This is a genomic window from Maribacter caenipelagi, assembly GCF_004364175.1.
Classification (GTDB): domain Bacteria; phylum Bacteroidota; class Bacteroidia; order Flavobacteriales; family Flavobacteriaceae; genus Maribacter; species Maribacter caenipelagi.
In genome coordinates, this window is sequence record NZ_SNZW01000013.1 from 1 (window position 1) to 57,377 (window position 57,377).

Consider the following 57,377-nt stretch of genomic DNA (forward strand, 5'->3'; position numbering starts at 1 on the left):
AGCTCAAAGAATCTGTTTTTTGAATCTATGAGCGTGGAATAATAATGTCTCAAATTAAGGAAGAATTTGTTTGTTTTTTACCTCAGTTCTTTGTTGTACTGCGTTATTTTATTTTTAATAATTCCAATATTTGGTCATTCGCTTGGGTTTCGTAAATCGGTTTTGTCCAACCTCCAGGTGCTGGTGAGTTCAGAAATCCGTATTTAATTTCCGAAAAAAAACTAAAGAATACAATTCCGCTCGATTCATTATACATAGCAGTAAAGTCAGATTCATTTCCAATCAAGTCAATTACAAAATCAGGTGTTTCTCCAGGATAGTTGTCAGTCGAAATATCGAATTCCAAATTATTCCACAAGTCAATTTCTTTATCGGTTAACTCGTAAGTTGTTCCATTATTTACTTTTATTTTCTCAATTTTTGATAATTCAGTCGAAGTCAGTTTTTCAGGCGGATTTTTAATTCCTAAAATCAGAATTAATGCAATTCCAACTGCTAAAATTCCAATTCCAATTTTGTATGACGTTCTGATTTTCATAATGCAGTACAACGTTTATGTATAAGATTAGTGGCGTGTTAAAGCACCTAATTTAGCAAATATACACCAGATAGAAAATCCGCTAGGATTTTCGTAAGTAGGCGAGAACTAGCCATTAATTTTATACTGTGTTGTGCGTAGGCTTTTATATTCTTCCATAAACACTTTTCAATTCCGTTCCGATTATTTTTTCCAATTCAGCCACAAACTTTGGGTCGAGCTTTGTCCAATTCCAAAATGTGATTCCGAAATGACCAAAAGCCCAAGTCGGTTTAAATTCAAATTCCGTAACTGAATTTTCAGTTCCGCATTTTTGGCATTTTATTTTGTCGGAATCAGTTCCGCTATGCCAATTATCTAACGAATCTCCCCAGTCATTTTCAATATTATTTTCTCCACAATTCGGACATTTTATTTCTTCCAATCCATTTCCGCCATTGTCAAACACTTGTTTTTCGGTAATAAACTGAACTCCGTTTGTTTGCAGTTTGGTCAAGTCCAATTCAGTATTTTCTAAAGCATTTCGATAATTTTTATCTGGTGCGTGTCCATTTGGTGAACCTAAAACACAATCAGTTAGTTTTTTTTCAATGATTTTTTGTTCGATAAAAAACTGAACTATTTTTTCGGCTGTTTTCTTTGAATTAGCAGAACTTAATTTTTCTGAAACTAGTGAAATGTAATGGTCGCTCAAATTCTAATTATTTTTCGTTCGTAAATATCTAAAAAATTGAATTTAAACTCAATTTTCGTTGGTCTGTTCAGCTTACGCACAACGCCAAAGCTATGAGTAGTGCGGAATTAAGTAGGTACTGTACTTATTTCAAAACACCAAGCCAAAGCATTTTGTTTGCGTTTATTTTTTTGTTATTAAATGCCAAATCAAACTGATTTGGCGACATTATAAATATAAACAAACCATTTTATTAAACCACAGACCTAGCATTACACATAGGTATTGTTAGCGGTATTAAGCAACCCGAACCACAGCTGTTAAAGACAGGCGAAACTAACGATTCGCGTAGATTTTGCCGCATTTTCCATCCGGCGACCAAACTTGGCGGGCACCAATAAAAGAAGTTCGTTTTAAAGAGATTTGGTAAGTAATGGGGAACCAAAAGTCCTTCTGCGTTATGTTTGCGTACAGATTGCGTGCTGGCGGCAAAAGGAAAGACCCCGAGAGCTGCTCTTTTATACAAACCCGAGCCGAACAATTGGGACTTGCTTAAAATACTAAAACCTTGGATTTTTTGCTTTTGCAGATAAACGTATTACTTGCGAAATAAAATGTCCGTCTAGCACGTAAAAAAGCAAAAAAATGGGAAGCCCCGAAGTTGCTCTATTTTTTTAGAGCTTATTACCGTTAACGATTGAGCTAAGCGTAGTGCGGTAGAAAGGAAACTTTTCGTTTCCGTCTGCGTACGAAGCTAAAGCTTATTGTTTAGTTTTATTTTTTCTTGTTCAAAGCTAAATCCATAAGATTTAGCGACTTTATAAATATACACAGACCTTTTGATTTTGTGCTAAACTCCGCATTACGTTTAGGTTTTGTTAGCAAACCGTATTTTATTTCAGGAACTTACTCGAGTAACAATTATTCTTTTGATAAAAAAGTCAGAATAATCCAGATTCGCACTCAACATTCTGCTAGCCATTATTTCAAAAGGAATCCGTCCAAAAGAATTCGAAAAATTTAAATAATCCATAATAAATTTATCTTTTTGACAGGTTTTACTTAATGCTTTCCAATATCGCCCTTCAGGGTAATTAATTACAAACCAAGTATATCTGTCTTCTATTATGGAATCTTTGTTTACGCTAGGATTTTTGTTATATGATGACCAATAATCTTTTTTGTAAAAAGTTCCGTTATTACCTAAAAAATTATATTGCCAGACTATCCTTGGGTTTTCATTTGTTTCAATCCATACAGAATCTACGTAAGCATTAATTTCAAATTTTAACTGACTTTGTTTTAAGTCAGTTTCATCAAATTTCGGCAGTTTGTTCCAGCTTTGAAATTTGTTATCGCGCATATCAGTCAGAAGTCTTTCATAAGCTTGCTCTGAGGTTAGATTTGGATATTCAGTTTTTAAAAATTCGTTTTCAAAATTGGAAACCATTAAAGTCAAAGCTTGGCTATTTTCGATTCCTAGTATTTTCTCAAATTCCAAAACCTCTTCTCTATTCGAACAACTAAAAACTATAAGTAGCAAGATGAAGGCTATTAAATTTTTCATTTTTGATTATATGTTTGCTAACGGTTAATGTATGATCTGTACGGCTTTGAAATCCGTAGGATTTCCCGCCGTACGATAACATTCTAAATATACGTAGATTTTCCGACGGAAAATCGGACAGTATAGATTATACATATTGTTAGCAAACGTGTTGCAGCGCAAACCTTTGCCTGGTCGCAGATCACCGATAGATTTCCCGAACTCTTTTAAAATGGTTTCTTTTTTAAGTCCGTCGAAACCAAATAGAAAAGGATTTATGTATATCGTTTTTATGCAGACTTATCCAAGAAATTGACAAGTCCGTCCACGCAACAGTTACGTCTGAGTGAAGTCCGTCCGAGCGAGAACTTTGGCAAGGTAATTTATTAATTAAACAACTGAATTTTGAGAAAGTAACAAGCCTAAAGAAACCATTTTAAAAATGCTGGTTTACCCGAACCAAACTCTTATTATTTTTTAGATATTCAGGCTAATTGCGAACCGATTGGACTTTTCTTGCAATATGTTTGCTAACGGACTTGTGTATGAAACGTAGCGTGCAGAAAGACACTAACTTTTCGGATTAACACAGAGTCGAATTTTTATATTTTGTTTTTAATTTCTCATTTTTTAAAAGCCAAATTAAAAATTTGGCGGACTTTATAAATATATACAAACCTTTTGTTTAAGCACTTATTAGCTATGTTTTATACACCGTGTTGTAACACGTTTTTATTCAGTATAATTTTTCGCTTATTTTCATTACTTGCAAGCTGTCATTTGGTTTATCCATAAAAAATGCGGAAGGACCAAGTGGATTCGCAATTGCTAAAATTCCGTAGTCTTTATTAAACATAACTGGACTCATTCCGTCACTAATCGGCTCTTTCATTTCGTACATATCGAACCAAATTTCAGAGTTCGAATTACTCTGAATAGTTTTGTTTTCATACTTTACGTAATCGGTTAAGTCAAATTGAAGTTCTTGATTTTTGGTCAAGTAACTTACTTTTAAATTCCGAGTTGAATCTGTTGTACTTTTATATTCATATTTGATTATCGAATCACGAACGGTTTTTATGAGTAGATATTCGGTTCGAAGTTTCAGATTGTCATTAGATGATATTCCGTATAAATATCTCGATTCCGTAAAGATTGATTTTGGGTCGGTTGGAATTCCAGCGTATCTTTTTTGAACATAAAAGAATAAAAAAATCACATAAGCTAAAGCCGAAACTACGGTTATAGCAAATACGAAAATTAGTATGTCTTTAGTTTTTCTCAAATGTGTTACAACGGTTTGTGTATGGCTCGTTGCGGGAAATCCGCGAGGATTTTCCGCCGTAACCGAAAGATAGCAAATTGCAATGAATTCCGATTAGGAATTCAGCCGCAATGAGCTATACACGGTGTTAGCAGCCGGCTTTTAAATTCCACACAGTTTAATTAGACATCTATATCGTTGATTTTAGCGTATAACTCTGTTTTTGGTGTCTAACTACATTCAGATTGGTTTTTTCGCGTTCAGATCGGCTGTAAAGTTTTGTAAATTAAAATAGAGTAGAGTGAGTTGATGGTTTTCTCTATGGTTCTCGTAAATTCTAATTTTAATGGTTCCTATTATCCAGCGTTATTTTCCGTAATTCTAATCAGTTGTGCTTATTCATCTCAGTAATCAATCCAACGTTGTTGTTCCGCAATCTTAGTCAATTCGGCTTATCCGTCTGAGTAATAAATCCGGCGTAAATTTTGCGAACTGTTTATCAAGTTAGATCATTCGAGTGAGATTTTTATCGTGATTAGAATTAAAAAACTCTTGGATTAAGAAAGCGGTTAGCAAAACGTGACTGCTTGCTGCTAACGTTTGGTATAACCGCAGTTACGGGATTAAATTTAATGTTTTTCGGATAAATACCGACGGTAGCAATTACGCGTGGATTCGGACGCAGTCGAATCCGCCGTAATTGCGGTTATACATTGTTATCTCTCGTTTTTCGAGTTTCAGTTCCGTAACAATTCTTTTTCTATATCAACTTTTGAATTAATTGGCAAATAAAATAATTGTTTTCCTGCTGACCAGGATTCGACATTTAATGTTCCATAATCTGAATTAAATAAAAATGATCCATTCGCATCGGGATATGGATTAACCAAATCATATAAGTCAAAAGGATATTTTGAAATGTCTTCATTAAAGTATTTTTCTTTCTCTATTATATGATGTTTGTCTCCTAAAATATATAACGAGCTGTCAATTTTTACAAACTGAGTTGATCCAAATGTGTCGGAAGAATCAACTGCTCCAATGAGATTAAAAAAAATGGTAGAGTCAAGTTCCGTTTTTGTTAGAATTAATTCAACTTTCCGTTTAAATACATATTTCTCCCAATTCACAGTATCAAGTCCGTAAGTATATAAAATTCGGTTTTCACTTGTTTCCGAGATTATCGTTTTTTGTTTTTTAAAATTATCAATATCAGCTCTTTTTCCCATTATCGAAACTCCAAAAATCGTGATACCAACAACAGCGACAACTCCAATTGTAAGTAGAATTAATAGTATGTCGAAAGTTTTTTTCAAATGAGAGATAACGGCCCTGGCTATGGCAAGTGCGGGATTTTGAAACCAAATCTTTGTCCGCCAGACCGAATGTTATTTAGTTGTAATATCTTCATTTTTAAGCATTCAGCCCGCATTTGCTATAGCCGATGTTGTAGCCAGTTTTTGTTTATTCATTCGTGAAATGTCCTGAACCAATTTTCTTCAATTTTCCAATTCTCATCAGGATTTCGTTCAATAAGTTCATTGTAATATTTAATGTCTTCTGGTCGATTCGTATATACAAAATGAGTTGAAGGCGCACTGAAAAAATTCCTGAAAACCCAAAATGTCACGGTCACTTCATTCGTGCTGTCGTTCTTAGAAATTCCAATGTCATTACCGCCATTAGATATTACAGGAAATTCATAAGGCAATTCACAAACCCATCCGTTCCAACTCACATTTGGCTTTAATTCTCCGTTCTTTACTTTTTCCACTACTTCTGTCCGTTTGTTATAGAATATGAGCCAATCTACTTTCTCAATAATTTGATTTACAGGTTGTCGAAAGAACGTCAAAAGGAACAAAGTCGAAATGATTAAAACTGAAGCAATTCTCTGTCGGGTTAAACTCCTTCTTTCCTTAATTAATTTGATTATTTGTCCAACTGTCCATATTAGAAGAAACAAGGAAAGTATTAGCCATTCGAGAGCAACTATGAAGTACGGAACAAAGTAATAGTTCAACAGTGTCAGAACTACCCATACACTTACAATCCATATTAAAGTTTTTTTATTCACTCGGTTCTTTTTTCAAATTGGCTACAACAATTGTATAAGGTAACAAGTTACTTTATATCTATTTTAGAATCACTAATCTAATGGATTTTTAATTTGTTTAAAAGTATTTGTGGCTACATGAGTGTATATCTCGGTAGTTTTACTGGAACCATGCCCTAAAAGAACCTGAATTTGCCTTAAATCAACCCCAGACTCTAATAAATGAGTGGCAAAACTATGTCTTAATACATGGGGTGTCACCTTTTGTGTGATTTTTGCCTTGGTCGCTGCATTTTTCACTATCGTCAATACACTAACGGCAGAATACTTAGACGCTTTGCGACCTTCAAATAAATATTTTTGTGGTTTCCATTCTTTATAATAGATACGAAGATCTTTTAGGGCAGATTCTGATAGTAATGAATACCTATCTTTATTGCCCTTTGTATCTTCAACGCGAACAAGCATTCTTTTACTATCTATATCTTTTATTTTTAAATTTATAAGCTCACTTCTACGAAGACCAGAACCATATAGTAGTTTTATTATACATCTATGTTTTAAATTGCTGGTATTTTCAATGAGCGCTATTATTTCTTCTTTAGAAATAACCTTTGGTAATTTGTGCTTTGGTCTTGGGCGTTCTATTTCGTAAAATCTATTAGGCATTCCCAATACGGTTTCGTAGTAAAATTTAATAGAATTAATTACTTGGTTTAAATACGAGTTAGATACGTTTTTATGTATAAGAAATTGTAAATAGGCACGTATGTCGCTTTCATCAATCGTTTCTAGTTTACTTTCCTTATAATGGTTAATAAACATTTCAAAAAAGGTTACATATGTTTTAACGGTGCTGTTGGCATACTTTTTTAGTTCTAGCTTTAGTAAATATTCTTCTGGGCACAGCCGGTATTCAGGAACTGTTTTTCTATTTCTAAACCATTGTACATCTACTTTTTCATTATTGGTGCTAACAGGTTTGTTACTGTAGAATTTATTGTAATTGATCCATATAATACCTTTAAAGGTATTGAAAAGAATACCCATATTTTCTTTTGTGTTGGGTATATAGGCCATATTGTACTGTTTGCTCCATTTAGGGTCGGGTAGCCCCTTGATCAAGTTCTGTATCAACTTATCGGGCGAAAATTTAATACCGATCATTTTCTGATCTTTAATCATTAAATGAAATAAGGTTATTGATCTTAATGGATTCATTTTGTAAGAATAATCTAAATTCAAATTATTAGCAGTATATTAACCGACTAATATACGTTTACTGTCGTTTATGAATAAAAGGTGCCCAGAATGTAATATTGAAGTGGTCGGTAGGTCTGATAAGAAATTCTGTTCGGCAAAATGTAAATCGATACATCAATATGAAAATGTACAGAAACAAGACTTTTTTTATCTAATGGTCGACAAACAGTTAAAAAAAAATAGAAGACTTTTAAAAAAGTATAATAAATCTGGCTATACCACGGTTAGAAGTAATGAGCTTTTAAATGACGGATTTAATCCTAAATATTTCACGCATTATTGGAAGACAAAAAAAGGAGAGCTTTATTTATTTTGTTATGATTTTGGATATTTAAGTATTAATATAAACCGAGTTCAGAAGTACTTAATAGTACAATGGCAGGATTATATGAATAATTAAATCATAATAAAATTAAACACAAAAAAAAGGATGGCCAATGACCATCCTTTTTCTGAAAATATGATTTAAGCTTAGTTATTGGATCTTGAGATTCATAAATTAAAGAATACAGACCCAAAGGCTAAGGACAATATAGAATGCCGAATATTTATCGCATACTTTATGTTTATTATATTTAGAAATTGGTCTTATCGTAAAGGTTAATTTAACTAGAGCGACTTCAACAAACCACCATCAATGGGAATATTTGTTCCAGTAATATAGGCAGCATTATCTGAAGCCAAGAATGTAGCTAAATAACCGTATTCTTCTGGTTTTCCAATACGTTGCACTGCAACTCTAGATTCCATTTCTTTTCTAACTTCGCTAGGTTCAATACATAACTGTTCCGCTTTTTTAGCATTGAGCTGTGCAATACGGTCCGTATCAAAATAACCAGTGAGCACACTATTTACAGTTATATTGTGTTTACCAACATCTGTAGCTAAAGATTTTGCCCAAGTGACTACGGCAGCCCTAATGGAGTTAGATAGTGCCAAGTATGATAATGGTTCTTTGACAGATACAGAGGCAACATTAATAACCCTTCCCCAATTGTTCTTCATCATTGACCGCAATGCCAATTCTGTAGTAAAGACTACGGTTTTGAACAAAAGGTCAAAAGCTGCTTGGTAGTCATCTACTTTTTTCTCTAAGGCACTACCTGCAGCCGGACCCTGGGTATTGTTTACCAATATATCTACCGTATTATTTTCAAAATAGGTGCTGATTACCTTTTTAAATTTTTTAAAATTATTAAAATCAACTGCTAGATATTGGTGTTGTTGTCCTTGATCTGTAGGCAAGTCATTAACAATATGGTGTAGTTTTTCTTCGCTACGGGACATTAACGTTACGCTGGCGCCGCTTGCTGCTAATTGTTGTGCAATTGCCTTACCTATACCACCGCTGCTACCACCAACTAAAGCTTTTTTATTCTTTAACGATATGTTCATTTTTTATTTTTTAAGTAGGGCAACTTGGTTTAACCAACAACCAAATTCTAACGATACTCTTCTCTTGTTGGGCTAAAAACATCTAATAATTTACATGGGGTCAAGGCAATGCCACTATGTTTTAAATGCGGGGCAATGACAACAATGTCGCCCGGGTAGTATATTTGGGTGTCGCCGTCTAGGGTGAATTGAAATTCACCTTCCATTACATGCATGATCTGCTCGTTCATGTGCGCATGTTCAGGCACTTCAGCTCCTTTTTCTACATCCCAAAATGCCATACTCATGTTTTCAGAATGTACCAATTTGCCATGTAAACCGGGCATAATCTCTTTTGACGGAATTGTAGAAAGGTTATAGTTCATTATTCTTAAGTTTAAGAACTAAAGATACTAGAAACACGTTCAATTTTAAAAAAGCTTTTTTAAAATTTATTAGAGTGTAGCTTTTAAGAATTTTTGTTATTTGGCTTCATAATCCCAACCTACGACAACAAATTCGCATCGTCGGTTCCACTCATGATCTTCTTCTGAACAGGCATCTTCGGTAGCGCAAACTACAATAGGTTTAGATTCGCCATAACCTTTAGAAACTATTCTTCCCGATTCAATTCCGTTTTTGACCAAAAAGTCTTTTGCAGAATCTGCTCGTTTTTGAGAGAGATCTTTATTATAGCCACTATTACCTCTAATATCGGTATGGGTGCCAATCTCTATAATAATGCTCGGGTTCTTTTTCATGACATCGATTACGGTCTGTAGCCGTTCACGAGATTCTCTTCTAAGGTACCAAAGGCTATAATCAAAATGTATTTCTTCGGTCTGTATAACTGTGCGATCGCTCTCTTTTACTAAAGCTTTTTCTGTTTCTATTGCATCTGCTATTTTCTTCGCCAAAGCTTTCTCTGCTCTTGCCTTTTCAGCTGTACGTTCTTTCGTTAAACGTTCTGCCTCTTCAATACGTTGTTTTTCTGCTATTAATGCCGCTTTTTTCTCTGCCTCTAGCTTTTTAGCGGCCATTTGTTCAGCGCGTAATTTTTCGGCTTCTTGTTTTTCTTGTAAAACCAATGCTTCGGCTTTTTGTTTTTCTAGGACGGAGTATAAGTCCATAGAAGCATCATGTTCGGCATTTCTTTCTTTTGTACTGCGGATGTTTAGGCTATTACCTTGATATCCATTTTTTTCGGCTTTTACCGTGTAGGATGCTTCACAGGCAATATTAAATTCAAAAGCACCATTTTCATTTGTGATCGCTGTAGCTATGACCTCGTTTTCTGCATTTGCTAAAGTAACCGTAGTACCAGAAAGCGGTAGGGTAGTAGTACGGTCTGTAATAACACCGGTAATAAATTGTTCACAATCTTCAATTGATAATTCTTTGGTTACTTTAAAACTATAAATATCATCGCTTCCTTTTCCAGATGGTCTGTTCGATGCAAAATAACCAGATTGGTTATCGGTATTTAATACATATGAAAAGTCATCATAACCACTGTTCACTGGTAGCCCTAAATTATCAGGTTGCTGAAACGTTCCATTCATGTTTTTAGAAATATAGACGTCTAAAAGTCCGAAACCTGGGTGACCGTTCGATGAAAAGTAAAGTGAATTATCCGATGAGATAAAAGGGAATTGTTCCTTCTTGTCCGTATTGATAATACTGCCTAAATTAACGGGAGTACTAAATGTATTATCAGCTTGTAAGCTTGTTTCATAAATATCGAAAGAACCGAATCCGCCTGGTCTATCCGAAGAAAAGTATAATTTTGTGCCATCTGCATTTAAAGCTGGGTGCTCATTAGAATAATTGTCACTGTTAAAGGGAAGCTCTGTAATATTCTTCCATTCCCCATCAACTAAACTAGCGCTGTATATTTTTAAATTAGAAACCTTTTTATCGTCTGTTTTACGTTTGCCATTGTTGTAATTATTTCGGGTAAAGTACATGGTGTTTCCGTCAGGTGAAATGGTAAAAGAACCTTCGTGTAATTTTGTGTTTATAGTATTCGATAAGCTGATACTAATACTATCGCCCAGTTGCTCTTTATCAATTGGGTGAGTGTAAATATCTAGATACTGCTGATTGTTCCACCGGTATGTTTTTGAAGCTGATTTTTTATGTGCTGCTGTGTACCAAATCGCATCACCTACCTGCATTGCCCCAAATTCTGATGTTGTCGTATTCAGATTACTGTTTTCAATTGCGAAACGATTACCAATGGCTTTTACATTTTCTAGATATATATTTTCTTCTTCTAATTGTTGCAACATCGCCGAATTACCTTCTTTGGTATAATACTCAAAAAATACCTGCGCGGCTTCGTCATATTCACCAATGGCTTTTAAAGACTGGTTCAGCTTAAAATAATACAGCTCATCTACCGTATCTCCATAATTGGAAATCAGGTAGCGGTACCAACGTGCCGATGCATTGAGATCAAAAGTATGGTAATAACTATCTGCAAGGTTTTTTATGACCAGACTGCTTTTATTGCTAGGAAATGCCGCTTCGTACAAGGCAATGGCATCTGCATAATATTTTTTTTCAAATAGGTCGTTGGCACGTTTTAAATCTTGTGACCAGGCAGATTGAAAAATTCCTAGAATTAGGATGATATAAATATGTAAGTTTTTCATTTTAGTAGAATCTAGGAGATTTATCATAGCCTTTTTTGAGTCCCCAAAGGTCTAGGTCGAACAGCACGAAAATTTCATGTGAGCCATTATTGAATGCGCCTAAATTTGACAAGGTATAATCATAAGCATAGCCTATTCTAACAGAAGGTACGACCGCAATATTGAACATGGCATTGACAGCATCATCTAAACGGTACGATACACCACCTTCAAAACGATTATTGAATAATGCATTGAATGATAGATCTGCAGTAAATGGAGCGCCCGATACCATTTTTGTTAATATAGAGGGCTTTAGTTTCAGTTTGGGGTTGATGTCAAATATATAACCCGCCATACCGAAAAGGTGAATAGCTTCTGATCCAATACGGTTTAGACCATCTCTATTTTCTAAATGTTTAGATGTCAATAAATTCGGAATAGACAAACCTGCGTAAAACTTATCTCTGTTATAAAATGCCCCGATACCCACATTGGGGAAGGTGTTGTTCATATTCTCATTAAAGGCAGGATCGTCTTGCACCTCTGGTAATCTGAATCTGTTAAAGTTGGTTTCAAATGTGGTGATACCGCCTTTTAGACCCAAGCTTAAATTACTTTGTTCATCTAGCTTTAGAATATAGGCGAAATCGACATACATATTATTTTCTTTCAACGAACCATCGCCAATATCATCTGATATAATAGATGCCCCCATTTCAATTTTTTCCGATAACGGAGTATGGGCAAAAAAGGTCAGTGTTTTTGGTGCACCCACAGCATTTTCCCATTGGGTTCTGTATAGTGTGCCAAAATTAAGCATGCCGGGTTGATTGGTCGTATAAGCAGGGTTGACCACATTCATGTTGTACATATATTGTGTGTACTGCGGGTCTTGCTGTGCCTGAACTTTTATAAGGAACAAAAGCATAACTATGCAGATGCCCCAAGGTTTGTTTGTTATTTTCTTGTACATGGGTTATCTGTTTAAGTATAAGCGACCTTGAATAGGTTCTGAATTGCCTTTGTTATAATTGATAATGTAGAAATAGACTCCGTTTGGCGCCGTAGAGGATCCTTTTCGACCATCCCAAGCGGGGTTGGTTATATCACCTTTGAATAAAGTGGTTCCATATCTGTTCAATATTTCCAATGTGAAATTGGGGAATATGGTTTCTATATTAGGAATGAAATATGTATCGTTCTTGCCATCGGCATTCGGTGAGAATCCGTCAGGTATAAAAAAGTCATAATTTTCGGGGTCACAATCACTGAAATCTATAGTAATAGGAACACGTGTTGCAGAAGAACATCCGGTAACGGAATTATAATTTTCTGCGTAGTACGTAGTGTCTGGTACTAAAGGAATATCATCTGTAAGTGCCGTACCACCGGTTTCGGTTATAAACCAAAATACTTCATTTTCCGTTTCGTTTTCTAATGCTCTTAAGGCTATAACCGTAGGGTCATCTAAACCACAAACAGATAGTACATCTGAAGAAATAGCTGTTGGTGCCACGGTTATTACGGTCGGGGTAATTTCTAATCGTTCTGTGCTCGTACAACCTCCGCTATTGGTAGCCGCGAAATAAGTTTGACCATCGACCAGAATTGTAGCATCATCTAAGGCAGTGCCGCCAGAGAGCGCACTAAACCATGAAACCGAACTACCTGCAATTACGTTTACGGTAATATTTGCCAAAGTCGGATTCGTTTCCGCGCAGAACAATGGGTTACTATCTGTGGTAGTAGGCGCATCAGGATTACTAAAAATGACGGTTATTTGAACACGTTCGGTGCCTTCGCAATTAGTAAGTGGGTCGCTATTGGTTACATAAAAATCTTCACCATCTACCAGTTGTGTTGATATTGGTAGAATTGTGTTGTCAGTTTCCGTATCATAAAATAAAATATCGCCTGCTGCGGTAACATTAATATCCATCAATGTTGGGGTTCCATCAAAATCACTCAGACAAAAAGTCTGGTTGGCATCGGCTGTGGGAGCTTCTGGCACTCCGCCACGAGAGAAGTTCTCGCTCTCCTCAAACTCAAAATCTAATCTGCATGGTGTGGTATCATCCTGTATGCTACGCACGTTGGCTGTATAATTACCAATAGGCAACGCATCTACATCTATTTGGTATGCTGCCGTACCACCTGTAAAATTAATGGTGTTGGTAGTTAGTACGGTGTTAGAACCTAATTCGGTAACGTCATAAGTTATAGTGTATGTACCATCTTGTAAAATAGGGGCGTTTACTAAAACATCTATTTGTGTGGCGTCACAATTATTATCGACCAATAAGTCTAATGAAATAGCGTCTGGTAGCGGGGTTACTATAAAAGTATCTGCTATTGGGCAACTTGTAACATATATGTCGCTTATTGTAGGTTGAATTCTATAATTTCCACCTTCCGAAAAATTACTTCCCGGTATAATAAACGTAGCTGCGCCATTGGTGAACTCAAGTTCAAAATCATCTGAAGTTATTGTCCCTCCATCCGGATTAGTTAATGAATAATTTGTTGTGAAATTTCCATTAGCCAAATTACCATCGGTGTCAAGAATTTGGATAATCTGAATAGTATTGTCATTTTCTACACAAACATCTTCGGCGCTAACATCTGAACTGGTTACTAAAAAAGTGGTTGGAGATACAACAGCTCTATCACAAACAGCTCGTGGTGGAGTAACACTGGTTATGCCAATAATTTCAAGGGTTACTTCTTGATTTAAAGGTACTAAACCCGGGTCAACAATGAAATTTCCGTTTCCGTCAGCTAATGTTGCGGGTGAATCGCCTATAACACCATCAATGGTATACTGAATTAAAAAATCACCATTGTGCAATAGCGTATCATCGTAAACTAAATCGATAACATAGTCTTGTCCCGAACAAATATCATCTGCGTTAATAGTACCGTGTAGCACTGGTAAAATACTAATGCTTATTTCGGTCTCTCTTTTCTCGCACACTGGGTGACTAGGGAAAACTGTATAAATGAACGTGAAATCTGCATAACCAAAATTGTCATACATTTCTTGAATGTTGATGACCGAATCGTTGAGGTCACTTAATTGATTGGTACCGTTTTCTGTCCAAGTTCCATTTGGATCTTCACCTACCAATTGGTCGCTGAGATCAAATGCGGTGTAGGCAGATAAATCATCATCTGCACAAAATGTAATGCCTATTGCATTTCCTGCATTGGGTGGTGGATGCACTTCTAAAATTACTGTTGATGTTCTTTCTAAACAACTATCAACATCTGGTACGGTATACGTAAAATTATATATTCCGGGTCCTGCCATTTGAGCATTGAAGATATTGTCTTCTAACTGACCTGTAAATGTACTAGGGTCTTCTTCCCAAAGACCATTGAAATCTTGAACTTTTCCGTCTACATTACTTCCTAAAAATCCGTGTAAGTTTACACTAGGGTCATCACCACAGGCATTGGCGCTACCATCAATATTATCTTCGCCAGGGTAGCCACCTAAAGTTATGGTTACAGTAGCGGTTTCATTACAATCTATATTGGTATATACAAAAGAGTGTGTTCCATAGTTATTAATACGCCACAGATCAACGATTCCCGTACTTTGGTTTAAAGCATAGAAATTTTCTGGATTTGTGGTTGACCATGTTCCGCCAGCGGTAGGTGAGCCTCCTAGTCTTGGAAATAAGGCAAAGTTACGGTTGGTGTCATCTGCATCTTTTTCACAGACTACAACGCTAGCATCATTTCCTGCGCATTGTGCTTTGACCAAGTTTATGAAACCAAGCGTAAAAAACACAATGGCTAAGAACCTAATTTTTAATTTATTCATTAATAGGGGTTGGTTGTTGAATATGTGAATAGACGACAAAGGTATTTACGTTTATATTTGTAGGAAATTTTATGTTGTAAAAACTCTAATATGTAGGGTGAATACTATTAAATGTGATGAAAAGTGTTAAAAATTAATGCAATTCATCGATAATATATAAATTTTCTTACATCTTGAAGTGCGCTCAAGTCAGTAAGAATTGAACAGTTTTAATTGCACAATACGTATCTTTGCTACCTAAAATTTAGTAATGCGAATACATTTTATTGCAATAGGGGGAAGTGCCATGCACAATTTAGCGTTGGCTCTAGAACACAAAGGATATGTTATTACAGGTAGTGACGACGTTATTTTTGAACCTTCTAAATCTAGATTAGCAGCAAAAGGTTTGTTGCCAGATGAATTTGGCTGGTTTTCTGATAAAATCACCAATGATCTAGATGCTATTGTTCTAGGTATGCATGCCAAAGCTGATAACCCCGAATTGCTAAAAGCCCAAGAACTGGGAATTACCATTTATTCTTATCCTGAATTTTTATACGAGCAATCTAAAAATAAAACCAGAGTAGTCATTGGTGGTAGTCACGGAAAAACGACCATTACATCTATGATACTTCATGTACTTAACTTTCATGATATTGCCGTTGATTATATGGTAGGTGCACAATTAGATGGTTTTGATAGAATGGTGCACTTGACAGAAGATAATGATTTTATCGTCCTAGAAGGCGATGAGTATTTGTCTTCCCCTATAGACAGACGACCTAAATTCCATTTATATCAACCTAACATTGCCTTGCTAAGTGGTATTGCTTGGGATCATATTAATGTTTTTCCCACTTTTGAAAATTACGTAGAGCAGTTTAAGATATTCGTTGATAGCATTATTAACGGTGGTTCTATTACATATAATATAGAAGATGCTGCGGTAAAGGAAGTTGTAGAAGCATCTGAAAACGCCATAAGAAAATTACCATATTCTACACCTGAATATACCGTTGAAGACGGAGAAACCTTATTAGAAACTAATGAAGGACCTATGCCAATTGAAGTTTTTGGCAAGCATAACTTAAGTAATTTGGCAGGTGCAAAATGGATCTGTCAAAACATGGGTGTTGATGAAGATGATTTTTATGAAGCTATTGCTACATTTAAAGGAGCCTCTAAACGTTTAGAGAAAATTGCGGAAGGTGCATCTAGTATTGCCTATAAAGATTTTGCACACTCACCTAGTAAAGTGACTGCAACAGCAAAAGCGGTAAAAGAACAATTCCCTGACAGGAAATTAATTGCTTGTTTAGAGTTACACACATACAGCAGCTTTAATCCAGAATTTTTAAAGGAATACAAAGGAGCTTTAAATGCTGCCGCTGAAGCGGTTATTTTCTTCTTGCCAGAATCTGTAGCTATTAAGAAATTAGAAGAGGTAACCCCCGAACAAATTTCAGAAGCTTTTCAAAGAGATGATTTAAACATATTTACAGATGCAGCCTCTTTTCATGAATATTTAGAGGGTCAGCGGTACGACAATACGACACTTTTACTTATGAGTTCAGGAAATTATGGCGGATTCGATTTAAAGAAATTTGAAAAGTTGATGAGTTAAGGCGGAAGTTTGAAGTATTAAGTAAAGAGTACTAAGTATGAGGTACAAAGTTGGAATAGAGCATAGAGTAAAGAGTATTAAGTAAAGAGTACTAAGAATTAAGTAAAAAGTATTACGTACAAAGTACAAAGTACAAAGTACTAAGTCTTTTTGAACTTGATTTTCGAGCTTGACTTTTGAATTTGAACTTGTTTCTTCCAACAACCAACAACCAAATAACTATACTCCGAATTGTTTTAGGTGGTGGTCTAAATGTTTGTATTGCATTTGTCCCCATTGCTCTTTTGTGAACGTGCCAAATGCAGGGTGTGGGTACCATTCTTTACGATCACGTACTGCATAAAAATCGTTCACTAAAGCTTTAAGGGTTTTGTGTTCTGCACTGAATACCTTATCCTCTTTTGTTTTTAGTTGAGTTGCTGTTGGTAAATTCTTTCTCCACGGTTTATCGTTGTATAATGATTTTTTAAAAAAGGTTTTTACGAACCAATTGCCTTTAGAGGTATTCGGTTTATTTTCAATGGCTAATTTTAATGGGTATTGGCAATGCCAACACATTTGCCCAATGGTCATTTTGCCCCAACCTTTCTCAGAGGTTTCTGAGAGTTGCTCTAATCTACCTTTAATTTCTTGGTAAGCCTCTTCGTTCAAAATAGATTTCATGCTTGGATTTTTTAATTGATGCATAAATTTACCATAAAATAATTAGTTCTGTATCTTTAGCCAATGCACGATAAATCCACTTCGTTATCTATTAAAAATTGGTCAGATGATGATAAGCCAAGAGAAAAACTAGTTCAGAAGGGTCGTTCGGTATTGTCTGATGCTGAATTGATTGCCATTTTAATAGGTTCGGGTAGTAGATCAGAAAGCGCGGTTGAACTATCTAAACGTATTTTGGCATCGGTAGATAACAACCTCAATGAATTGGGTAGACTTTCCATAAAACAGCTGATGAATTTCAAAGGTATTGGTGAGGCAAAAGCGGTAAGTATTGCTGCAGCATTAGAAGTAGGTAGAAGACGACGTGGAGAAGATGCTGCAAAAATTGAGAAGATAGGAAGTAGTAAAGATGTATATGAGATTCTACAGCCGCTGTTAGGCGATTTGGAACATGAAGAATTCTGGATTCTCTTTCTTAACAACTCTAACAAAGTTCTACATAAGGCACAGTTAAGTAAAGGCGGTATTACAGGTACTCTGGTAGATGTGCGAATTGTTATGAAACAAGCATTGGAATTGGGGTCAATTGCCATAATACTGGCGCACAATCACCCTTCAGGCACATTAAGACCAAGTGCTGCAGATAAACAGATTACCCAAAAGATAAAAGTTGCTAGCGAAACTTTAGATATCAAAGTGTTGGATCATTTGATCATTACCCAAAAAAGTTACTATAGCTTTGCAGATGAAAAAATTCTTTAGATGTTATTGATTTACACACATAAAATCACACCACGTCTTACCTATGTCATGAGGCATATCTTCGTGAATATATTGGGTGTTGAACTTGATTTTACCACTAAGGTAGAGGAGTTTATAAAACATACCGGACCAAAAATTACCTATACAAAACAGCCATTACAGAACGAATTTTTTATTCGGAGCAATGAGCTTTTGTTTGAACAAGGTATTAATGACATTTATTTGAATATAGGAGATTGGGAAGGTACACCTTGTTTTTTTCAGACAGGGGAACGTAGTAACCTACCTTATGATGTTTTTGCTGCTAGTTTTTTTCTGCTTTCAAGGTATGAAGAGTACTTGCCACATGTAAAAGATATTCACGGTAGATTTTCTCCTAAAGATAGTACGGCCTTTCAAAACGGATTCCTTCAAAAACCCGTCGTTGATATTTGGGCTCTTAAATTATTGGATGCGCTAAAAGAGCGTTTTCCAGATTTGGAACATAAGGGTAAAACGTATGATTTTGTATCAGTAATAGATGTGGCAACCTCTCACTGTTATGCAAATAGGGGTATAGTTCGCGGCTTGGTAGGTTTGTTAATGGATTTAGGGACATTTAAGCTCAAAAGAGTTGTTGAAAGAATCGCAGTGGGTTTAAACAGACAGAAGGATCCTTATGATAATTATGCTGAATTAATTGCCCTGCACAAAAAATACCATGTAAAGTGTAATTTCTTTTTTCAGTTCGCAGATTACTCTAAGTACGATAAAAACGTATCTACCAATAGTATTAAATTTAAGTCACTTATTAAATATGTAGCTGACTATGTACCGGTATCATTGGCAGCAAGCTATAGTTCATTTTCTGATCTAGAACTATTAAAGAAAGAAAAAGCCAATTTAGAAGTGGTCATCAATAGACCGGTAAACAATTGTAAAATGCGGTATAATAGGGTAGATGTACCGCAAACCTATCGTAATCTCATTGCGGCAGAATTTACCAATGATTACACAATGGGTTATACTTTCGAACTTGGTTTTAGGGCAGGTACCTGTACACCATTTCAGTTTTATGATATTCCGTTAGAAGTAAAGCAACCTATAAAAGTTCATCCGTTTGCAATACATGATATATCGCTTTCAAAAATCAAGAAAGATCAAGAGGTATTGCGTCAAGTGCAATTGATCACTAATGAGGTAAGAAAAGTTAATGGTACGCTTATAACGATGTTCTCTAATGAAGTCTTAGGTAATAAGGATGATAGAAATTGGATGAATGTGTACACCGAAGTAATAAAACAATAATATGTTTGAAAATAAAGTAACAGATGTATTTTTTGATTTAGATCATACCTTGTGGGATTTTGATAAAAACTCGGCACTGACCTTTGAAAAAATATTTAACGATCAAAAAATCGATTTAGCATTACAAGACTTTCTAGAGGTGTATGTGCCAGCAAACTTGAAGTTTTGGAGATTGTTTAGAGAAGATAAAATTACCAAATCAGAATTGCGATATCAGCGGCTTAAATCGGTTTTTGATACTATGGGGCACCCTGCTTCCGATGATCTCATTCATTTATTATCCGAAGAATATATTAATCATTTATCCTCATTTAACACACTTTTTCCGAATACTATTGAGGTGTTAGATTATTTGTATCCTAAATATAAACTGCACATCATTACCAACGGTTTTCAAGAGGTTCAAAATAAAAAACTCCGAAACTCAGGTATTCATAGCTATTTTGATCAGATTATTGACTCTGAAATGGCAGGAGCAAAAAAGCCTAATCCGACTATCTTTAATATGGCATTAAATAGAGCCGGTGTTTTGCCAGAAAAATCTTTAATGATCGGTGATAGCTTAGAAGCAGATATTTTAGGTGCGCAATCTTTAGGTTTTCATACTATACACTTTAATGCCCACAAAGAGGAAACTCATAATGTAGCTCCTATTATTTACGATTTACAAGAAATAAAATCCTTTTTATAGAGTTACTATTACTATAGACTATTGTTTATATGTACTAAACTTTGAAGAGGTAATGAAAGGGGTTCGTTTTTTATTAATGGCTTTAGTAGGTTTTCTAATGGTAACATCTTGTTCTGAAGAGCAAGATTTTGATCAGTTAGACGATTTGACTATTACCCCAAGTTATGAAGCTAGTATCTTCTACGTAAAGGCTCAAGAAACGTTGATCAATAGAGTAGCGGGACTCAACTTTTTTACCCAAGATTTTAATTTTGATGCTTTTGAAGAACCCTTTTTTACAAATAGGGTGATTGCTGGAGTGCTGACTTACGAATTAGAGAATACTACGAGTAAACCCATAGAAATCAGACTTGAATTTTTAGACGAAGCCGAAAATGTATTGGATACCGAAGTTTTTAGTATGGATCCTGCACCAACGGCTATTCTGCAAAGAGATGTTGCATACGGGGCTACAGGCAAAAGCCTAGATATAATTAGAGCGACCTCTGAAATTAGATTGACAGCTATTAATTTAGGAGATAACAGTAGTGTTTCAAGTTTACCAGATGCTGCAATAGTGCTTCGTTCTAGTGCACAATTTACTTTAGAATTATAATGAGATTATGCCACTGCCTTTTTGTAGCCGGCGTATTGCTTACTTTGGGTCTAAAAGCTCAGAATAAGCAAATACTTTATGATTTTAATGAAATACCGCAATCCCTTTCCATAAATCCTGGTGTTGAAACCGATTTTAAATGGTACGCAGGTGTACCGCTTTTATCTGGTATTTCTGGCTACGCAGGTTCTAACGGTATTTCTGTTAATGATATGTTTGCAAATGATGGTGTAGATATTAATTTAAAATTTAGGGAGCGGGCTTTAGATGTACTTACTCCTAAAGATGAGTTTAGTTCTACTCTTCAAATCGAATATTTTAACGGCGGATTCAGAGGTGAGAATACGAATATATTTTACTCCTTCGGCGGATATCTTGAGCTAGATAATATTATTTATTGGCCCCAAGATTATGCCTATTTATTATTTGACGGTAATGCGGATCAATTAGGAAGAAGATATGATTTAGGAGATTTAAAGGTGCGTGGTTCAATGGTGAACGTTTTTCATTTTGGCATTAATAAAAGAATAGATCGCAATTTAACTATAGGTGCAAGAGGAAAACTGTATTCGGCAATTGCAGATTACAGCTCTTCAACCAACAATGGGCATTTAACGAATATAGAGGGGCAAAATAATAGAATTGCATCGAATTTAAATGCTGATCTTCTTTTACGCACATCTGGATTTCAAGATTTGGATGCAGCCAGTGATTCTGAAACTTTAGGAAATGAAATTATAAGTAGAGCTCTTTTTGGTGGTGACCTGGGTTTAGGTCTAGATTTGGGTTTTACCTATTACTTGTCTGAACGTACTACGGTGACAGGTAGCTTATTGGATGTTGGTTTCATATATCATTCTAGTGACCCTAAAAGTTACAGTTTAAATGGTAACACTACGGTAGAAGGTATTGAAATAGATATATTGGATAATTTTGCAAGTCTTGATCGAGATTTTTGGCAAGATTTAGTTGATGAGGTAGAAGTTGCCGTACCGTTTAAGACAGATACCAAAAGCTATCTTTCGTTTAGACCTACTAAACTGTATGCATCAATTAGAAATGCTTTTGGTGAGCCTGTCGGTAACGGCGGGGCGCAAACTTGCGATTGTACTGCAGGTTCTTCTGGCAGTAGAGAGTTGCGTACCAAATATAGAAATTCTGTCGGTGGACAACTTTATATGATTAATAGACCGCGAGGTCCGCAAATGGCACTGACCGGTTTTTATACCCGTAGAATAGGTAATGTTTTAGCGCTTAAAGGAACATATACCATAGATAAATATAGTTCAACCAACGTTGGGTTGGGAATGAACCTGCAAGCCGGACCAATCAATTTTTATGTGATGGCAGATAACTTATTATCTTATAATAATATAGCTGCTTCGAATTACGCTTCATTTCAATTCGGATTGAATATTATTTCATGGGGGCGTAGTAAGTAGCATATCTTCTTAGCTGCTTTATATTTTTTTGGCATGCTTTTTTCATATATTACCGTGAATTTAAAATTTACATCGTTTTGAAAACAGTTATCGCCTTAGTATTCACTTTTATAGGATTTTCATCATTTGCTCAAACTAGTTTAGATGATTATAGATACATCATCGTACCTAAAAAGTTTGATGCTTTTAAGAATATGAATGAACACCAAACAAGTACTTTGGTGAAACATCTTTTTACAGGAAAGGGTTTTGCTGCAGTTTATGATGATCAATTGCCAGAAGATTTAAAATTTAATAGATGTTTAGGGTTAATGGCAGAATTGCAAGATGACAGCAGTATGTTTTCTACAAAGACTATCATCAACTTAAAAGATTGCAACGATAAAATCGTTTTTAGCACCATGCAGGGTATTAGTAAAGAGAAGGAATATAAAGCTGCCTACAACGAAGCTATTAGAGAGTCTATGCGTTCATTTAATGGTATGAATTATGCTTACACGCCCAAAGACAAAAAAGATGAAGCTGTTACCGTTAATTTTAGAAATGACGTTAAAAAGTTAGACGAGTCTAAAGCAAATAAAGTTTTACAGGCAGAAAAGGCAGCAGAAGAAGTAAATGTAAAAAGAGAACCTACTATAATTTCTGAAGAAACCGAGAAAACTCAGTATTATAAAGACAATACTCCCGTTGAATCAAATATTAAGAAAATTGAAGTGCAGAAGCCGGTCTCTAAGAGTTTAGCCCCTAAAAAGCCAAGTTCAAAAGACATCTGGTACGCACAAGAAACTGAAAACGGTTACCAATTGGTAGATAGTTCGCCGAAGGTGAGAATGAATTTATTAAAAAGTTCAGCTGATAATGTATTTATGGCAAAAACCGATACCAAGAACGGTATGGTGTATCAAAAAGATGGTACTTGGGTTTTTGAATATTATGAAAATGATAAACTGGTTCAAGAAGAGCTGAATATTAAATTCTAAAAATCATATTTTGCTTTCCACCTGTTTTTCAGAAAATCGCTAAGGGCTTTTTCCCTTGCATTATTTCCTGGTTTATAGAATGTCGTACCCTTAATCTCGTCTGGTAAAAATTCTGCATCAACAAAGTTGTTCTGGTAGTCGTGGGCATATTTATACTCTTGTCCGTATCCCAAATCCTTCATTAATTTAGTCGGTGCATTTCTCAATGGTAATGGTACGGTAAGGTTTCCCGTTTGTTTTACAGCTTGTTGCGCTTTGCCTATCGCCATATAACTAGCGTTACTTTTTGCCGAGGTTGCAAGGTAAATAGCACATTGACTTAATACAATACGGGCTTCTGGGTAACCAATAGCAGTAACTGCTTGAAAGGTGGTATTCGCCATCACCAAAGCTGTTGGGTTTGCCAAACCGATATCTTCTGATGCAGAAATAAGCATTCTACGGGCAATGAATTTTACATCTTCACCGCCTTCGATCATTCGTGCCAACCAATACACTGCTCCATTAGGGTCGCTGCCTCTAATAGATTTTATAAATGCCGATATAATATCATAATGCTGCTCACCTGTTTTATCATACAAGACCGTATTTTTCTGAACTTTAGATAATACCAATTCATTAGTGATGACAATATTATCACCTGCCTCAGAATTGACTACTAGCTCAAAAATATTCAGTAATTTTCTGCCATCACCACCAGATAAGCGTAATAAAGCTTCCGTTTCCTTTAGGTCAATTTTTTTAGATTTTAGCAATGTGTCCTTCTCCATTGCCCTTTTTATCAAGTTTTCTAAATCGGCTTTTCCGAAAGCATTTAAAACATAAACTTGACAACGAGAGAGTAGTGCGGGTATAACCTCAAAACTGGGGTTTTCTGTGGTAGCACCAATTAACGTCACCCATCCTTTTTCAACAGCTGCCAAAAGAGAGTCTTGTTGAGATTTACTGAAACGATGTATCTCATCAATAAATAAAATGGGGTTTTTTGCTGTGAACAATCCACCAGCTTGCTTTGCTTTATCGATTACTTCTCTAATATCTTTTACGCCACTATTGATAGCACTTAAAACATAAAAAGGTCTTTTACTTTGCTCTGCAATAATGTTGGCTAAGGTAGTTTTACCCGTACCTGGAGGTCCCCATAGTATTAATGATGGTATAATACCCTTTTTAATTTGATGCGTTAGCGAGCCCTTTTCACCCACCAAATGGTGTTGACTAATATATTCGTCTAATGTTTTAGGACGCACGCGTTCTGCTAAAGGTTCATTCATAGTGCAAAAGTATACTAAACTTAAATGAGAATAAAAAAGTAGGGTGCCAATTGAATGTTAAGTAAGTATTTGAATGACAATATGACCAATTTGTAAACGTTGGTAGTATAATTGTTATTCAAATACAAAATCAAGCTCATGTCTGAAATGGGACATTATAAATTCTCTAACAAAGTAATTGCTATTCCGCTATTAGCAATGATTTTGATATGGGGGGTATTTTGGGTAGAATTAGCTTTAGGGGTAAATTTTAATGAGTTTGGGGTAATGCCCAGAACTTTACTCGGTCTTCGTGGCGTAGTATTTAGTCCGTTTATTCATGGCTCTCTAGAGCACTTATATAATAATACTATTTCTTTGGCAATTCTTGTAGCTGCTTTATGGTATTTTTATAGGGATGTTGCTTGGAAAGTGGTGTTATACGGAATTCTGTTATCAGGATTTTTAACATGGATAATTGGTCGTACATCTTACCACATTGGTGCAAGCGGACTCATTTATGTACTGGCAAGCTTTATTTTTTTCAAGGGGATATTTAGTTCTTACTTTAGGTTGGTATCACTTTCTTTAATTGTAGTTTTTATTTACGGTAGTATGCTATGGTACATATTTCCGGTAAAAGAAGGAATGTCGTGGGAAGGACATTTAGGAGGTTTCTTAACCGGATTGTTTTTGGCTAAAGTCGTAAAAGCCCGTATTCCACCAACCAAAAAATATGAATGGGAAAAGGAAGACTTCAATGAGAAAGATGACCTATTCTTGAAACACTTTGATGAAAATGGAAACTTTAGAGAATTGCCAACTGACGAAGATATCGATGAAGATAGTAGTTTAAGAATCAACTATATCTTTAAAGAAAATTCCGAAAAAGAATCCAAAACTTAATGTTGAGTTACAAACGTTGGCGTACCGCTTCGTATAAGAATACAGCACAAGCAACAGAAACGTTTAACGATTCTATCTCTCCAAGTAGTGGCAGCTTAGCTCTATAATCTGAAGCTTTTAATATAGAAGGTGTAATACCACGATCTTCGGCGCCCATTACTATTGCGATAGAATCGGTAAAAGGAACATCATAAACAGAATCGTCTGTTTTCTCGGTAGCCGATACGATTTTAATATCTGATGCCTGTAAATAGAAAACAGCATCTTTTAAATGGTCAACTTTTGCAATTGGAACTCTATAGGCAGCACCGGCAGAAGTTTTTATAGTATCTGCGGTTACTGGGGCGGCACCTTTCTTTTGAACGATAATACCATCGACACCGGTACATTCTGCCGTTCTAATTATTGCTCCGAAATTACGTACGTCAGAAAGTTGGTCAAGTAATAAAAATAAAGCAGGACCTTCTTTTGCATTTGCTTTTTCAACCAAATCTTCAAGGGTATGAAATGCAATAGGGGAGATGTTGGCAACCGCACCTTGGTGATTACTTTTGGTAAGCCTGTTCAATTTTTCAATAGGTACATAGACCATATTGATTTCATTACGACGCAATAAACCTTCCAGTTCTTTCATAAGGTCTCCTTTAAGACCTTTTTGAAGAAATACCTTGTCTATCTCTTCATTTGAATTGACAGCTTCTATAATGGCTCTTAAGCCATAAATTTGAGTGGTTTTTTGCATGGGGCAAAGGTAAATAAAAACCGCCCAACAATTGTTGGGCGGTTTTAAATATTAAGATTTAAAATTTTAGCTATTTAAATAATCAAAAACTTTAATTAAATCTTGTTCAGACTTTATGTTCAAATTACTTTCTTTCAAAAATACTTTAAGCTCTTCTCGTTTAGACTCATCGACTAATTTGATAAGTTTTTTATTTTTTTGAGGAATTTGGTCAATTCTATTTACACCATTTTTTTGAAAATAGAATTCTGTAAATTTTGTAAATCTGCTCGGTACTGCTGCGACAAATGAATTTTGAGCAGGTTGACCTTCGGTAAATTTCACAAGAGTTCTTTCATATAAATCATATTTACTACCTTTTTGTATAAGAGATAAATAGCCGTTTATAGTAGAATTTTTTTCTGTAACAAAAGTTTTAAAACTTAACGGTTTTGAATTTATGAGAAGGCTAATTTCTTTGTCTTTAACCAATGCTTGATATGCTTCATCTTCCGAAGACGTTTTTTTTATTTCAATTTCCTCGTTTAGTGCATTGTATCTGTAGTATATGGCACCGACTACTTCATCATTATATTTTAAAACTGTTGGTGCGAAAGTATTAGAAGTGTATGGCGAACCTTGAAATTTGTCTAAATCTATTTCACGTCTTTTTTGATAGGCCTCGTTTACCGGGCCTAAGAAATTAGATATAACCGCTCCTGCAGCGGCATTTTGGCTTGCTCCACCTAAATTAGTAGGTACTTGCCCCGAATATTGTGCTTGTAAAGTTGTACTTGCTATTACTGTTATAGCGAATAGAATTATTTTTTTCATGGTGTGGTTGTTTAAGATGTTTAAATTAAATATAATTTTTAAACCTCTTATATTCAGTATGTTTAATTTTTTGTTAATTCGAATGTTCTCAGTTTGTCATTATTAAAACCCACAATAAGTAAGGTGTGGTCATTAAATTTTAGTGATTCCATACTTTTTGCGTTTCCTTTTAAGTAGAGACCAGTTTTTTGCATAGTTGCTGGGGTATAACCATCTTTTCTATTTGAGATTAATGCTAAGCCAGATATAGCATCTAGTCTTGGGGTTTCAACTTCAGTTTCATATATGTTGCCAGATATAACGCAATCTTCAAATCCGTCATTGTTTAAGTCGAATAGTGATATCGCTAATGTTGGAAATAATTGAGCTTCGTTAGGTAAAGTAATCTTCTCAAAATTATTATTGCCTTTGTTTAAAAGTAGAATAGAGTTGAACTCTGTAGCTTCATTAGAATATGAATCTTTTAACTTTTCACCGTAGATATCTTCCATAGTCGCATTTGCAAAATCATTATATGTGGTGAATTTTTCTTTAATAAATGGCATTTGTTGCGATGAACATTCCCTTCCTCTTACGGGAACATAGGTCTCGTGATATTTTTTACTTAAGACTACATCATTTATGCCATCATTATCAAAATCATCTGAATATATTCTGAATGGTTTATCCTCGCTTGCTGTGAACTTTATGTTTTTGCCCACGTTTCCAATAATGTAATCTTTGTTTCCATCATTGTTTACATCCGTTTCTTTTACTTTAAACCACCACCCTTTGGTGTTAAGTGCTGTTTCTTGGGTAGAAAGAAGATTAAATTTACCATTTTTGTTTTCAAAGATCCCTATTGGTGTCCACTCTCCAACCGCAATAAAATCTTGCCAGCCATCATTGTTAAAATCTGTAGTTATTATACTATTCACCAACCCGAAAGTTTCCAATTCAGGTACAATATCTTGAGTTACATTTTTTAATATGCCATTGTCATTTTCATAAAGGATTGAAGGACTAAATTTTGGATAGTTATGTGGTATAATTCTGTTTCCTACCAAAATATCATTATCGCCATCTTGGTCAAAATCTATAATTGTCACCGATTTACCGCTCTTTGGAAATGAATTTAAAACCGGTGTATCTAATTTTTGAAAGTCGCCTTTTCCATTATTAATATATAATCTATCAGCGTAATAAGATGAATTTTCTCCATATTCATTACCACCACTTACTACATAAAGATCTAAGTCGTTATCATTGTCAAAATCAAAGAATATTGATTCGGCATCTTCTTTACCCTTATCTAATTGAAAAGATTTTGGAGTATGGTTAACAAAACCACTTTCACTTTGTACGTATAAGGTACCTGACTGTCCGGATCCTCCTCCTATATAGAAATCTTCTTTTCCATCTCCATTAATATCTCCTTTTGATATAAACGGTCCTGTATTTGATTGTTTGTAAGGTAAAAGTATCTCTTGTTCGAAATCATCGTAGGTGGTTTCTTTATGCGAGTATTCTAAGTTAAACCCATTTTTGCTTTTGTTAGTAAAATAAGGTTCACTGGCTATTGAGGTTGAATTTTCTAATGAAGTTGCGTTTTTCTCTGAGAAAGTAAGGAAGGAATTTGCTGGCACATTGTATTTGTATGCAATTTTACCGCTGGGCCATTCGATTTTTACAGTATCTATAATGGTAGAAGTTCCTATTCCAAAATGCGCAGCATTTTCTTGAGAAGACATATACCCTCTAACTCTTTTTATTTCCTCATATTGATTTTTATTATCATATGAGATGGTAATTTTAGCAAAGGATTCTGTTGTTATACTTTCGGTGCTTACTTTTAGAAAGTTTCCTTGGCTATGTTCTACAGTGTTATTTTTATATAATAAAGCCTTCTGATCTATATTGTTGATGATTAAATCCAGGTCACCATCATTATCAAAATCTCCTTGTGCAGCACCATTACTAAAAGTTAATTCTTCTAATCCCCATTCATTAGCTTTCTCTTTAAAGTTTAGGTTGCCCTCATTTTTATACATTAGGTTGCTTAAGCTCTCTGATGGCATTTCATCATATAACTGTTGCTTTATTTTATTAGGTATATTGCCTTTATATTTTACTTTAGTTTTGTATACTTTGTTCTGAAAATCATTGTCTAGGGCATATTTTCTATAGCCATTGGTGATAAAAACATCTTTTAATCCGTCATTATCATAATCAGACATTAAAACAGACCAGCTCCAATCTGAGCTTGCCATCGACGTAAGTTGAGATATGTTCGAGTAGTGATTTTTGCCTAAATTCAATTGAAGCGAATTGTACATGTATTGGTATTGAAATCCGGCAGTAGTAGTTAGGTAATTAAACCTATCGGTACTCATAGAGGCCATAAGTGTTTTGGCTCTAAAATGGTCGCTAGAAGCCATATCTAAAACAAATATGTCCTGTAAATTATCATTGTTGATATCAGCAATATCTAAACCCATACCATAAAATGAAATATGTTGGGTAAGATCTTTTACTGAGTTTTTAAAACTACCATTCTTATTGTTTAGATATAGCGCGTCAGGTAAGTAGTAGTCGCTAGAAATATATATGTCTAAATAGCCATCATCATTTATGTCAGAGACACATAATCCCAAACCAAATATGGGGTTTTCTAAGCCTACTTCTTTAGTTACATCAACATATATTCCATCAATATTTTTGTAGAAGTGACTACTATTGAAGTATTTGGTTTCTGTATTAGTTTTAACTGTTTTAAGAAGAGAAATAGGGTCTAATCCATATAGCTCATTTTCGTTCATTACGATACAATCAAGATCACCATCTTTATCATAATCAAAAAAAACTGTTTGAGTAGATATTCCAGGATCATCTAGACCATATTCTTTCGCTTGTTCAGAGAAAGTATTATTCTTATTATTAATATAAAGTAAATTGCTTCTGTTGCTTCTATTATTTGGTCCGCCTTGAGAGATATAGATATCTTGCCATCCATCATTGTTAATATCAACAAAGGTAACGCCATTGCTCCATTTTTTATTGAAATTAATACCTGCATTGACAGAGATATCTTCAAATTCAAAATTACCCTTATTTAAATACAGTTTGTTCTCAACTTGGTTTCCTGAAAAGAAAATATCTAATAACCCATCATTGTTGATGTCTTCCACACCTACACCTGCACCGTTGTAGAAGTAATCAAAATTAAAAACGTTATCATAGGTTTCTATATTTTCGACAAGGTCGTTGCTGAAAACAATTTTACTTTTCTCACTTGGGATACTTTCAAAAATTTTATAATCCTTTAGTTGATCGTTATAGGTTTCTACCAAAATGTCTTTTTTGTTTTCAGAGCAGGACATTACAATTGTAGTACATATACCTAAAATGGCTTTTAATAATATGTTATTGCTTATGGTTTTTAAAGGATATGTCATACTGGGGTAATTAAAATTATAATAAAAAAAATAGCTGCCCTAAATTAATAAGGCAGCTATTGAATAATTTAAATATTACTTAGACTACCCGCCACAGATATTCAAAGTTTGAATACCAACAGTTGGACTAGGGCCGTCTGAAAGAGCTAGTTCTTCAGTTGGAGCTTCTATTTCATAAGTAACTTCACTATCCCAGTCACCTGATGAGAAGGCTAATGTAAATTCAGTAGTTCCTTCAGGAACAGTAAATGTTTCAGTTCCAGCAGCACCACTTGCAAGTGTGTAAGAGGTTTCAACACCATCTATTACAACATCAATAGATGCGCCGTTCCACCCATCACCATAACTATCTTCTAATGTAATCGTGTATTCACCGGCAACTGGTGCAGGAGGAATACATTTAATAATTGGATTATAAAAGAAAGGTGCATTATAGAAAGAACCTGTAATTGTACCGGTACTATCATCATTTGTAAAAGATCTACCATCCGTTAAGGTTAAGATTAAACGAAATTGAATAGCGTCTCCACCATCAAATTCACCTTCAACTAAACCTAATTGAGATAAAGCGTTAGCTAAGGTTGTTTCATAGCTCACTCTTGGTAATCCAAATTCACCATCGGTAAAATCTGCTGGCAAAAATGTTTCAATTAAAATTTCATCTACCGTTGAATCTCCGTTCGCAGGGGTATTATCCTCAAAACTTAAATAAAGATCAACTTTTTCCATTAAATCGCCATCTTCATAGTCTTGCTCTTCTATGGTAAACGCATAACTAGTAGATGTGTCAAAACGATCTAAAATACCGCCAGATTCAATAGTTCTTAAAACAGCACCTCTGGTGGTTTCTGCAAATACCTCATCTATTACTTTACCGCCGTCATCATCACATGATATTATTAGTAGCGAGGAAACACCTATGATAGCGCCTAATATTTTATTGTTTATTTTCATTTTCTTAATTTTTAGTTAGCAGATGGGAAAGCTGGTCCGGCTGGATTAGTATCCCAAAATACTTGAGTTGATAAATCAGATTTCTGCGAAACATTTGAGTTCGTAATAACCTCTGTTTGAGGATATAAAAATGACCTTGGAAAAGATCCAGGGTTTGCTTCCCAGCTTGGATCTAGTGTAGTAGGAAAACCTGTTCTTCTATAGTAGTTATATGCTTCAACACCACCACCGTATAGAGCTATCCAATATTGTTCAGCTAAAATGTTGGTTTGGTCATCTCCAGTAGCAGCTGAAAAATCAGCAACAATTCCGTCAATGTAGGTAGTTACATCATTCTCCGAAGGAGCTACAGATAAATCTGCTCCAGAATCTAGGGAACCGAAACTTTGAACCTTTTCAATTGATTTCGTCATACCGGCCTCTAAAAACGTTGCTTTTGCAGCTGCAGATGTTGCAACTTCAGCCTGCCAGAAATCAACATAAGAAGCTAAAATGATTGGCTCAATACCAGCACCTCCGCCACCTAGGCCTAGACCAACTTCACCGAAACTACTGTCGTCAAATCTACCTGCTGCTGGATATACCCCAACTGCAGTTCTTAAGAAGTTGTCTGGAGGCGTTCCTTCATTGTTACCATGAGATCTTCCCCAATATCCATTAGGTACAGAACAATAGATAAATCCATCATAATGTGGAGGAGCTGTTGCTAGAGAACAAGCTAATGTTTCTTCGCTTGCCGGTTCACCGGCTGCACCTGGTGTAGCCTCTTGTTGACGGTAGAAGTAGTATCTAATTCTAGGATCATTTTTAACCAACATATTGTTCATTAACCAGTTAGATTGGTAAATGTTAGCACCACTGCTTGTATAATCATCAGCATAGTCTGGGTGACGTGTATCTGGTTGTAAATCTCTTGACCCATATTGCCATTGAAAATCCTCAGAAGAATCAGAAATGTAATCACCTCCTGCTATAATAGAATTAAAAGTACTTGTGTCACCAGTAGTAATAGCAGCCTTTAACCTAATAGTATTGATTAGCTTGATCCAATTTTCAGTGTCGCCACCGTAAAAGAAATCTTCACCACCTTGTGTAGCAGGATCTGCTGCGAACAAAGCTTCTGCTTCGCTTAATAACGCTAATGCTCCTGTGTAAACATCTTGACCATCATCCAATAAAGGAGCAGGGAATTCAGCAGGGTTACCGGCTTCGCTTAAAGTAGCTTTACCTAAATAATCAGTTAGTAATAAAAGCATGTGTGCCTTTAAAGTTTGACCAACGGCAATATGGAATGTGTAATCTGTATCTGTTATAGCATCTATTTCTTTAAGATTAGCTACGTTAGGAAAAATACCTAAATCAACTGTGTTCGTAAAAACATCATTGTTACCATCGGTACTACTGTATAGACGCTCCCAGATATCATCAAATGTGTCACCAGGATAGTTATTAAAGTATGTACGTCCGAACATGTAATCAATTCTAGTTAATTCTGAACCCAAATCATTGATTGTGTACATATTAGCTACATATGCTAATTGAATTGAATTCAACAGCAAATTAGGATCTGCTTGATCAGAGGCAAGATCGTTAGGGCTAGTCCTAAGATCAAGGTCTGTTGTTTCACAAGAGTTGAATAGCACTCCTGCGGTAAAAACAACGGTTATATATTTAATTATTTTTTTCATAATATTTCTATTAATTAATTTTAGCAATTATTAAAAGGATGCTTTAATACTAACTCCATATCTTTTAGAACTTGGACCGTTAATAAAGTCAAAACCTTGAGAGTTACCAACACCTGCTCCTTGAATATTAGGGTCGAAATTAGCACCGTCAGGTGTGTTATAAGCATCAAACCACAAATTAAAACCTTGAGCAGTTATTGTTAATGAACCGAAAGGAGTTCTTTCTAACGCTTTAGCAGGGAAAGTATATCCTAAAGAAAGTTCTTGTAAACGTAATACCGAAGCATCATAAACTTTTAACTCAGTAGGGCCAAATAAAATATTGTTGAAGTAATAAGTAGAGTTGTTTATCTGCTTATTGTTTACTTCACCAGTACTTTGAGAAACACCAGGTAGAATATAGGTATTTTCTCTATCAAGAGTTTCAGTAATTAAACCTCTACCTAATAGAGTTCCAATAGTGTTAGAAACAATATCACCACCTTTGATATGACTAATTTGAAAACCTAAATTCCAATTTTTATATGAAAAAGAGTTTATAATGTTCATGATATAATCAGGATTTGGGTTACCAATTACAGGTACGTTTCCGTTAATATCAACTTCAGTAGTAACATAATCACCACCATCGTCAATTAAGAAATTACCATCAGCATCTCTTGCAATTGCATCACCAACAATAGCACCTAGTTGTTCACCTTTTATTGCTGCGTTACCACCTACAGATAAAGTAGAGCTACCAGCGTATATAATTATATCTTGTTCTTGCTCTGTTACGATAAATTTGTTTTTAGTAAAGTTAGCTCTTGTATTCCAGTTGAATCCACTTGAATCATCACTTCTTACCCAGTCAACACCTAAATCAATTTCAATACCGTCACCTTCTATTTTACCAACATTACTTTGTGTGAAAGTAAACCCAGTTGAAGGAGAAAGAGGTTCTCTTACGATAAGATCTTTTGTAGTTCTATCGAAATATGTGAAATCTAAAGAAACTCTATTGCTAAAAAACTTAGATTCAAAACCTACTTCAAATTCAGAAAGTAATTCAGGCTTTAAATCAGGATTTGCTTTAAAACCAGCAACTTGATTCGTAGTAACTTCACCACCTTCACCATAAACCTGAGTGTTCTGCTCAACAACGCTTACCGTAGGGTATGCTGTTGGGAATGTTGCAGACTGACCTAAACCAGCTCTCAATTTTAAGAAATTAAGTCCTTTTTCAGATTTAATACCTGGCCATGCGGCAGTAGGTAAGAAAGATGCGCTTGCACTCGGATATGTTTGGCTATTGTTTGCTGTCGTAAGGTTAGAAACCCAGTCAGTTCTAGTAGATGCTGTTAAGAATAACATATTGTCATAATCTAAAGTCACTTGACCAAGAAGACCAGCAATGTTTCTTTTTTCAGTATATTGAATAGGAGACTGGTTTGCGTAGTTGAAATGTCTTTGAATATCAAATACTATTTGACCTGTACTAGCAACACCAGATTGGTCAAATGTAGTTGACCTAGTTGTTGCGCCTACGTTGAAAGACATTCCTAACTTTTCTGATAAATCATAATTACCATTTAAAGCTAAGTAGTGATCCCAGATAGTATTGTTGTTATCATATGTGTTTAAGAAACCGAAAATGGCACTTGTAAATTCAACACCACCTTTGTTAGAATATTGTTCGTTTCTTTCATTGTAATAATCTAAACCGGCTCTATAGGTCATGTTAAGATTATCGTTAATGTCATATTGTACTGATGCATTCCAGAAAACACGTGTAGTCAACTGAGAGTATTTTGCATTGTTTGCAGTCCAACGTGGGTTGATGATATCATTACCGTTTCTATAGTAAACACTAGAACCATCAATTGGGTTTTGATAAGGTAAGCCTAATAAATCAACACTTCTTGGTGTAAAGTAAATATTACCAAAAATTGATAGCCCAGTAGTACCGTTACCTTCACTTGCTGCAATTGGAGGTGAGCTATAATCAGTTCTAGAATAGTTCATCGCTCCAGATACTGTGAATCTATTAGATAATTTTGATCTACCACCAAGAGATACATTAGCTCTTGTTAAACCGTTTCCAGGAATAAAAGATTCATCATCTAAGAATCCGAAGTTTGCATTGAAAGTTGTGTTTCCGTCTTCAGAAGCACCATTAATGTTTACAGAAGTTGAACTAACTGAACCTGGTTTGAAATATTCTTCAACAGAATTGTAAGGTTTCCAATCATATCTTGCTCCTTGAAATTCAGGAAATGCATCTCTGGTCGCTCTTACAGACGTAGTACTGTAAGGGTGTTCTAAAGTACCGTTCTCGTCGATTGCGGCTTGTCTACCCCAACCTGAAAGACCACTTTCTTCAAAGCTAGGTCCCCAGTTACTAAAGAACCAACCGAATGCTTGGTCAAATCCATTACCATATTCATCTTGGTAATCAGGTAATGAAGCGAATTCATTAACAAAATAAGATTGATTAACAGTTATTTCTGTTTTCTTTTTTCCACCAACGGCAGAACCTGCTTTAGTAGTAATAAGGATTACACCGTTCTTACCTTGTGAACCGTAAAGTGTTGCAGCGGCAAGACCTTTCAGTACTTCAATTTTTGCAATGTTGTTTGGATCTAAATCTAAAAATCTTGAAGAACCAGTGTTACCTGTTAAAAAGTTAGAACCACCACCATTTGTATCTTGTGCATTAGTATCACTACTAAAAGGTACACCATCGACAACAAAAAGAGCTTGGTTACTTCCACTAAAGGAGCTTAAACCTCTAACTACAACGTTAGTTGCAGAACCAGACATACCACCAGCAGCAGTAATCTGTACACCAGATGCTTTACCTGATAACACACGGGCAACATCACCTTCAGAACGAGATTCTAAATCTTCTTCGTCTACAGATGAAACTGCAAAACCTAAAGCTTTTTTCTCACGCTTAATACCTTGGGCGGTAACAACCACTTCTTCAAGTGCTTGAGCGTCTTCTTCCATCTGTACGCTAACAGTACTACCGGCACCAACCGATTTTCTTACGGCTTTCTGACCGATGTAAGTAAATAATAGTGTTTCGCCTTGGGAGGCCATAATTGAGTAGTTGCCATCAAAATCAGTTTGTGTACCTGTAGTGGTACCTTCAACTACAATGTTAACCCCGGGCAAAGGAAGCCCTCCCTGATCAGTAACCGTTCCGGATACTGTTTTTTGCTGTGCAAAAGAAATATGCACAACTAACGCTAAAAGTAGCGTTAACAATCCATTTAGTTTTGTTCTCATTTTTAAATTATTTGAATTAGCTAGCGACAAACTTCACAATAATGTGTTAATAATGCAAGATAAATTTAATAAAACTTTAAGAAGTTGGTATAAAATCAGAAGTTACAGATTAAACATGATCGATATTTAAAGTTATATAATTGTTTAGGGTTTTTTTTATCATATTCATAATTCTGCATAAAAACTCTGAAAAACTTGCATTTAATTCAAATTGAAAATAGTAAGGTATTTGTTACGTGGTTATCAAAATGTTCTAGAGGTTTTAGTAGTTATGTTTTACGCTTAAATATGGTTGATTTAAAAAAAAATAAAAATAAATCTAACTTGGTTTGAATTTTACTGAAATATTACTACATTTGCCGACCCTTAAAGTAGGGGTAATTTTTATATATCATTAATAGTATGCCAACAATATCACAATTAGTACGAATAGGAAGAGAGACGATTACTAAGAAGAGTAAATCGGCTGCTTTAGATTCGTGTCCTCAGAGAAGGGGTGTTTGTACACGTGTTTATACTACCACGCCAAAGAAACCAAATTCAGCTATGAGAAAAGTAGCAAGGGTTAGGTTAACTAACGGTAAGGAAGTGAATGCTTACATTCCAGGAGAGGGTCACAATCTTCAAGAGCACTCGATAGTATTAGTAAGAGGCGGAAGAGTTAAAGATTTACCAGGAGTAAGGTATCATATTGTACGTGGTGCATTGGACACAGCAGGTGTGGCCGGTAGAACACAGCGTAGATCTAAATATGGTGCAAAACGCCCTAAGAATTAATTAAACTTGTTTAAAAGGAAGTAATGAGAAAAAGACAGGCAAAGAAAAGACCACTTTTACCGGATCCAAGATTTAACGATCAATTGGTGACACGTTTCGTCAATATGATGATGTGGGATGGTAAGAAATCAGTTGCTTTTGGTGTTTTTTACGATGCAATTGATATTGTAGATGCAAAGAAGACTGATGAAGAGAAGACAGCTTTAGAGCTTTGGAAAGATGCATTGAGTAATGTTATGCCTCACGTTGAAGTTAGAAGTAGAAGAGTTGGTGGTGCAACATTTCAAATTCCAATGCAGATTAGGCCAGACCGTAAAATATCAACAGCTATGAAGTGGTTGATTAGTTATGCAAGAAAACGTAACGAAAAAGGTATGGCTCAAAAATTGGCTGGAGAGATTTTAGCTGCTGCTAAAGAAGAAGGTGCAGCTGTTAAGAAAAGAGTGGATACGCACAAGATGGCTGAGGCAAACAAAGCATTTTCGCACTTTAGATTCTAAATAGACATGGCAAGAGATTTAAAATATACAAGAAATATAGGTATTGCTGCGCATATTGATGCTGGTAAGACTACTACGACAGAACGTATACTTTTTTATACGGGTGTAAGTCATAAGATAGGTGAGGTTCATGATGGTGCCGCTACTATGGATTGGATGGAGCAGGAGCAAGAAAGAGGTATTACGATTACTTCTGCTGCTACTACATGTACATGGAAGTTTCCTTTGGAAAATGCAAAAGAATTGCCTGATACAAAGGATTATCACTTTAATATAATAGATACTCCAGGTCACGTTGATTTTACCGTAGAGGTGAATCGTTCTTTACGTGTTTTGGATGGTTTGGTCTTTTTGTTTAGTGCTGTTGATGGTGTTGAGCCTCAGTCAGAAACTAACTGGAGATTGGCCGATAACTATAAGGTTCCAAGAATAGGTTTTGTGAACAAGATGGACCGTCAGGGTTCTAATTTTCTTATGGTTTGTAAACAGGTTAAGGAAATGTTAGGTTCTAATGCAGTTCCAATTGTACTTCCTATCGGTGACGAAGCTGATTTTAGAGGTATAGTTGATTTAGCTAAGAATAGAGCGATTACATGGCACGAAGAAGGTTTCGGAGCTACTTTTGATGTGATTGAAATTCCTGAGGATATGAAAGCCGAGGTTAAGGAATATAGAGCTGCCTTAATTGAAGCTGTTGCGGAATATGATGAGGAGTTGATGGAAAAATTCTTCGAAGACGAAGATTCTATCACTGAAGATGAAGTACACGCTGCTTTAAGAGCTGCTGTTATGGATCGTGCAATCATACCTATGATTTGTGGTTCTTCATTTAAGAATAAAGGTGTTCAGTTTTTGTTGGATGCTGTGTGTAGATATTTACCTTCTCCAGTAGATAAGGATGATATCGAAGGAACAAATCCTGATACAGGTGCTGTTGAAAAACGTAAGCCTAGTGTTAAAGAGCCTTTTTCGGCTTTAGCATTTAAGATTGCTACCGATCCTTTCGTAGGTAGATTGGCATTCTTTAGAACGTATTCTGGTCGTTTAGATGCTGGATCTTATATATTGAACAATCGTTCAGGTAAAAAAGAACGTATTTCTCGTATTTACCAAATGCATTCCAATAAGCAAAATGCCATCGATTTTATCGAAGCAGGTGATATTGGTGCGGCGGTTGGTTTTAAGGATATTAAGACTGGCGATACCATGTCTGATGAAAAGCACCCAATTGTTTTGGAAAGCATGGACTTCCCGGAACCGGTAATTGGTATTGCTGTAGAGCCTAAGACAAAAGCAGATGTTGATAAATTAGGTATGGCTTTAGCTAAATTGGCTGAAGAGGATCCTACTTTCCAAGTAAAAACTGATGAAGCTTCAGGGCAAACAATTATATCTGGTATGGGTGAGCTTCACTTAGATATCATTGTTGATCGTTTAAGAAGAGAATTTAAGGTTGAAGTTAGTCAAGGTGAACCTCAGGTAGAATACAAAGAGGCATTAACTAAAACGGCTGGACACAGAGAAACTTATAAGAAGCAATCTGGTGGTCGTGGTAAATTTGGTGATATCGTATTTGAAATGGGTCCTGCTGATGAGGATTTCGAAGGAGAAGGACTTCAGTTTGTTGATGAGATTAAAGGTGGACGTATTCCAAAAGAATTTATACCATCAGTTGAAAAAGGATTTTCCATTGCTATGCAAAATGGTCCTTTAGCTGGATATGAAATGGATTCAATGAAAGTTGTACTTAAGGATGGTTCTTTTCACCCTGTGGATTCAGATGCTCTTTCGTTTGAATTGGCTGCTAAAATGGGTTACAAAGCTGCAGGTAAAGCTGCCGGTGCTGTAATTATGGAGCCTATAATGAAATTGGAAGTTATTACTCCTGAAGAAAACATGGGCGATATCGTTGGAGATTTAAATAGACGTAGAGGTACTATTGGTGATATGAGCGATAGAGCTGGAGCAAAAGTTGTTAAGGGTACGGTGCCATTATCTGAAATGTTTGGGTATGTTACTTCTCTTAGAACATTATCTTCAGGTCGTGCAACTTCAACAATGGAATTTTCACACTATGCAGAAACTCCTTCTAATATTTCAGAGGAAGTTATCAAAGCAGCAAAAGGTATAACAGCATAAATTTAGGACATGAGTCAGAAAATTAGAATAAAACTTAAATCTTACGATCACAATTTGGTGGATAAGTCTGCTGAGAAGATTGTAAAAACGGTGAAGACTACCGGTGCTGTTGTAACAGGGCCAATTCCTTTACCAACACATAAAAAGATATTTACAGTATTGCGTTCACCGCACGTGAATAAAAAATCGAGAGAGCAGTTCCAATTAAGTTCTTATAAGAGATTATTGGATATCTATAGCTCTTCATCTAAAACTATTGATGCACTTATGAAGTTAGAGCTTCCAAGTGGTGTTGAAGTAGAGATTAAGGTGTAATTTCACTGTTTGACCTATTATTGGGTTTGGCTACATGTCCTAAGCTGCGTGCGAGGGAAAAACGGAAAAAATAATTTAGGGTTAAATTATTTTGACCCTATTTTTTTGAAAAGAATTTAATAAGTAATAATTAATATAAATAAGTATGTCTGGGTTAATAGGAAAGAAAGTAGGCATGACCAGTATTTTTGACGAGAATGGAAAAAACATTCCATGTACCGTTATTCAAGCTGGGCCATGTGTAGTTACCCAAGTCAGAACCGAAGAGGTTGACGGGTATAGTGCCCTTCAACTTGGTTTCGATGACAAGGCAGAAAGTCGTGCTATTAAGGCTGAATTAGGCCATTTTAAAAAAGCAGGTGCTTCTCCTAAGAAAAAAGTCGTTGAATTCCGAGATTTTGAAGGTGAGTTTAAATTAGGTGACACTGTTGGTGTTGATGTTTTCGTTGAAGGACAATTCGTAGATGTTATTGGAACATCTAAGGGTAAAGGTTTTCAAGGTGTAGTAAAGCGTCACGGTTTCGCTGGGGTTGGTCAAGCAACCCATGGTCAGCATAACAGACTTAGAGCTCCTGGTTCTATTGGTGCTGCATCATATCCTGCTAGAGTTTTTAAAGGTATGAAAATGGCCGGTAGAATGGGTACTGATCGTGTAACGGTTCAGAACCTTAGAGTTTTAAAAGTAGTTCCGGAAAAGAATCTTTTAGTAGTAAAAGGTTGTGTTCCGGGCCATAAGAATGCTTATGTAACCATACAAAGGTAGATGTAATGAAAATAGCAGTTTTAGATATTAAAGGAAAAGACACAGGTAGAAAGGCAAACCTTTCTGATGATGTTTTCGCTATAGAGCCTAATGATCACGCAGTTTACCTAGATGTTAAGCAGTATTTAGCTCATCAGAGACAAGGTACGCACAAAGCTAAGGAGAGAGCTGAGATCGCTGGTAGTACTAGAAAGATTAAGAAACAAAAAGGTACAGGTACTGCTAGAGCAGGTAGTATAAAATCACCAATCTTTAGAGGTGGTGGTAGAATATTTGGCCCTAGACCTAAGGATTATACTCAAAAGTTAAACAAAAATTTAAAGCGTTTGGCAAGAAAATCAGCATTGACTTTGAAGTCTAAAGAAAATGCGATTTTAGTAGTTGAAGACTTTGATTTTGACACTCCAAAAACTAAAGATTTTATTGATGTTTTAAAGACATTAGGTCTTGAGAATAAAAAATCTTTAATAGTGTTGGGTGATTCAAATAAAGGTGTATATTTGTCTTCGCGTAATTTTAAAGGCTCTGAAGTTATAACTAACTCAGAATTAAGTACTTATAAAATTCTTCATGCTAATAGTGTGGTATTGTTAGAGAGCTCTTTGGAAGGAATTGAATCGAATTTAAATAAACAATAATATCATGAGTGTGTTGATAAAACCAATTATAACGGAAAAAATGACTGCTGATAGCGAGTTGAATAACCGTTATGGATTCGTAGTTGACCCTAAGGCTAACAAGTTGCAGATTAAAGATGCGGTTGAAGCTACTTATGGTGTTTCTGTGAAGAAGGTACGTACAATGAATTACGGTCCTACAAGAAAATCCAGATATACAAAAACTGGTGTGCAGCATGGAAAAACAAATGCTATTAAAAAAGCGATTGTTGATGTTGTAGAAGGTGATATTATCGATTTTTACAGTAATCTATAAAGACAAGAAATGTCAGTTAGAAAATTAAAACCAATCACTCCAGGACAGCGTTTTAGAGTAGTAAATGGATTTGACGCCATTACTGCTGATAAGCCGGAGAAGAGCTTGCTTGCTCCGTTAAAAAAGTCCGGAGGTAGAAACAGTCAAGGAAAAATGACCATACGCCAAAAAGGTGGGGGTCATAAAAGAAGGTATCGTGTAATAGATTTTAAGAGAGACAAGCAAGATGTGCTTGCTACTGTTAAAACTATAGAGTACGATCCAAATAGAACTGCATTTATTGCTCTTTTGGAATATGCAGATGGTGAGAAGCGTTATGTAATCGCACAGAATGGTTTGCAGGTTGATCAGCAGGTTTCTGCTGGATCTGCTGTTGCGCCTGAGATTGGTAATGCATTACCATTAAGTGAGATTCCTTTAGGAACTATAATTTCGTGTATTGAGTTAAGACCTGGTCAAGGAGCTGTTATGGCTCGTAGTGCTGGTACATTTGCTCAACTTATGGCGAAAGACGGTAAGTTTGTTACGGTTAAAATGCCATCTGGGGAAACTAGATTAATTCTTTCTGGTTGTATGGCAACGATTGGTGCAATATCTAATTCGGATCATCAATTGCTTGTATCAGGTAAAGCTGGTAGAAGTAGATGGTTGGGAAGAAGACCAAGAACTAGACCGGTAGCTATGAACCCTGTCGATCACCCAATGGGTGGTGGTGAAGGTAGAGCTTCAGGTGGTCATCCAAGATCGAGAAACGGAATACCTGCTAAAGGATTCAGAACTCGTTCTAAGACCAAGAGCACCAACAAGTATATAATAGAACGTAGAAAGAAATAAAAAACTAGAAAGAAATGGCACGTTCACTAAAAAAAGGACCTTACGTTCACTATAGTTTGGAGAAGAAAATCCAGCAAAGTGTTTCATCCGGTAAAAAAGCGGTAATCAAAACTTGGTCTAGAGCATCTATGATCACTCCTGATTTTGTTGGGATGACAATAGCGGTTCATAACGGAAAACAATTTGTACCTGTTTTTGTAACAGAAAACATGGTAGGACATAAACTTGGGGAATTTTCACCAACAAGATCTTTTAGAGGTCATGCAGGTGCGAAAAACAAAGGAAAAAAGTAAGCTATGGGAGTTCGTAAAAAACAGATGGCCGAAAGAATTAAGGCTGAAAAGAAGATGGTAGCTTTCGCTAAGTTGAATAACTGTCCTACTTCACCTAGAAAAATGCGTTTAGTTGCAGATTTAATTCGTGGTGTAAAGGTAGAGCAAGCTTTAGCTATTTTAAGGTTCAACCCTAAAGAGGCTTCTAGAAAGTTAGAGAAATTATTACTTTCAGCTTTAGCTAATTGGCAGGCAAAAAATGAAGAGGCAAATTTAGAAGATGCTGATTTAATTGTAGCTGAGATTAGAGTAGATAGTGGTGCAATGTTAAAAAGATTGCGTCCTGCTCCACAAGGTAGAGCACATAGAATTAGAAAACGTTCAAACCATGTTACATTGGTTTTGGGGTCAAAAAATATAACAGAAAACTAGGATGGGACAGAAAACAAATCCAATAGGAAATCGTCTAGGAATCATTAGAGGTTGGGAGTCTAACTGGTATGGTGGTAACGATTACGGAGATAAATTGGCTGAGGATGATAAAATACGTAAGTATATTCATGCAAGACTTTCTAAGGCTAGTGTTTCAAGAGTTATAATTGAACGTACTCTAAAATTAATCACTGTAACTGTAACAACTGCTAGACCTGGTATTATTATTGGTAAAGGTGGTCAGGAAGTTGATAAGTTAAAAGAGGAGTTGAAAAAAATCACCAATAAGGAGGTTCAGATCAACATCTTTGAAATAAAGAGACCTGAGCTTGATGCGAATTTAGTAGCAGCAAGTGTAGCTCGTCAAATTGAAAGTAGAATTTCTTTTAGAAGAGCAATAAAGATGGCAATCGCTGCAGCAATGCGTATGAATGCTGAAGGAATAAAGATTCAAATCTCTGGTAGATTGAATGGAGCTGAAATGGCACGTTCAGAATCTTATAAAGATGGTAGAATTCCATTATCGACCTTTAGAGCAGATATTGATTATGCTTTACAGGAAGCTCAAACTACATATGGTAAACTTGGTATTAAAGTTTGGATTATGAAAGGTGAGGTATATGGTAAAAGAGATTTATCTCCATTAGTAGGAATGCAAAAAGATTCTTCTAAAGGTGGTAAGCAAGAGGGTGGAAGAAAACAACGTCGTAGAAAGTAATTTTTAAAGAACTAAAGTAATGTTACAACCGAAAAGAACAAAGTTCCGTAAGATGCAGAAAGGCCGTATGAAAGGTCTTGCTGGAAGAGGACACCAACTTTCAAATGGTATGTTCGGTATAAAGAATGTTGATGATGCTGCATTTTTGACTTCACGCCAAATAGAAGCTGCTCGTATTGCTGCTACTAGATTTATGAAGAGAGAAGGTCAATTGTGGATTAAAATATTTCCAGACAAGCCGATTACCAAAAAACCATTAGAAGTACGTATGGGTAAAGGTAAGGGTGCACCAGAATATTTCGTAGCCGTGGTTAAGCCAGGTAGAATTATGTTCGAAGTGGCCGGAGTTCCTTTGGAAGTAGCAAAAGAAGCTTTAAGATTAGCGGCTCAGAAACTTCCTGTTAAGACAAAATTCATTGTAGCTCGTGATTACGAGGCTGTAAATTAAACGTAAGGAATAATGAAAAAACAAGAGATTAAAGAAATGTCTGTGGAAGGACTTACGGAGAAATTGGCCGAGTACAAGAAGCAGCATGCAGATTTGAAAATGGCACATTTTGTAACTCCGTTAGAAAATCCGCTTCAGATTAGAAAAGTAAGGAGAACGGTAGCAAGATTAGCTACTGAATTAACTAATAGGGAGAACCAATAACTGGTGGGCTTTATGGAGAAAAGAAATTTAAGAAAAGAAAGAGTAGGGGTTGTCACTAGTAATAAAATGGAGAAATCTATTGTTATTGCGGAGGTGAAAAGAGTAAAACATCCTATGTACGGTAAATTCGTTTTGAAGACAAAGAAATATGTTGCACATGACGAAAAGAACGATTGTAACATTGGTGATACTGTAAAGATCATGGAAACAAGACCTATGAGTAAAACCAAATGTTGGAGATTAGTAGAAATCTTAGAAAGAGCTAAATAAGTTATGTTACAGCAAGAATCTAGACTAAAAGTAGCGGATAACACAGGAGCAAAGGAAGTTTTAACTATCCGTGTTCTTGGTGGTACCAAAAGAAGATATGCTTCAATAGGTGACAAAATAGTTGTTACTGTTAAAGAAGCTACTCCAAACGGAGGTATCAAGAAGGGTGCGGTTTCAACTGCTGTTGTAGTTCGTACAAAGAAAGAGGTTAGAAGACCTGATGGATCTTATATAAGATTTGATGATAACGCTTGTGTGTTATTGAATCCTGCCGGAGAAATGAGAGGTACTCGTGTTTTTGGACCTGTAGCAAGAGAGCTTAGGGATAAGCAGTTCATGAAGATTGTATCATTGGCCCCAGAGGTATTATAATATAACGGACAAGATGAAAAAGTTAAAAATAAAAACAGGAGATACGGTAAGAATTACTGCTGGTGACCATAAAGGGACCGAAGGGAAAGTTATGCGTGTAAATCTTGAGAAAAATAAAGCCATCGTTGAAGGTGCCAATATGGTATCTAAACATGAGAAGCCTAGTGCTAAAAACCCTCAAGGTGGTATTGTAAAAAAAGAAGCTTTAATCCATATTTCTAATCTAGCCTTGATCGACAGTAAATCTGGAGATGTGACAAGAGTAGGTTACGAAATGAAGGATGGTAAAAAAGTTAGGGTTTCCAAAAAATCCAATGAAGTAATTTAGTTATGGCATACGTTGCAAGATTAAAGAAAGAGTATAAGGAGCGAATAGTAGCTGCCCTTACCGAAGAGTTTGGTTACAGTAATGTAATGCAGGTTCCTAAGTTAGAGAAGATAGTAATGAGTAGAGGTGTTGGAGCTGCTGTTGCTGACAAGAAACTTATTGACCATGCAATAGATGAAATGACTATGATAACGGGTCAAAAAGCCGTTGCTACTATGTCTAAGAAAGATGTTGCTGCCTTTAAGTTAAGAAAAGGTATGCCAATTGGTGCAAAAGTTACCTTAAGAGGTGAGCGTATGTACGAATTTTTAGATCGTTTGGTTACTTCTGCGTTACCACGTGTTAGAGATTTTCAAGGTATCAAGGCTACAGGTTTTGATGGTCGTGGAAATTATAACCTAGGGGTGACAGAGCAAATAATATTTCCTGAAGTTAATATTGATAAAATCAATAGAATTAACGGTATGGATATTACATTTGTAACTTCTGCAGATACAGACAAGGAAGCAAAATCATTATTAACAGAATTAGGTTTACCTTTTAAAAAGAATTAGTATGGCTAAGGAATCAATGAAAGCCCGTGAGAGAAAAAGGGAAAGAACTGTAGCAGTTTATGCTGAAAAACGTAAAGCTTTGAAAGAAGCTGGCGATTATGAAGCGTTACAGAGGCTACCTAAAAATGCCTCTCCGGTACGTTTACATAACAGATGTAAATTAACTGGAAGACCTAAAGGTTACATGAGAACTTTTGGTATTTCAAGGGTTAAATTCAGAGAGATGGCTAATGCCGGTTTAATACCAGGTGTTAAGAAAGCTAGCTGGTAAGATTAGAATTATTAATGGATCCAGGTTTGGCTTAAGTGCTGAAAACCGTTTCCGAATTATATACATATGGTAACAGATACTATTGCAGATTACCTAACGAGAGTTAGAAACGCAAGTAGAGCGGGACATAGGGTTGTTGAAATACCTGCGTCGAATCTAAAAAAAGAAATTACTAAAATATTATTCGATCAAGGATATATTTTAAGTTACAAGTTCGAAGAGAGCAAAGTTCAAGGAACTATTAAAATAGCCTTGAAATATGATAAGCTTACAAAAGAACCTGTTATCAAGAAAATACAGCGTATAAGTAAGCCTGGTCTTAGAAAATATGCAGGTAGCGAAGATTTACCTCGTGTATTGAATGGTTTAGGTGTTGCTATCGTTTCTACATCTCATGGTGTAATGACAAGCAAGCAAGCAAAGGCAGAAAAAGTTGGTGGTGAAGTTTTGTGCTACGTTTATTAATTGATTAAAGATTTAGAAAATGTCTAGAATAGGTAATAATCCAGTCGCAATTCCTGAAGGAGTTACAGTTGAAGTCAACGACAATATCATTTCTGTTAAGGGGAAGTTAGGTGAGTTGACTCAAGAGTTCTCGGGAGTATCGGTTAAAGTAGAAGACGGACAGGCTTTCGTAACGAGACCATCTGATTCTAAGGAGCATAAAGCAAAGCACGGTTTATATAGATCACTTATAACTAATATGGTTGAAGGTGTGTCAAAAGGATGGACCAAAGAGTTAGAATTAGTAGGTGTAGGGTATAGAGCTAGTAATCAAGGTCAAAAACTTGATTTAGCCTTAGGTTTTTCTCACAATATTGTTTTTAATCTTGCCTCTGAGGTAAAGGTTGAAACAATTTCTGAAAAAGGTAAGAACCCTATCGTAAAGCTTACTTCTCATGACAAACAATTAGTTGGTCATATTGCAGCAAAGATTAGATCTTTCCGTAGTCCGGAGCCGTACAAAGGGAAAGGAATTAAGTTTGTAGGTGAAATATTAAGAAGAAAAGCTGGTAAATCAGCTTAATAAAGGATATTATGGGATTATCAAAAACACAAAGAAAATTAAGAATCCGACGTAGAATACGTAAGGTTTCTTCTGGAACTGCAGTTAAACCAAGGTTATCTGTATTTAGAAGTAACAGCGAAATTTACGCTCAAGTTATAGACGACGTTAAAGGAGTCACTTTAGTATCCGCTTCTTCAAGAGATAAGGATATCGCAAAAGCAAAAGGAAATAAAACTGAGATTGCTGCTTTGGTTGGTAAAACAATCGCTGAGAAATCTTTAAAAGCTGGCTTAGATAAAGTTGCTTTTGATAGAGGAGGTAATTTGTATCATGGAAGAGTAAAATCTTTAGCAGATGGTGCAAGAGAAGCAGGACTAAAATTCTAATATACTAGTATGTTCCAAAAATATAAAAACGTAGAAACTGTTAAGCCAGGTGGTTTAGATTTAAAAGATAAATTAGTTGGTATTCAACGTGTAACCAAGGTAACAAAAGGTGGTAGAGCATTCGGTTTTTCTGCAATTGTTGTTGTAGGTGATGAGAATGGTGTTGTAGGTCACGGTTTAGGTAAATCAAAAGAAGTTGCTACTGCTATCGCAAAAGCAATCGAAGATGGTAAAAAGAACTTAGTTCGTATTCCTTTAAACAAAGGAACTTTACCTCACGAGCAAAAAGGTAAATTTGGTGGTGCAAGGGTATATATACAACCTGCATCTCATGGTACCGGTGTAATTGCTGGTGGTGCTGTAAGATCAGTATTAGAATCTGTTGGTGTGCATGATGTATTATCAAAATCTCAAGGATCTTCAAATCCACATAATGTTGTAAAAGCTACATTTGATGCTTTATTACAACTTAGAGATGCAAAAACTATTGCTACACAAAGAGGTGTTTCTTTAGAAAAAGTATTTAAAGGTTAAGAGGAAAGTTATGGCAAAGATTAAAGTTACACAGGTAAAAAGTGGAATTAAGAAACCTCAAAATCAAAAAAGAACTTTAGAGGCTCTTGGTTTAAAAAGAATTGGTCAGGTTGTAGAGCATAATGATACACCTAACATTCTTGGAATGATAAATAAAGTTAAACATTTAGTTTCCACTGAGGAGGCTTAAATTTAGAATAAAATGGGTTTAAATAATCTACAGCCTGCAGAAGGTTCAGTTAATAGAGACGGAAAACGCCTTGGAAGAGGTCAAGGTTCTGGAAAAGGCGGAACAGCTGCAAGAGGTCATAAAGGAGCAAAATCAAGATCTGGTTATTCTAAGAAAATAGGTTTCGAAGGTGGTCAAATGCCTTTGCAACGTCGTGTACCTAAGTTTGGTTTTACGAATATTAATCGTAAAGAATACCAAGGTATCAATTTAGAGAAATTGCAAGAGCTTGTTGATAATAAGGTTTTAACCAATGAGGTTACTTTAGATCTTTTGATCGAGAATGGATTAGTTGGTAAAAATGATTTGGTGAAAATTTTAGGAAATGGAGAGTTAAAAGCTCCTCTTAAAATTTCAGTACATAAATTTACAGCATCTGCCAAAGCAGCGATTGAGGCAGCAGGTGGTGAAGCAATAAGTTTGTAAGCATAAACGAGAGCATGAAGAATTTTATTGATACAATATCCAATATTTGGAAGATAGAAGAACTAAGAAATAGAATTCTTATTACATTAGGTCTTTTGTTAGTTTATCGTTTCGGTTGTCAAATCGTACTTCCAGGTATAGATTCAACACAATTAGGTGGTTTAACGGATAGTACTGATCAAGGTATTTTTGGTCTTTTAAATGCATTTACAGGAGGGGCGTTCGCTAATGCTTCTGTTTTTGCATTAGGTATCATGCCTTATATCTCTGCATCTATTGTGGTTCAGTTAATGGGTATTGCAATTCCTTATCTTCAAAAGTTACAGAAAGAAGGCGAAAGCGGTCGTAAAACTATAAATCAAATAACCAGATGGTTGACCATCGGAATTTGTATAGTACAAGCCCCTGCATACCTATATGGTTTAGAAGCTTTTGGTGTTAGAGATAGTGCTTTTTTATTAGGTAAAGGATTAGATTTTATGGTGCCAGCAGTTATCATATTGGTAACAGGTACCGTATTTGCAATGTGGTTAGGTGAGAAAATTACTGATAAAGGTATCGGTAATGGCATATCACTTTTGATTATGATTGGTATAATCGCTACAATGCCCCAATCTTTTGTTCAAGAATTTATTTCTAGAACTACGGATAACAACGGTGGACTAATGTTCATTCTAATTGAAGTGATTGTTTGGTTCTTGGTTATTTTGGCTTGTATCCTTTTAGTAATGGCTACAAGACAGATACCTGTTCAATACGCAAGAAGGACTGCTTCTGGTGGGTATGAAAAGAATATCATGGGATCAAGACAGTATATTCCTTTAAAATTGAATGCATCGGGAGTAATGCCAATAATCTTTGCACAAGCAATTATGTTTGTACCGGGTATGATAGGTGGTGCTTTTGATGACACTTCATTTGGACAATGGATGCAAGTACAGTTCAGTGATATTTTTGGTTGGGCATATAATTTACTATTCGCAATATTGATTATAATCTTTACATATTTCTATACCGCAATAACGGTTCCTACCAATAAGATGGCTGATGACCTTAAAAGAAGTGGTGGTTTTATCCCTGGAATTCGTCCAGGAAAAGAAACTGGAGATTATTTAGATAAGATTATGTCTTTAATAACGTTACCTGGATCTATTTTCTTAGCTTTGCTGGCTATTTTACCGGCAATAGTGGTAAAGTTGATGGATGTTCAAGCTGGATGGGCTTTGTTTTATGGAGGTACCTCCCTTTTAATTATGGTTGGTGTAGCAATAGATACTGTACAACAGGTTAATTCGTATTTGTTGAATAGACATTATGATGGCTTAATGAAAACGGGTAAAAATAGAAAAGTAGCATAATTTATGGCTAAGCAGGCAGCAATAGAACAAGATGGATCTATTATCGAAGCATTATCAAATGCAATGTTTCGTGTAGAGTTGGAGAATGGACATGTGGTAACAGCGCATATATCAGGTAAGATGCGTATGCACTATATTAAACTATTACCTGGAGATAAGGTTAAATTAGAGATGAGTCCCTATGACCTTACTAAAGCAAGAATTACATATAGATACTAAGATACAAGATGAAAGTAAGAGCATCAGTTAAGAAGAGAAGTGCCGACTGCAAGATTGTTCGCAGAAAAGGCAGGTTGTACGTAATCAACAAAAAGAATCCTAGATTTAAACAAAGACAAGGGTAGTTATGGCAAGAATCGCAGGTATAGATATACCAAAACAAAAGAGAGGCGTAATCGCCTTAACCTATATTTTCGGAATCGGAAGAAGTAGGTCACAAGAAATATTGAGTAAAGCCCAAGTTAGCGAAGATACTAAGGTTTCTGATTGGAATGATGATGAAATAGGTCGTATCAGGGAAGCTGTCTCTGAATTTGTAATCGAAGGTGAATTACGTTCAGAGACTCAGTTGAACATTAAGCGTTTAATGGATATTGGCTGTTATAGAGGTATTCGTCATAGATCAGGTTTACCTTTAAGAGGTCAGCGTACTAAGAATAACTCTAGAACTAGAAAAGGAAAGCGTAAAACAGTTGCTAACAAGAAGAAAGCAACTAAATAATAATTAGGTATGGCAAAGGCAAGTACTAAAGTTACCAAGAAACGTAAAGTTATAGTTGATTCTGTAGGTGAGGCGCACATCAGTGCATCTTTCAACAACATCATTATCTCTTTGACAAATAAAAAGGGAGATGTTATTTCTTGGTCATCTGCCGGTAAATTAGGTTTTAGAGGGTCTAAGAAGAATACACCTTATGCTGCACAAGTTGCTGCAGAAGATTGTTCTAAAGTTGCTCATGAAGCAGGCTTAAGAAAAGTTAAGGTTTATGTAAAAGGTCCGGGTAATGGAAGGGAATCTGCAATCAGATCTTTACATAATGCTGGTATCGAAGTAACAGAGATTATCGATGTTACTCCAATGCCTCATAACGGATGTAGACCTCCTAAAAGAAGAAGAGTTTAATTAATTACAATTATATTTCACCGAAAGTGTAGTTACGATTATCGAAGGATAAGCCTTAATTCATAATCTCACTTTCAAATTAAAAGAAAATGGCAAGATATACAGGACCAAAATCAAAAATCGCCCGTAAATTCGGCGAAGCAATTTTCGGAGATGACAAATCTTTCGAAAAAAAGAATTACCCTCCAGGACAACACGGTAATAACAGAAGAAGAGGTAAAAAATCTGAGTACTCTGTTCAATTAATGGAGAAGCAAAAAGCTAAATATACTTACGGTATTTTAGAAAAGCAATTCAGAAACTTATTCCAGACTGCGAAAAGAAAAGAAGGTGTTGCTGGTGAAATATTACTTCAATTATGTGAGTCTCGTTTAGATAACGTGGTTTATAGAATGGGTATTTCTCCAACTAGAAGCGGTGCAAGACAATTAGTATCTCATAGACACATTACGGTAAATGGTGAGTTGGTAAACATACCTTCTTATTCATTGAAAGCAGGAGATGTTGTTGGTGTTAGAGAGAAATCTAAATCATTACAAAGTATTCAAGATTCATTAGCTGCTAGTAGTGCGGTTTATGAGTGGATTTCTTGGAACAGTGAAAAGAAGGAAGGTACTTATGTTACTATTCCTGAAAGATTACAGATTCCAGAAAATATCAAAGAACAATTAATCGTGGAGTTATACTCTAAATAAACAATACCGATCCAATTATGGCATTATTTAATTTTCAGAAACCCGATAAAGTAATAATGATCGATTCCTCTGATTTCGAAGGGAAGTTCGAATTTCGCCCTTTGGAACCTGGTTATGGATTAACTGTTGGGAATGCATTAAGACGAGTATTGCTTTCTTCTTTAGAAGGTCATGCAATTACTTCGGTTAGGATTGATAAAGTAGAACATGAATTTTCTACTATACCTGGCGTTGTTGAAGATGTAACAGAGATTATATTAAACTTGAAACAGGTTCGTTTCAAGAAGCAAATAGAAGATTCTGAAGCTGAAGTTGTTTCAATTTCTGTAAGTGGTAAGAATCAATTAACTGCTGGTGACTTTCAAAAGTTTATTTCTGGATATCAAGTATTGAATCCTGATTTAGTTCTTTGCAATATGGATGCTAAAGTTAGCATCAATATGGAGATAACTATTGAAAAAGGTAGAGGATATGTTCCTGCAGAGGAAAATAAGAAATCTGGTGCACCATTAGGTACAATAGCTGTTGATTCTATTTTTACACCTATTAAGAATGTAAAATATAGTATAGAAAACTTTCGTGTAGAGCAAAAAACTGATTATGAAAAATTGGTTTTTGAAATATCTTCAGATGGATCAATTCATCCAAAGGATGCTTTAACGGAAGCGGCAAAAGTTCTTATCCATCACTTCATGTTATTCTCTGATGAACGTATTACATTAGAAGCTGATGAAATTGCTCAAACAGAGACTTATGATGAAGAGTCTTTACACATGAGACAATTATTGAAAACTAAATTAGTTGATATGGACCTTTCTGTTCGTGCACTTAACTGTTTGAAAGCAGCTGAAGTTGATACTTTAGGTGATTTAGTTTCTTTCAATAAAAATGACTTAATGAAGTTCAGAAACTTCGGTAAAAAATCTTTGACAGAACTTGAAGAACTTGTAATTAACAAGGGATTAAGTTTTGGAATGGATTTATCAAAATACAAATTAGATAAAGATTAAATAATCATATTTTGCTCCTCGTTCTGTCGAGTTTGGTAGCAAGATGATAAAATTGAAACATGAGACACGGTAAAAAAATCAATCACTTAGGTAGAAAAACTGCCCATAGAAAAGCGATGTTAGCTAACATGGCATGTTCTTTAATCGAACACAAAAGAATCAACACTACAGTTGCTAAAGCAAAAGCTTTAAAACAATTTATTGAACCTTTGATTACTAAATCAAAAGCAGAAAATAATGTTAGTGCTGAGAAAGGTACTCATAACAGACGTATCGTTTTCAAGAATCTTCGAGATAAGTATGCAGTTACTGAATTATTCAGTGTTGTATCTGAAAAAGTTGCAGATAGACCAGGTGGTTATACTAGAATTATCAAATTAGGTAATCGTTTAGGTGATAATGCTGACATGGCAATGATAGAATTGGTTGATTTCAACGAATTGTATAACGCTGGCAAGCCTAAGAAGAAATCTACGAGAAGAAGTAGAAGATCCGGTGGTAGTGATGCTGAAGTTGTTTCTACAGAGAAAGATGCTAAGGTTGAAGAAGCTCAAACTGAAACAGAAGCTAAGACAGATGATTCTAAGGAATAAAATTGTCAATAAATATTAATAATGAAAAAGGATAAGCTTTCTAGCTTATCCTTTTTTTATGTTTTTTTGTGAACGAATAAATTATAAGACTAAAATGAAATATCAGGCAAAGAGAAAAGCTATAATATTACTTGCAGATGGTACTATCTTTTTTGGAAAATCAGTTGGAGACAAAGAAGGTACTGCTTTCGGAGAGGTATGTTTCAATACTGGAATGACAGGATACCAAGAGATATTTACAGATCCATCTTATTTTGGACAAATAATGGTAACTACCAATGCTCATATTGGTAATTATGGTGTAAATAAAGATGAAATGGAATCTGAATCAATTAAAATTTCAGGTTTGGTTTGTAGAAATTTCAGTTATGAGTATTCAAGACCTTTGGCAGACGATAGTTTACAAGGTTTTTTAGATAAGAATGAGTTATTCGCTATTTCAGATGTAGATACCAGAGCATTGGTTAGCTATATTAGAGATAATGGAGCAATGAATGCTGTAATCTCAACTGATATTGACAATATCGAAGACTTAAAAAATAGATTGAGTGAGGTGCCTAGTATGGAGGGGTTAGAGTTGGCTTCTAAGGTTTCTACAAAGGAGCCATACTTTGTTGGTGACGAAAATGCAAACTTCAAAATTGCAGCTCTTGATATCGGTATCAAGAAGAATATTTTACGTAACCTGGTTAAAAGAGGTGCTTATGTAAAAGTATATCCTTACAATAGTAGTTTTGAAGAAATGTCTTCTTGGAACCCTGATGCTTTTTTCATTTCTAATGGACCTGGAGACCCTGAGCCTTTGGTAGATGCTATTGCTGCAGTTAAAAAAATGATAGAAACCGATAAGCCGCTTTTTGGCATATGTTTAGGTCATCAAGTATTGGCATTGGCAAACGGAGTTTCTACATATAAGATGCACAATGGTCATAGAGGTATTAACCATCCAATATTAAACCTTATTACGGGTAAAGGTGAAATAACTTCACAAAATCACGGCTTTGCTATTAATAGAGAAGAAACCGAAGCAAATGTAAATTTAGAGATTACCCATACACATCTTAACGATAAGACGGTTGCTGGTATTCGTATGAAAGATAAAGATGTATTTTCTGTTCAATACCACCCGGAAGCAAGTCCGGGCCCACATGATGCAGATTATCTTTTCGATGATTTTTTTAAATTAATTGAGAATTGTTCAAAACATAACGAAATAGTTTAAATAAACATTAATTAATTGGCAAATGTAGGGGTTGAACGGGCTAGTTAAAAGCATGCTTTTGTATCTTTACTTTTTAAACAAACAACTAATAAAAAGATTATAAATGAGTATTATATTAAATGTTCACGCAAGACAAATATTAGATTCTAGAGGGAATCCAACAGTTGAAGTAGATGTAGTTACCGAAAACGGAGTAATGGGAAGAGCAGCTGTTCCTTCTGGTGCTTCTACGGGTGAGCATGAGGCTGTTGAGTTACGTGATGGAGGTAAAGCTTTTATGGGTAAAGGCGTAACTAAAGCTGTTGATAATGTAAACAGTATTATTGCGGAAGAGATATTGGGAATGAGTGTGTTCGATCAGAATCTTTTAGATCAAACTATGATCGATTTAGACGGTACGCCAAACAAATCGAAGTTGGGGGCGAACGCAATTTTAGGTGTTTCATTAGCTGCTGCCAAGGCTGCTGCAAATGAATTAGGTCTTTCTCTTTTTAGATATATTGGTGGTGTTAGCGCTAACACGCTTCCCGTTCCAATGATGAATATTATTAACGGTGGTTCGCATTCTGATGCGCCTATCGCTTTTCAAGAGTTCATGGTAATGCCTGTTAAAGCAGAAAGCTTTAGTCATGCAATGCAAATGGGTACTGAGATTTTTCACAACCTTAAAAAAGTATTACATGACCGTGGTCTTAGTACTGCAGTAGGTGATGAAGGTGGTTTTGCACCGAATTTAGCAGGTGGTACTGAAGATGCTTTAGATACTATCGCAAAAGCAGTTAAAAATGCTGGTTATACTTTGGGTGATGATGTAATGATCGCTTTAGATTGTGCTGCAGCAGAATTCTTCGTTGATGGTAAATATGATTACACAAAATTTGAGGGTGCATCAGGTGTTATAAGAACTTCTGAAGAGCAAGCTCAATATTTAGCTGATTTAAGTGCTAAATATCCAATTATCTCTATCGAAGATGGTATGGATGAAAACGATTGGGATGGTTGGAAATCTTTGACCGATAAAATAGGAGATAAAGTTCAGTTAGTTGGTGACGATTTATTCGTTACAAACGTTGAGCGTCTTTCTACTGGTATCGAAAGAGGTATTGCAAATTCAATTTTGATCAAAGTAAATCAAATTGGTACATTAACAGAAACAATTGCTGCTGTTAATATGGCTAAAAATGCAGGGTATACTTCAGTAATGTCTCACCGTTCTGGCGAAACAGAAGATAATACTATTGCTGATTTGGCTGTAGCCTTAAATACTGGTCAAATTAAAACAGGTTCAGCATCAAGATCAGATCGTATGGCTAAATACAATCAATTACTTCGTATCGAAGAAGAATTAGGAAGTACAGCTTACTATCCACAAGAAAAAGCCTTTAAATTAGGTTAATTCTAATGTGAAATATATAATCAAGCCTTTCTTTCGAGAAAGGCTTTTTTTTTTTGGCGTACTTCAAAACTTTAACTACCTTTTGAGAATAAACCAATAATAACTTCTCTTTGTTAGCGTATGAATAATTTTCTTTTTGTTTCTGCAGAGAATGATGCCATTCCTGATTGTAAAGCTGGTGGAATGGGTGACGTGGTTAGAGACGTTCCTAGAGAGATATCGAACCGAGGAGATAAAGTTCACGTAGTTGTTCCTTCTTATTGTAGACTTCATAAAAATGGAATTTTTAAAACTAAACTTGAGTTTAGTCTAAGGGGTCTGCCATATACCGCAGAATTATATGAGGTAATTCCCAAAAAGGTCGATAAAAATATAACCCATTATGTTATTCATCATCCTGAAATATTAGAGGGTGGTATAGCTCATATTTATCATGATGATCCTACAGAACCTTTTTTTAATGATTTTGTAAAATTCATTATTTTTTGCGCAGCTACGGCAGAAGCAATTAAAATTGGTGCGTTTGGTGATTTGGATATTGTTCATATGCATGACTGGCATTCGGCAGCACTGTTATTTATAAAAACATATCATCCCCAATATCAAGATTTGAAAAAGATGCGATATGTGTATACTATTCATAATTTAGCTATACAGGGTATTCGTCCTTTCTATAATAATTATGCTTCGGTGAATCATTGGTTTCCAGAAATTCAATTGGATCATAAAGCTTTGATGGATTTGCGTTACCAAGATTGTATAAATTTAATGGCTGTAGGCATTCGTTTTTCCGATGCAATTCATACCGTTTCTCCGTCCTATAAAGAAGATGTTCTTTTGCCAAGTAGAAGACCTGAGTTTATTGGAGGTGAAAGTTTAGAGGAAGATTTGATAAGGGCAGATAATGAAGGTAGACTTTTTGGTATTTTAAATGCTAGTAACTACGGTAATATAAGAGTTGCAGAGAAGGGATTTTTATATAGAAATACTGTCAA

The 57,377-nt window shown here is 35.5% G+C and carries 64 protein-coding genes (1 of these 64 running past the window's edge); 44 read left to right on the forward strand and 20 right to left on the reverse strand.

Translation table 11 applies throughout. From position 1 onward, the window contains the following. Positions 1-103 precede the first annotated feature (103 nt). The 7 genes from DFQ03_RS04840 to xerA all read right to left on the reverse strand — a co-directional run bounded on the left by DFQ03_RS04840 (position 104) and on the right by xerA (position 7,298). On the reverse strand, positions 104-538 hold the full coding sequence (locus tag DFQ03_RS04840; protein WP_133671994.1) for a hypothetical protein: 435 nt from the start codon (positions 536-538) through the stop codon (positions 104-106). A gap of 145 nt (positions 539-683) precedes the next feature. Further along, positions 684-1,232, reverse strand: coding sequence for a hypothetical protein (locus tag DFQ03_RS04845; RefSeq protein WP_133671995.1), 549 nt, complete (start codon positions 1,230-1,232; stop codon positions 684-686). 877 nt (positions 1,233-2,109) lie between these two features. Continuing rightward, complete coding sequence (locus tag DFQ03_RS04850) at positions 2,110-2,778, reverse strand: hypothetical protein (RefSeq protein ID WP_133671997.1); 669 nt, start codon at positions 2,776-2,778, stop codon at positions 2,110-2,112. A gap of 715 nt (positions 2,779-3,493) precedes the next feature. Next, positions 3,494-4,042, reverse strand: a complete 549-nt coding sequence (locus DFQ03_RS04855; protein WP_133671999.1) for a hypothetical protein — start codon at positions 4,040-4,042, stop codon at positions 3,494-3,496. A gap of 716 nt (positions 4,043-4,758) precedes the next feature. Then, positions 4,759-5,337, reverse strand: a complete 579-nt coding sequence (locus DFQ03_RS04860) for a hypothetical protein (protein ID WP_133672001.1) — start codon at positions 5,335-5,337, stop codon at positions 4,759-4,761. A 152-nt stretch (positions 5,338-5,489) separates the two neighbouring features. After that, the gene (locus DFQ03_RS04865) at positions 5,490-5,885 is read right to left on the reverse strand and encodes a hypothetical protein (protein ID WP_133672004.1); all 396 of its coding nucleotides are present in this window, start codon (positions 5,883-5,885) and stop codon (positions 5,490-5,492) included. Between the two features lie 285 nt (positions 5,886-6,170). After that, the gene (xerA, locus tag DFQ03_RS04870; protein WP_243834424.1) at positions 6,171-7,298 is read right to left on the reverse strand and encodes a site-specific tyrosine recombinase/integron integrase; all 1,128 of its coding nucleotides are present in this window, start codon (positions 7,296-7,298) and stop codon (positions 6,171-6,173) included. A gap of 70 nt (positions 7,299-7,368) precedes the next feature. Here xerA and DFQ03_RS04875 point away from each other — a divergent pair, with 70 nt between their 5' ends. After that, positions 7,369-7,740 (forward strand): hypothetical protein, encoded by a 372-nt coding sequence (locus DFQ03_RS04875; protein ID WP_133672005.1) that lies wholly within the window; start codon positions 7,369-7,371, stop codon positions 7,738-7,740. A gap of 209 nt (positions 7,741-7,949) precedes the next feature. Here DFQ03_RS04875 and DFQ03_RS04880 read toward each other — a convergent pair whose 3' ends face one another. The 5 genes from DFQ03_RS04880 to DFQ03_RS04900 form a co-directional block, all read right to left on the reverse strand. Continuing rightward, positions 7,950-8,735, reverse strand: a complete 786-nt coding sequence (locus tag DFQ03_RS04880; RefSeq protein WP_133672007.1) for an SDR family oxidoreductase — start codon at positions 8,733-8,735, stop codon at positions 7,950-7,952. Between the two features lie 47 nt (positions 8,736-8,782). Continuing rightward, positions 8,783-9,100, reverse strand: coding sequence for a cupin domain-containing protein (locus tag DFQ03_RS04885; protein WP_133672009.1), 318 nt, complete (start codon positions 9,098-9,100; stop codon positions 8,783-8,785). 96 nt (positions 9,101-9,196) lie between these two features. Beyond that, complete coding sequence (locus DFQ03_RS04890; protein ID WP_166637434.1) at positions 9,197-11,371, reverse strand: OmpA family protein; 2,175 nt, start codon at positions 11,369-11,371, stop codon at positions 9,197-9,199. Between the two features lies 1 nt (position 11,372). Next, a complete protein-coding gene (locus DFQ03_RS04895; RefSeq protein WP_166637435.1) occupies positions 11,373-12,326 on the reverse strand; it encodes a PorP/SprF family type IX secretion system membrane protein in 954 nt (317 codons plus the stop codon). A gap of 3 nt (positions 12,327-12,329) precedes the next feature. After that, on the reverse strand, positions 12,330-15,182 hold the full coding sequence (locus DFQ03_RS04900) for a gliding motility-associated C-terminal domain-containing protein (RefSeq protein ID WP_133672013.1): 2,853 nt from the start codon (positions 15,180-15,182) through the stop codon (positions 12,330-12,332). 250 nt (positions 15,183-15,432) lie between these two features. Here DFQ03_RS04900 and DFQ03_RS04905 point away from each other — a divergent pair, with 250 nt between their 5' ends. After that, positions 15,433-16,788: a UDP-N-acetylmuramate--L-alanine ligase gene (locus tag DFQ03_RS04905; protein ID WP_133672015.1), complete on the forward strand. Its 1,356-nt coding sequence runs from the start codon at positions 15,433-15,435 to the stop codon at positions 16,786-16,788. Between the two features lie 219 nt (positions 16,789-17,007). Here DFQ03_RS04905 and DFQ03_RS04910 read toward each other — a convergent pair whose 3' ends face one another. After that, positions 17,008-17,451 carry a DUF1569 domain-containing protein gene (locus DFQ03_RS04910; protein ID WP_133672016.1) on the reverse strand — a complete coding sequence of 148 codons (444 nt, stop codon included), beginning with the start codon at positions 17,449-17,451 and terminating at the stop codon, positions 17,008-17,010. Between the two features lie 63 nt (positions 17,452-17,514). Between DFQ03_RS04910 and radC the strand changes: the two genes are divergently transcribed. The 6 genes from radC to DFQ03_RS04940 all read left to right on the forward strand — a co-directional run bounded on the left by radC (position 17,515) and on the right by DFQ03_RS04940 (position 23,208). Further along, positions 17,515-18,213 (forward strand): RadC family protein, encoded by a 699-nt coding sequence (gene radC / locus DFQ03_RS04915; RefSeq protein WP_133672018.1) that lies wholly within the window; start codon positions 17,515-17,517, stop codon positions 18,211-18,213. Then, positions 18,214-19,500 (forward strand): polysaccharide deacetylase family protein, encoded by a 1,287-nt coding sequence (locus DFQ03_RS04920; protein ID WP_133672020.1) that lies wholly within the window; start codon positions 18,214-18,216, stop codon positions 19,498-19,500. Position 19,501: 1 nt separating this feature from the next. Beyond that, positions 19,502-20,191 (forward strand): YjjG family noncanonical pyrimidine nucleotidase, encoded by a 690-nt coding sequence (locus DFQ03_RS04925; protein ID WP_133672022.1) that lies wholly within the window; start codon positions 19,502-19,504, stop codon positions 20,189-20,191. A 52-nt stretch (positions 20,192-20,243) separates the two neighbouring features. After that, positions 20,244-20,786, forward strand: coding sequence for a hypothetical protein (locus tag DFQ03_RS04930; protein WP_133672024.1), 543 nt, complete (start codon positions 20,244-20,246; stop codon positions 20,784-20,786). Then, complete coding sequence (locus tag DFQ03_RS04935; RefSeq protein WP_133672026.1) at positions 20,786-22,228, forward strand: DUF5723 family protein; 1,443 nt, start codon at positions 20,786-20,788, stop codon at positions 22,226-22,228. Before DFQ03_RS04930 ends, DFQ03_RS04935 begins: the two co-directional genes overlap by 1 nt. Positions 22,229-22,305: 77 nt before the next feature. Beyond that, positions 22,306-23,208: a hypothetical protein gene (locus DFQ03_RS04940; RefSeq protein ID WP_133672027.1), complete on the forward strand. Its 903-nt coding sequence runs from the start codon at positions 22,306-22,308 to the stop codon at positions 23,206-23,208. Here DFQ03_RS04940 and DFQ03_RS04945 read toward each other — a convergent pair. Continuing rightward, positions 23,205-24,482, reverse strand: a complete 1,278-nt coding sequence (locus DFQ03_RS04945) for a replication-associated recombination protein A (RefSeq protein ID WP_133672029.1) — start codon at positions 24,480-24,482, stop codon at positions 23,205-23,207. The genes DFQ03_RS04940 and DFQ03_RS04945 overlap by 4 nt on opposite strands. 138 nt (positions 24,483-24,620) lie before the next feature. Between DFQ03_RS04945 and DFQ03_RS04950 the strand changes: the two genes are divergently transcribed. After that, on the forward strand, positions 24,621-25,367 hold the full coding sequence (locus DFQ03_RS04950) for a rhomboid family intramembrane serine protease (protein WP_133672031.1): 747 nt from the start codon (positions 24,621-24,623) through the stop codon (positions 25,365-25,367). Between the two features lie 7 nt (positions 25,368-25,374). Here the strand turns inward: DFQ03_RS04950 and rlmB are convergent, their stop codons facing one another. From rlmB to DFQ03_RS04980, 6 genes are all read right to left on the reverse strand, one after another. Then, positions 25,375-26,109 carry a 23S rRNA (guanosine(2251)-2'-O)-methyltransferase RlmB gene (gene rlmB, locus DFQ03_RS04955; RefSeq protein ID WP_133672033.1) on the reverse strand — a complete coding sequence of 245 codons (735 nt, stop codon included), beginning with the start codon at positions 26,107-26,109 and terminating at the stop codon, positions 25,375-25,377. A 66-nt stretch (positions 26,110-26,175) separates the two neighbouring features. Beyond that, positions 26,176-26,922: a hypothetical protein gene (locus tag DFQ03_RS04960; RefSeq protein ID WP_133672035.1), complete on the reverse strand. Its 747-nt coding sequence runs from the start codon at positions 26,920-26,922 to the stop codon at positions 26,176-26,178. 62 nt (positions 26,923-26,984) lie between these two features. Next, complete coding sequence (locus tag DFQ03_RS04965) at positions 26,985-30,356, reverse strand: VCBS repeat-containing protein (RefSeq protein WP_133672037.1); 3,372 nt, start codon at positions 30,354-30,356, stop codon at positions 26,985-26,987. A gap of 84 nt (positions 30,357-30,440) precedes the next feature. Beyond that, positions 30,441-31,310 carry a hypothetical protein gene (locus tag DFQ03_RS04970; RefSeq protein WP_133672039.1) on the reverse strand — a complete coding sequence of 290 codons (870 nt, stop codon included), beginning with the start codon at positions 31,308-31,310 and terminating at the stop codon, positions 30,441-30,443. A gap of 11 nt (positions 31,311-31,321) precedes the next feature. Then, positions 31,322-32,998, reverse strand: coding sequence for a SusD/RagB family nutrient-binding outer membrane lipoprotein (locus DFQ03_RS04975; RefSeq protein ID WP_133672041.1), 1,677 nt, complete (start codon positions 32,996-32,998; stop codon positions 31,322-31,324). Positions 32,999-33,028: 30 nt separating this feature from the next. After that, complete coding sequence (locus DFQ03_RS04980; RefSeq protein WP_133672043.1) at positions 33,029-36,271, reverse strand: SusC/RagA family TonB-linked outer membrane protein; 3,243 nt, start codon at positions 36,269-36,271, stop codon at positions 33,029-33,031. Positions 36,272-36,673: 402 nt separating this feature from the next. Between DFQ03_RS04980 and rpsL the strand changes: the two genes are divergently transcribed. The 35 genes from rpsL to DFQ03_RS05155 all read left to right on the forward strand — a co-directional run. Then, complete coding sequence (gene rpsL, locus DFQ03_RS04985; protein ID WP_027064832.1) at positions 36,674-37,048, forward strand: 30S ribosomal protein S12; 375 nt, start codon at positions 36,674-36,676, stop codon at positions 37,046-37,048. 23 nt (positions 37,049-37,071) lie between these two features. Then, positions 37,072-37,548, forward strand: a complete 477-nt coding sequence (rpsG, locus tag DFQ03_RS04990; RefSeq protein ID WP_027064831.1) for a 30S ribosomal protein S7 — start codon at positions 37,072-37,074, stop codon at positions 37,546-37,548. Positions 37,549-37,554: 6 nt separating this feature from the next. Beyond that, complete coding sequence (fusA, locus tag DFQ03_RS04995) at positions 37,555-39,687, forward strand: elongation factor G (protein WP_133672045.1); 2,133 nt, start codon at positions 37,555-37,557, stop codon at positions 39,685-39,687. A gap of 9 nt (positions 39,688-39,696) precedes the next feature. Continuing rightward, entirely contained in the window at positions 39,697-40,002 is a 306-nt protein-coding gene (gene rpsJ, locus DFQ03_RS05000) for a 30S ribosomal protein S10 (RefSeq protein ID WP_007094989.1), read from the forward strand. 145 nt (positions 40,003-40,147) lie between these two features. Next, positions 40,148-40,765 (forward strand): 50S ribosomal protein L3, encoded by a 618-nt coding sequence (gene rplC, locus DFQ03_RS05005; protein WP_073242586.1) that lies wholly within the window; start codon positions 40,148-40,150, stop codon positions 40,763-40,765. A gap of 5 nt (positions 40,766-40,770) precedes the next feature. Continuing rightward, entirely contained in the window at positions 40,771-41,403 is a 633-nt protein-coding gene (rplD, locus tag DFQ03_RS05010; RefSeq protein ID WP_133672046.1) for a 50S ribosomal protein L4, read from the forward strand. Between the two features lie 4 nt (positions 41,404-41,407). Continuing rightward, the gene (gene rplW / locus DFQ03_RS05015; protein ID WP_073242596.1) at positions 41,408-41,698 is read left to right on the forward strand and encodes a 50S ribosomal protein L23; all 291 of its coding nucleotides are present in this window, start codon (positions 41,408-41,410) and stop codon (positions 41,696-41,698) included. A 9-nt stretch (positions 41,699-41,707) separates the two neighbouring features. Then, positions 41,708-42,532 (forward strand): 50S ribosomal protein L2, encoded by an 825-nt coding sequence (gene rplB / locus DFQ03_RS05020; RefSeq protein WP_133672048.1) that lies wholly within the window; start codon positions 41,708-41,710, stop codon positions 42,530-42,532. A gap of 14 nt (positions 42,533-42,546) precedes the next feature. Then, positions 42,547-42,825 carry a 30S ribosomal protein S19 gene (rpsS, locus tag DFQ03_RS05025; RefSeq protein ID WP_027064825.1) on the forward strand — a complete coding sequence of 93 codons (279 nt, stop codon included), beginning with the start codon at positions 42,547-42,549 and terminating at the stop codon, positions 42,823-42,825. Between the two features lie 3 nt (positions 42,826-42,828). Next, positions 42,829-43,236, forward strand: a complete 408-nt coding sequence (rplV, locus tag DFQ03_RS05030; RefSeq protein ID WP_036152141.1) for a 50S ribosomal protein L22 — start codon at positions 42,829-42,831, stop codon at positions 43,234-43,236. A gap of 1 nt (position 43,237) precedes the next feature. Further along, positions 43,238-43,954, forward strand: a complete 717-nt coding sequence (gene rpsC, locus DFQ03_RS05035) for a 30S ribosomal protein S3 (protein WP_027064823.1) — start codon at positions 43,238-43,240, stop codon at positions 43,952-43,954. A gap of 19 nt (positions 43,955-43,973) precedes the next feature. Continuing rightward, positions 43,974-44,402: a 50S ribosomal protein L16 gene (rplP, locus tag DFQ03_RS05040; protein WP_073242604.1), complete on the forward strand. Its 429-nt coding sequence runs from the start codon at positions 43,974-43,976 to the stop codon at positions 44,400-44,402. 12 nt (positions 44,403-44,414) lie between these two features. Next, complete coding sequence (gene rpmC / locus DFQ03_RS05045; RefSeq protein WP_036152146.1) at positions 44,415-44,606, forward strand: 50S ribosomal protein L29; 192 nt, start codon at positions 44,415-44,417, stop codon at positions 44,604-44,606. Positions 44,607-44,618: 12 nt separating this feature from the next. Then, positions 44,619-44,876 (forward strand): 30S ribosomal protein S17, encoded by a 258-nt coding sequence (gene rpsQ / locus DFQ03_RS05050; RefSeq protein WP_027064820.1) that lies wholly within the window; start codon positions 44,619-44,621, stop codon positions 44,874-44,876. Between the two features lie 3 nt (positions 44,877-44,879). Then, the gene (gene rplN, locus DFQ03_RS05055) at positions 44,880-45,248 is read left to right on the forward strand and encodes a 50S ribosomal protein L14 (protein WP_027064819.1); all 369 of its coding nucleotides are present in this window, start codon (positions 44,880-44,882) and stop codon (positions 45,246-45,248) included. Positions 45,249-45,261: 13 nt separating this feature from the next. After that, positions 45,262-45,576: a 50S ribosomal protein L24 gene (gene rplX / locus DFQ03_RS05060; RefSeq protein ID WP_073242606.1), complete on the forward strand. Its 315-nt coding sequence runs from the start codon at positions 45,262-45,264 to the stop codon at positions 45,574-45,576. Positions 45,577-45,578: 2 nt separating this feature from the next. Further along, positions 45,579-46,130, forward strand: coding sequence for a 50S ribosomal protein L5 (gene rplE, locus DFQ03_RS05065; protein ID WP_036152150.1), 552 nt, complete (start codon positions 45,579-45,581; stop codon positions 46,128-46,130). A 1-nt stretch (position 46,131) separates the two neighbouring features. Next, positions 46,132-46,401: a 30S ribosomal protein S14 gene (gene rpsN / locus DFQ03_RS05070; protein WP_027064816.1), complete on the forward strand. Its 270-nt coding sequence runs from the start codon at positions 46,132-46,134 to the stop codon at positions 46,399-46,401. 66 nt (positions 46,402-46,467) lie between these two features. After that, positions 46,468-46,866, forward strand: a complete 399-nt coding sequence (gene rpsH / locus DFQ03_RS05075) for a 30S ribosomal protein S8 (RefSeq protein ID WP_133672050.1) — start codon at positions 46,468-46,470, stop codon at positions 46,864-46,866. A gap of 19 nt (positions 46,867-46,885) precedes the next feature. Beyond that, positions 46,886-47,428: a 50S ribosomal protein L6 gene (gene rplF, locus DFQ03_RS05080; protein ID WP_133672052.1), complete on the forward strand. Its 543-nt coding sequence runs from the start codon at positions 46,886-46,888 to the stop codon at positions 47,426-47,428. An 11-nt stretch (positions 47,429-47,439) separates the two neighbouring features. Beyond that, entirely contained in the window at positions 47,440-47,796 is a 357-nt protein-coding gene (rplR, locus tag DFQ03_RS05085; protein ID WP_133672053.1) for a 50S ribosomal protein L18, read from the forward strand. Positions 47,797-47,805: 9 nt separating this feature from the next. Next, on the forward strand, positions 47,806-48,330 hold the full coding sequence (rpsE, locus tag DFQ03_RS05090; protein WP_058103817.1) for a 30S ribosomal protein S5: 525 nt from the start codon (positions 47,806-47,808) through the stop codon (positions 48,328-48,330). Positions 48,331-48,340: 10 nt separating this feature from the next. Then, positions 48,341-48,520: a 50S ribosomal protein L30 gene (gene rpmD / locus DFQ03_RS05095; RefSeq protein ID WP_073242614.1), complete on the forward strand. Its 180-nt coding sequence runs from the start codon at positions 48,341-48,343 to the stop codon at positions 48,518-48,520. Positions 48,521-48,532: 12 nt separating this feature from the next. Continuing rightward, on the forward strand, positions 48,533-48,985 hold the full coding sequence (gene rplO, locus DFQ03_RS05100; RefSeq protein ID WP_133672055.1) for a 50S ribosomal protein L15: 453 nt from the start codon (positions 48,533-48,535) through the stop codon (positions 48,983-48,985). A 14-nt stretch (positions 48,986-48,999) separates the two neighbouring features. Further along, positions 49,000-50,343 (forward strand): preprotein translocase subunit SecY, encoded by a 1,344-nt coding sequence (gene secY, locus DFQ03_RS05105; RefSeq protein ID WP_133672057.1) that lies wholly within the window; start codon positions 49,000-49,002, stop codon positions 50,341-50,343. A 3-nt stretch (positions 50,344-50,346) separates the two neighbouring features. Then, on the forward strand, positions 50,347-50,562 hold the full coding sequence (infA, locus tag DFQ03_RS05110) for a translation initiation factor IF-1 (RefSeq protein WP_013305172.1): 216 nt from the start codon (positions 50,347-50,349) through the stop codon (positions 50,560-50,562). Positions 50,563-50,570: 8 nt separating this feature from the next. Beyond that, on the forward strand, positions 50,571-50,687 hold the full coding sequence (gene ykgO / locus DFQ03_RS05115; RefSeq protein ID WP_013305171.1) for a type B 50S ribosomal protein L36: 117 nt from the start codon (positions 50,571-50,573) through the stop codon (positions 50,685-50,687). Positions 50,688-50,689: 2 nt separating this feature from the next. Then, positions 50,690-51,064 carry a 30S ribosomal protein S13 gene (gene rpsM / locus DFQ03_RS05120; RefSeq protein WP_133672059.1) on the forward strand — a complete coding sequence of 125 codons (375 nt, stop codon included), beginning with the start codon at positions 50,690-50,692 and terminating at the stop codon, positions 51,062-51,064. 9 nt (positions 51,065-51,073) lie between these two features. Continuing rightward, the gene (gene rpsK, locus DFQ03_RS05125; RefSeq protein ID WP_027064807.1) at positions 51,074-51,466 is read left to right on the forward strand and encodes a 30S ribosomal protein S11; all 393 of its coding nucleotides are present in this window, start codon (positions 51,074-51,076) and stop codon (positions 51,464-51,466) included. 89 nt (positions 51,467-51,555) lie between these two features. Continuing rightward, a complete protein-coding gene (gene rpsD, locus DFQ03_RS05130; protein WP_073242622.1) occupies positions 51,556-52,161 on the forward strand; it encodes a 30S ribosomal protein S4 in 606 nt (201 codons plus the stop codon). A gap of 17 nt (positions 52,162-52,178) precedes the next feature. Next, entirely contained in the window at positions 52,179-53,171 is a 993-nt protein-coding gene (locus DFQ03_RS05135; protein ID WP_036152173.1) for a DNA-directed RNA polymerase subunit alpha, read from the forward strand. A gap of 59 nt (positions 53,172-53,230) precedes the next feature. Further along, the gene (gene rplQ / locus DFQ03_RS05140) at positions 53,231-53,764 is read left to right on the forward strand and encodes a 50S ribosomal protein L17 (protein WP_133672060.1); all 534 of its coding nucleotides are present in this window, start codon (positions 53,231-53,233) and stop codon (positions 53,762-53,764) included. A 94-nt stretch (positions 53,765-53,858) separates the two neighbouring features. Then, positions 53,859-54,986 carry a glutamine-hydrolyzing carbamoyl-phosphate synthase small subunit gene (gene carA, locus DFQ03_RS05145; protein ID WP_133672062.1) on the forward strand — a complete coding sequence of 376 codons (1,128 nt, stop codon included), beginning with the start codon at positions 53,859-53,861 and terminating at the stop codon, positions 54,984-54,986. A gap of 103 nt (positions 54,987-55,089) precedes the next feature. After that, a complete protein-coding gene (gene eno, locus DFQ03_RS05150; RefSeq protein WP_133672064.1) occupies positions 55,090-56,382 on the forward strand; it encodes a phosphopyruvate hydratase in 1,293 nt (430 codons plus the stop codon). 120 nt (positions 56,383-56,502) lie between these two features. Then, on the forward strand, positions 56,503-57,377 hold the 5' portion of the coding sequence (locus DFQ03_RS05155) for a glycogen synthase (RefSeq protein ID WP_133672066.1). 661 nt of this gene lie beyond the right edge of the window; 875 of the gene's 1,536 nt are visible here — the first part of the coding sequence; it begins with the start codon at positions 56,503-56,505; the stop codon falls past the right edge of the window.

What these genes read in the sequence shown, in the direction of transcription:
- rplC (WP_073242586.1), top strand. Translation starts at nt 40,148, where the DNA reads ATGTCTGGGTTAATAGGAAAGAAAGTAGGCATGACCAGTATTTTTGAC.
- DFQ03_RS04925 (WP_133672022.1), top strand. Translation starts at nt 19,502, where the DNA reads ATGTTTGAAAATAAAGTAACAGATGTATTTTTTGATTTAGATCATACC.
- radC (WP_133672018.1), top strand. Translation starts at nt 17,515, where the DNA reads ATGCACGATAAATCCACTTCGTTATCTATTAAAAATTGGTCAGATGAT.
- rplX (WP_073242606.1), top strand. Translation starts at nt 45,262, where the DNA reads ATGAAAAAGTTAAAAATAAAAACAGGAGATACGGTAAGAATTACTGCT.
- rpsJ (WP_007094989.1), top strand. Translation starts at nt 39,697, where the DNA reads ATGAGTCAGAAAATTAGAATAAAACTTAAATCTTACGATCACAATTTG.
- rpsD (WP_073242622.1), top strand. Translation starts at nt 51,556, where the DNA reads ATGGCAAGATATACAGGACCAAAATCAAAAATCGCCCGTAAATTCGGC.
- DFQ03_RS04965 (WP_133672037.1), bottom strand. Translation starts at nt 30,356, where the DNA reads ATGACATATCCTTTAAAAACCATAAGCAATAACATATTATTAAAAGCC.
- DFQ03_RS04880 (WP_133672007.1), bottom strand. Translation starts at nt 8,735, where the DNA reads ATGAACATATCGTTAAAGAATAAAAAAGCTTTAGTTGGTGGTAGCAGC.
- rplV (WP_036152141.1), top strand. Translation starts at nt 42,829, where the DNA reads ATGGGAGTTCGTAAAAAACAGATGGCCGAAAGAATTAAGGCTGAAAAG.
- DFQ03_RS04945 (WP_133672029.1), bottom strand. Translation starts at nt 24,482, where the DNA reads ATGAATGAACCTTTAGCAGAACGCGTGCGTCCTAAAACATTAGACGAA.
- DFQ03_RS04970 (WP_133672039.1), bottom strand. Translation starts at nt 31,310, where the DNA reads ATGAAAATAAACAATAAAATATTAGGCGCTATCATAGGTGTTTCCTCG.
- xerA (WP_243834424.1), bottom strand. Translation starts at nt 7,298, where the DNA reads ATGAATCCATTAAGATCAATAACCTTATTTCATTTAATGATTAAAGAT.
- fusA (WP_133672045.1), top strand. Translation starts at nt 37,555, where the DNA reads ATGGCAAGAGATTTAAAATATACAAGAAATATAGGTATTGCTGCGCAT.
- DFQ03_RS04890 (WP_166637434.1), bottom strand. Translation starts at nt 11,371, where the DNA reads ATGAAAAACTTACATATTTATATCATCCTAATTCTAGGAATTTTTCAA.
- rpsC (WP_027064823.1), top strand. Translation starts at nt 43,238, where the DNA reads ATGGGACAGAAAACAAATCCAATAGGAAATCGTCTAGGAATCATTAGA.
- rplW (WP_073242596.1), top strand. Translation starts at nt 41,408, where the DNA reads ATGAGTGTGTTGATAAAACCAATTATAACGGAAAAAATGACTGCTGAT.
- rplB (WP_133672048.1), top strand. Translation starts at nt 41,708, where the DNA reads ATGTCAGTTAGAAAATTAAAACCAATCACTCCAGGACAGCGTTTTAGA.
- DFQ03_RS04935 (WP_133672026.1), top strand. Translation starts at nt 20,786, where the DNA reads ATGAGATTATGCCACTGCCTTTTTGTAGCCGGCGTATTGCTTACTTTG.
- DFQ03_RS04840 (WP_133671994.1), bottom strand. Translation starts at nt 538, where the DNA reads ATGAAAATCAGAACGTCATACAAAATTGGAATTGGAATTTTAGCAGTT.
- rpsL (WP_027064832.1), top strand. Translation starts at nt 36,674, where the DNA reads ATGCCAACAATATCACAATTAGTACGAATAGGAAGAGAGACGATTACT.
- DFQ03_RS04895 (WP_166637435.1), bottom strand. Translation starts at nt 12,326, where the DNA reads ATGTACAAGAAAATAACAAACAAACCTTGGGGCATCTGCATAGTTATG.
- ykgO (WP_013305171.1), top strand. Translation starts at nt 50,571, where the DNA reads ATGAAAGTAAGAGCATCAGTTAAGAAGAGAAGTGCCGACTGCAAGATT.
- rplN (WP_027064819.1), top strand. Translation starts at nt 44,880, where the DNA reads ATGTTACAGCAAGAATCTAGACTAAAAGTAGCGGATAACACAGGAGCA.
- rpsS (WP_027064825.1), top strand. Translation starts at nt 42,547, where the DNA reads ATGGCACGTTCACTAAAAAAAGGACCTTACGTTCACTATAGTTTGGAG.
- carA (WP_133672062.1), top strand. Translation starts at nt 53,859, where the DNA reads ATGAAATATCAGGCAAAGAGAAAAGCTATAATATTACTTGCAGATGGT.
- rlmB (WP_133672033.1), bottom strand. Translation starts at nt 26,109, where the DNA reads ATGCAAAAAACCACTCAAATTTATGGCTTAAGAGCCATTATAGAAGCT.
- rplQ (WP_133672060.1), top strand. Translation starts at nt 53,231, where the DNA reads ATGAGACACGGTAAAAAAATCAATCACTTAGGTAGAAAAACTGCCCAT.
- DFQ03_RS04885 (WP_133672009.1), bottom strand. Translation starts at nt 9,100, where the DNA reads ATGAACTATAACCTTTCTACAATTCCGTCAAAAGAGATTATGCCCGGT.
- rpsG (WP_027064831.1), top strand. Translation starts at nt 37,072, where the DNA reads ATGAGAAAAAGACAGGCAAAGAAAAGACCACTTTTACCGGATCCAAGA.
- DFQ03_RS04875 (WP_133672005.1), top strand. Translation starts at nt 7,369, where the DNA reads ATGAATAAAAGGTGCCCAGAATGTAATATTGAAGTGGTCGGTAGGTCT.
- eno (WP_133672064.1), top strand. Translation starts at nt 55,090, where the DNA reads ATGAGTATTATATTAAATGTTCACGCAAGACAAATATTAGATTCTAGA.
- rplE (WP_036152150.1), top strand. Translation starts at nt 45,579, where the DNA reads ATGGCATACGTTGCAAGATTAAAGAAAGAGTATAAGGAGCGAATAGTA.
- DFQ03_RS04900 (WP_133672013.1), bottom strand. Translation starts at nt 15,182, where the DNA reads ATGAATAAATTAAAAATTAGGTTCTTAGCCATTGTGTTTTTTACGCTT.
- secY (WP_133672057.1), top strand. Translation starts at nt 49,000, where the DNA reads ATGAAGAATTTTATTGATACAATATCCAATATTTGGAAGATAGAAGAA.
- rplF (WP_133672052.1), top strand. Translation starts at nt 46,886, where the DNA reads ATGTCTAGAATAGGTAATAATCCAGTCGCAATTCCTGAAGGAGTTACA.
- DFQ03_RS04975 (WP_133672041.1), bottom strand. Translation starts at nt 32,998, where the DNA reads ATGAAAAAAATAATTAAATATATAACCGTTGTTTTTACCGCAGGAGTG.
- DFQ03_RS04980 (WP_133672043.1), bottom strand. Translation starts at nt 36,271, where the DNA reads ATGAGAACAAAACTAAATGGATTGTTAACGCTACTTTTAGCGTTAGTT.
- rplD (WP_133672046.1), top strand. Translation starts at nt 40,771, where the DNA reads ATGAAAATAGCAGTTTTAGATATTAAAGGAAAAGACACAGGTAGAAAG.
- rpmC (WP_036152146.1), top strand. Translation starts at nt 44,415, where the DNA reads ATGAAAAAACAAGAGATTAAAGAAATGTCTGTGGAAGGACTTACGGAG.
- rpsH (WP_133672050.1), top strand. Translation starts at nt 46,468, where the DNA reads ATGGTAACAGATACTATTGCAGATTACCTAACGAGAGTTAGAAACGCA.
- rpsK (WP_027064807.1), top strand. Translation starts at nt 51,074, where the DNA reads ATGGCAAAGGCAAGTACTAAAGTTACCAAGAAACGTAAAGTTATAGTT.
- DFQ03_RS04950 (WP_133672031.1), top strand. Translation starts at nt 24,621, where the DNA reads ATGTCTGAAATGGGACATTATAAATTCTCTAACAAAGTAATTGCTATT.
- DFQ03_RS04905 (WP_133672015.1), top strand. Translation starts at nt 15,433, where the DNA reads ATGCGAATACATTTTATTGCAATAGGGGGAAGTGCCATGCACAATTTA.
- DFQ03_RS04920 (WP_133672020.1), top strand. Translation starts at nt 18,214, where the DNA reads ATGTTATTGATTTACACACATAAAATCACACCACGTCTTACCTATGTC.
- rplP (WP_073242604.1), top strand. Translation starts at nt 43,974, where the DNA reads ATGTTACAACCGAAAAGAACAAAGTTCCGTAAGATGCAGAAAGGCCGT.
- DFQ03_RS04910 (WP_133672016.1), bottom strand. Translation starts at nt 17,451, where the DNA reads ATGAAATCTATTTTGAACGAAGAGGCTTACCAAGAAATTAAAGGTAGA.
- DFQ03_RS04960 (WP_133672035.1), bottom strand. Translation starts at nt 26,922, where the DNA reads ATGAAAAAAATAATTCTATTCGCTATAACAGTAATAGCAAGTACAACT.
- rpsM (WP_133672059.1), top strand. Translation starts at nt 50,690, where the DNA reads ATGGCAAGAATCGCAGGTATAGATATACCAAAACAAAAGAGAGGCGTA.
- rplO (WP_133672055.1), top strand. Translation starts at nt 48,533, where the DNA reads ATGGGTTTAAATAATCTACAGCCTGCAGAAGGTTCAGTTAATAGAGAC.
- DFQ03_RS05135 (WP_036152173.1), top strand. Translation starts at nt 52,179, where the DNA reads ATGGCATTATTTAATTTTCAGAAACCCGATAAAGTAATAATGATCGAT.
- rpsQ (WP_027064820.1), top strand. Translation starts at nt 44,619, where the DNA reads ATGGAGAAAAGAAATTTAAGAAAAGAAAGAGTAGGGGTTGTCACTAGT.
- rpsE (WP_058103817.1), top strand. Translation starts at nt 47,806, where the DNA reads ATGTTCCAAAAATATAAAAACGTAGAAACTGTTAAGCCAGGTGGTTTA.
- infA (WP_013305172.1), top strand. Translation starts at nt 50,347, where the DNA reads ATGGCTAAGCAGGCAGCAATAGAACAAGATGGATCTATTATCGAAGCA.
- DFQ03_RS04850 (WP_133671997.1), bottom strand. Translation starts at nt 2,778, where the DNA reads ATGAAAAATTTAATAGCCTTCATCTTGCTACTTATAGTTTTTAGTTGT.
- rplR (WP_133672053.1), top strand. Translation starts at nt 47,440, where the DNA reads ATGGGATTATCAAAAACACAAAGAAAATTAAGAATCCGACGTAGAATA.
- rpmD (WP_073242614.1), top strand. Translation starts at nt 48,341, where the DNA reads ATGGCAAAGATTAAAGTTACACAGGTAAAAAGTGGAATTAAGAAACCT.
- DFQ03_RS04930 (WP_133672024.1), top strand. Translation starts at nt 20,244, where the DNA reads ATGAAAGGGGTTCGTTTTTTATTAATGGCTTTAGTAGGTTTTCTAATG.
- rpsN (WP_027064816.1), top strand. Translation starts at nt 46,132, where the DNA reads ATGGCTAAGGAATCAATGAAAGCCCGTGAGAGAAAAAGGGAAAGAACT.